Annotated in this window: 52 protein-coding genes, 1 tRNA gene and 1 pseudogene (1 of these 54 running past the window's edge); 27 read left to right on the forward strand and 27 right to left on the reverse strand. The window is 35.7% G+C overall.

Annotation, left to right across the window (positions count from 1 at the left end):
- Window positions 1–121: 121 nt before the first annotated feature.
- Both JEP40_RS15985 and JEP40_RS15990 read left to right on the forward strand, forming a co-directional pair.
- A complete protein-coding gene (locus JEP40_RS15985; RefSeq protein WP_072062789.1) occupies window positions 122–670 on the forward strand; it encodes a YcbK family protein in 549 nt (182 codons plus the stop codon).
- Window positions 671–707: 37 nt separating this feature from the next.
- The gene (locus JEP40_RS15990) at window positions 708–1,358 is read left to right on the forward strand and encodes an MBL fold metallo-hydrolase (RefSeq protein WP_198624358.1); all 651 of its coding nucleotides are present in this window, start codon (window positions 708–710) and stop codon (window positions 1,356–1,358) included.
- Window positions 1,359–1,516: 158 nt separating this feature from the next.
- Here JEP40_RS15990 and JEP40_RS15995 read toward each other — a convergent pair whose 3' ends face one another.
- The 4 genes from JEP40_RS15995 to pncB all read right to left on the reverse strand — a co-directional run bounded on the left by JEP40_RS15995 (window position 1,517) and on the right by pncB (window position 7,462).
- The gene (locus JEP40_RS15995; protein WP_198624359.1) at window positions 1,517–2,707 is read right to left on the reverse strand and encodes an amino acid aminotransferase; all 1,191 of its coding nucleotides are present in this window, start codon (window positions 2,705–2,707) and stop codon (window positions 1,517–1,519) included.
- Between the two features lie 429 nt (window positions 2,708–3,136).
- Window positions 3,137–4,249 carry a porin gene (locus JEP40_RS16000; RefSeq protein WP_269814769.1) on the reverse strand — a complete coding sequence of 371 codons (1,113 nt, stop codon included), beginning with the start codon at window positions 4,247–4,249 and terminating at the stop codon, window positions 3,137–3,139.
- 340 nt (window positions 4,250–4,589) lie between these two features.
- On the reverse strand, window positions 4,590–5,990 hold the full coding sequence (gene asnS / locus JEP40_RS16005; RefSeq protein ID WP_109408809.1) for an asparagine--tRNA ligase: 1,401 nt from the start codon (window positions 5,988–5,990) through the stop codon (window positions 4,590–4,592).
- Window positions 5,991–6,247: 257 nt separating this feature from the next.
- The gene (pncB, locus tag JEP40_RS16010; RefSeq protein WP_166539552.1) at window positions 6,248–7,462 is read right to left on the reverse strand and encodes a nicotinate phosphoribosyltransferase; all 1,215 of its coding nucleotides are present in this window, start codon (window positions 7,460–7,462) and stop codon (window positions 6,248–6,250) included.
- A gap of 341 nt (window positions 7,463–7,803) precedes the next feature.
- On the opposite strand from pncB, the gene pepN reads away from it, so the two are divergent.
- The 5 genes and pseudogenes from pepN (at window position 7,804) to JEP40_RS16035 (ending at window position 14,604) form a co-directional block, all read left to right on the forward strand.
- Complete coding sequence (gene pepN, locus JEP40_RS16015) at window positions 7,804–10,419, forward strand: aminopeptidase N (protein ID WP_198624360.1); 2,616 nt, start codon at window positions 7,804–7,806, stop codon at window positions 10,417–10,419.
- A gap of 204 nt (window positions 10,420–10,623) precedes the next feature.
- Window positions 10,624–11,634 (forward strand): quinone-dependent dihydroorotate dehydrogenase, encoded by a 1,011-nt coding sequence (gene pyrD, locus JEP40_RS16020; protein ID WP_036912193.1) that lies wholly within the window; start codon window positions 10,624–10,626, stop codon window positions 11,632–11,634.
- A gap of 218 nt (window positions 11,635–11,852) precedes the next feature.
- Window positions 11,853–12,404: a cell division protein ZapC gene (locus JEP40_RS16025; RefSeq protein ID WP_198624361.1), complete on the forward strand. Its 552-nt coding sequence runs from the start codon at window positions 11,853–11,855 to the stop codon at window positions 12,402–12,404.
- A gap of 1,632 nt (window positions 12,405–14,036) precedes the next feature.
- Window positions 14,037–14,333: pseudogene (locus tag JEP40_RS19290) on the forward strand (colicin E3/pyocin S6 family cytotoxin); the annotation flags it as partial.
- A gap of 13 nt (window positions 14,334–14,346) precedes the next feature.
- Entirely contained in the window at window positions 14,347–14,604 is a 258-nt protein-coding gene (locus JEP40_RS16035) for a colicin E3-like toxin immunity protein (protein ID WP_198624363.1), read from the forward strand.
- A gap of 330 nt (window positions 14,605–14,934) precedes the next feature.
- On the opposite strand, the gene JEP40_RS16040 is transcribed toward JEP40_RS16035, so the two are convergent.
- Window positions 14,935–16,083 carry a YcbX family protein gene (locus JEP40_RS16040; protein ID WP_198624364.1) on the reverse strand — a complete coding sequence of 383 codons (1,149 nt, stop codon included), beginning with the start codon at window positions 16,081–16,083 and terminating at the stop codon, window positions 14,935–14,937.
- Window positions 16,084–16,190: 107 nt separating this feature from the next.
- Between JEP40_RS16040 and rlmKL the strand changes: the two genes are divergently transcribed.
- The 7 genes from rlmKL to rmf all read left to right on the forward strand — a co-directional run bounded on the left by rlmKL (window position 16,191) and on the right by rmf (window position 24,997).
- Window positions 16,191–18,305, forward strand: a complete 2,115-nt coding sequence (gene rlmKL, locus JEP40_RS16045) for a bifunctional 23S rRNA (guanine(2069)-N(7))-methyltransferase RlmK/23S rRNA (guanine(2445)-N(2))-methyltransferase RlmL (RefSeq protein WP_198624365.1) — start codon at window positions 16,191–16,193, stop codon at window positions 18,303–18,305.
- 6 nt (window positions 18,306–18,311) lie between these two features.
- The gene (locus tag JEP40_RS16050) at window positions 18,312–20,243 is read left to right on the forward strand and encodes an ABC transporter ATP-binding protein (protein ID WP_198624366.1); all 1,932 of its coding nucleotides are present in this window, start codon (window positions 18,312–18,314) and stop codon (window positions 20,241–20,243) included.
- Window positions 20,244–20,333: 90 nt separating this feature from the next.
- Entirely contained in the window at window positions 20,334–21,623 is a 1,290-nt protein-coding gene (gene pqiA / locus JEP40_RS16055; protein WP_198624367.1) for a membrane integrity-associated transporter subunit PqiA, read from the forward strand.
- Window positions 21,616–23,268: an intermembrane transport protein PqiB gene (gene pqiB / locus JEP40_RS16060; protein ID WP_198624368.1), complete on the forward strand. Its 1,653-nt coding sequence runs from the start codon at window positions 21,616–21,618 to the stop codon at window positions 23,266–23,268. Before pqiA ends, pqiB begins: the two co-directional genes overlap by 8 nt.
- A complete protein-coding gene (gene pqiC, locus JEP40_RS16065) occupies window positions 23,268–23,840 on the forward strand; it encodes a membrane integrity-associated transporter subunit PqiC (protein WP_198624369.1) in 573 nt (190 codons plus the stop codon). The genes pqiB and pqiC overlap by 1 nt, the downstream gene beginning before the upstream one ends.
- 99 nt (window positions 23,841–23,939) lie before the next feature.
- A complete protein-coding gene (locus tag JEP40_RS16070) occupies window positions 23,940–24,353 on the forward strand; it encodes an ASCH domain-containing protein (RefSeq protein WP_198624370.1) in 414 nt (137 codons plus the stop codon).
- Between the two features lie 473 nt (window positions 24,354–24,826).
- Window positions 24,827–24,997, forward strand: a complete 171-nt coding sequence (gene rmf, locus JEP40_RS16075; protein ID WP_023581348.1) for a ribosome modulation factor — start codon at window positions 24,827–24,829, stop codon at window positions 24,995–24,997.
- A 166-nt stretch (window positions 24,998–25,163) separates the two neighbouring features.
- On the opposite strand, the gene JEP40_RS16080 is transcribed toward rmf, so the two are convergent.
- From JEP40_RS16080 to JEP40_RS16100, 5 genes are all read right to left on the reverse strand, one after another.
- Window positions 25,164–27,158, reverse strand: coding sequence for an FUSC family protein (locus JEP40_RS16080; RefSeq protein WP_198624371.1), 1,995 nt, complete (start codon window positions 27,156–27,158; stop codon window positions 25,164–25,166).
- A 6-nt stretch (window positions 27,159–27,164) separates the two neighbouring features.
- Window positions 27,165–28,193, reverse strand: a complete 1,029-nt coding sequence (gene mdtN / locus JEP40_RS16085) for a multidrug transporter subunit MdtN (RefSeq protein ID WP_198624372.1) — start codon at window positions 28,191–28,193, stop codon at window positions 27,165–27,167.
- A 12-nt stretch (window positions 28,194–28,205) separates the two neighbouring features.
- A complete protein-coding gene (locus tag JEP40_RS16090; protein ID WP_198624373.1) occupies window positions 28,206–28,469 on the reverse strand; it encodes a YtcA family lipoprotein in 264 nt (87 codons plus the stop codon).
- 405 nt (window positions 28,470–28,874) lie between these two features.
- Window positions 28,875–29,393: a bifunctional 3-hydroxydecanoyl-ACP dehydratase/trans-2-decenoyl-ACP isomerase gene (fabA, locus tag JEP40_RS16095; RefSeq protein ID WP_198624374.1), complete on the reverse strand. Its 519-nt coding sequence runs from the start codon at window positions 29,391–29,393 to the stop codon at window positions 28,875–28,877.
- Between the two features lie 83 nt (window positions 29,394–29,476).
- Window positions 29,477–31,219 (reverse strand): AAA family ATPase, encoded by a 1,743-nt coding sequence (locus tag JEP40_RS16100; protein WP_198624375.1) that lies wholly within the window; start codon window positions 31,217–31,219, stop codon window positions 29,477–29,479.
- 364 nt (window positions 31,220–31,583) lie between these two features.
- Here JEP40_RS16100 and matP point away from each other — a divergent pair, with 364 nt between their 5' ends.
- Complete coding sequence (gene matP / locus JEP40_RS16105; protein WP_072069645.1) at window positions 31,584–32,045, forward strand: macrodomain Ter protein MatP; 462 nt, start codon at window positions 31,584–31,586, stop codon at window positions 32,043–32,045.
- A 186-nt stretch (window positions 32,046–32,231) separates the two neighbouring features.
- Here matP and ompA read toward each other — a convergent pair whose 3' ends face one another.
- Together ompA and sulA are read right to left on the reverse strand one after the other, a co-directional pair.
- Complete coding sequence (gene ompA / locus JEP40_RS16110) at window positions 32,232–33,323, reverse strand: porin OmpA (protein ID WP_198624376.1); 1,092 nt, start codon at window positions 33,321–33,323, stop codon at window positions 32,232–32,234.
- 349 nt (window positions 33,324–33,672) lie between these two features.
- Window positions 33,673–34,224 carry an SOS-induced cell division inhibitor SulA gene (sulA, locus tag JEP40_RS16115; protein WP_198624377.1) on the reverse strand — a complete coding sequence of 184 codons (552 nt, stop codon included), beginning with the start codon at window positions 34,222–34,224 and terminating at the stop codon, window positions 33,673–33,675.
- 231 nt (window positions 34,225–34,455) lie between these two features.
- On the opposite strand from sulA, the gene JEP40_RS16120 reads away from it, so the two are divergent.
- Window positions 34,456–35,064, forward strand: a complete 609-nt coding sequence (locus JEP40_RS16120; protein ID WP_198624378.1) for a TfoX/Sxy family DNA transformation protein — start codon at window positions 34,456–34,458, stop codon at window positions 35,062–35,064.
- A 75-nt stretch (window positions 35,065–35,139) separates the two neighbouring features.
- Here the strand turns inward: JEP40_RS16120 and yccS are convergent, their stop codons facing one another.
- Window positions 35,140–37,308, reverse strand: coding sequence for a YccS family putative transporter (gene yccS, locus JEP40_RS16125; RefSeq protein ID WP_198624379.1), 2,169 nt, complete (start codon window positions 37,306–37,308; stop codon window positions 35,140–35,142).
- A 114-nt stretch (window positions 37,309–37,422) separates the two neighbouring features.
- Between yccS and helD the strand changes: the two genes are divergently transcribed.
- Window positions 37,423–39,474 carry a DNA helicase IV gene (helD, locus tag JEP40_RS16130; RefSeq protein WP_198624380.1) on the forward strand — a complete coding sequence of 684 codons (2,052 nt, stop codon included), beginning with the start codon at window positions 37,423–37,425 and terminating at the stop codon, window positions 39,472–39,474.
- A gap of 2 nt (window positions 39,475–39,476) precedes the next feature.
- Here the strand turns inward: helD and JEP40_RS16135 are convergent, their stop codons facing one another.
- Complete coding sequence (locus JEP40_RS16135; protein WP_072069639.1) at window positions 39,477–39,935, reverse strand: methylglyoxal synthase; 459 nt, start codon at window positions 39,933–39,935, stop codon at window positions 39,477–39,479.
- A 137-nt stretch (window positions 39,936–40,072) separates the two neighbouring features.
- Here JEP40_RS16135 and JEP40_RS16140 point away from each other — a divergent pair, with 137 nt between their 5' ends.
- Entirely contained in the window at window positions 40,073–40,486 is a 414-nt protein-coding gene (locus JEP40_RS16140) for a CoA-binding protein (RefSeq protein ID WP_109408831.1), read from the forward strand.
- Window positions 40,487–40,565: 79 nt separating this feature from the next.
- Here JEP40_RS16140 and hspQ read toward each other — a convergent pair whose 3' ends face one another.
- On the reverse strand, window positions 40,566–40,886 hold the full coding sequence (gene hspQ, locus JEP40_RS16145; protein WP_006537351.1) for a heat shock protein HspQ: 321 nt from the start codon (window positions 40,884–40,886) through the stop codon (window positions 40,566–40,568).
- Window positions 40,887–41,083: 197 nt separating this feature from the next.
- Between hspQ and JEP40_RS16150 the strand changes: the two genes are divergently transcribed.
- Window positions 41,084–41,365, forward strand: coding sequence for an acylphosphatase (locus JEP40_RS16150; protein WP_198624381.1), 282 nt, complete (start codon window positions 41,084–41,086; stop codon window positions 41,363–41,365).
- Between the two features lie 47 nt (window positions 41,366–41,412).
- On the opposite strand, the gene tusE is transcribed toward JEP40_RS16150, so the two are convergent.
- On the reverse strand, window positions 41,413–41,742 hold the full coding sequence (gene tusE, locus JEP40_RS16155; protein WP_109408833.1) for a sulfurtransferase TusE: 330 nt from the start codon (window positions 41,740–41,742) through the stop codon (window positions 41,413–41,415).
- Between the two features lie 182 nt (window positions 41,743–41,924).
- Here tusE and JEP40_RS16160 point away from each other — a divergent pair.
- The 3 genes from JEP40_RS16160 to JEP40_RS16170 all read left to right on the forward strand — a co-directional run bounded on the left by JEP40_RS16160 (window position 41,925) and on the right by JEP40_RS16170 (window position 43,749).
- Window positions 41,925–42,012, forward strand: a tRNA-Ser gene (locus tag JEP40_RS16160).
- Between the two features lie 330 nt (window positions 42,013–42,342).
- The gene (locus JEP40_RS16165) at window positions 42,343–43,224 is read left to right on the forward strand and encodes a hypothetical protein (protein ID WP_198624382.1); all 882 of its coding nucleotides are present in this window, start codon (window positions 42,343–42,345) and stop codon (window positions 43,222–43,224) included.
- 285 nt (window positions 43,225–43,509) lie between these two features.
- Window positions 43,510–43,749: a pyocin gene (locus tag JEP40_RS16170; protein ID WP_232799329.1), complete on the forward strand. Its 240-nt coding sequence runs from the start codon at window positions 43,510–43,512 to the stop codon at window positions 43,747–43,749.
- 75 nt (window positions 43,750–43,824) lie between these two features.
- Here the strand turns inward: JEP40_RS16170 and JEP40_RS16175 are convergent, their stop codons facing one another.
- The 7 genes from JEP40_RS16175 to JEP40_RS16205 form a co-directional block, all read right to left on the reverse strand.
- Window positions 43,825–44,274 carry a hypothetical protein gene (locus JEP40_RS16175; protein WP_198624383.1) on the reverse strand — a complete coding sequence of 150 codons (450 nt, stop codon included), beginning with the start codon at window positions 44,272–44,274 and terminating at the stop codon, window positions 43,825–43,827.
- A gap of 241 nt (window positions 44,275–44,515) precedes the next feature.
- On the reverse strand, window positions 44,516–45,448 hold the full coding sequence (locus JEP40_RS16180) for a nucleoside hydrolase (RefSeq protein WP_198624384.1): 933 nt from the start codon (window positions 45,446–45,448) through the stop codon (window positions 44,516–44,518).
- Window positions 45,449–45,523: 75 nt separating this feature from the next.
- Window positions 45,524–46,711, reverse strand: a complete 1,188-nt coding sequence (locus JEP40_RS16185; protein ID WP_198624385.1) for a NupC/NupG family nucleoside CNT transporter — start codon at window positions 46,709–46,711, stop codon at window positions 45,524–45,526.
- A gap of 53 nt (window positions 46,712–46,764) precedes the next feature.
- The gene (locus JEP40_RS16190; protein ID WP_198624386.1) at window positions 46,765–47,964 is read right to left on the reverse strand and encodes a ribokinase; all 1,200 of its coding nucleotides are present in this window, start codon (window positions 47,962–47,964) and stop codon (window positions 46,765–46,767) included.
- A gap of 287 nt (window positions 47,965–48,251) precedes the next feature.
- The gene (locus JEP40_RS16195) at window positions 48,252–48,539 is read right to left on the reverse strand and encodes a DUF2645 family protein (RefSeq protein WP_198624387.1); all 288 of its coding nucleotides are present in this window, start codon (window positions 48,537–48,539) and stop codon (window positions 48,252–48,254) included.
- 16 nt (window positions 48,540–48,555) lie between these two features.
- Complete coding sequence (locus JEP40_RS16200; protein WP_232799330.1) at window positions 48,556–48,750, reverse strand: hypothetical protein; 195 nt, start codon at window positions 48,748–48,750, stop codon at window positions 48,556–48,558.
- A 385-nt stretch (window positions 48,751–49,135) separates the two neighbouring features.
- A complete protein-coding gene (locus JEP40_RS16205; RefSeq protein ID WP_198624389.1) occupies window positions 49,136–49,588 on the reverse strand; it encodes a multidrug/biocide efflux PACE transporter in 453 nt (150 codons plus the stop codon).
- A 100-nt stretch (window positions 49,589–49,688) separates the two neighbouring features.
- Here JEP40_RS16205 and JEP40_RS16210 point away from each other — a divergent pair, with 100 nt between their 5' ends.
- The gene (locus JEP40_RS16210; RefSeq protein ID WP_198624390.1) at window positions 49,689–50,561 is read left to right on the forward strand and encodes a LysR family transcriptional regulator; all 873 of its coding nucleotides are present in this window, start codon (window positions 49,689–49,691) and stop codon (window positions 50,559–50,561) included.
- Window positions 50,562–50,628: 67 nt separating this feature from the next.
- On the opposite strand, the gene JEP40_RS16215 is transcribed toward JEP40_RS16210, so the two are convergent.
- Together JEP40_RS16215 and JEP40_RS16220 are read right to left on the reverse strand one after the other, a co-directional pair.
- Window positions 50,629–50,967, reverse strand: coding sequence for a DUF1869 domain-containing protein (locus JEP40_RS16215; protein ID WP_198624391.1), 339 nt, complete (start codon window positions 50,965–50,967; stop codon window positions 50,629–50,631).
- Window positions 50,968–50,975: 8 nt separating this feature from the next.
- A complete protein-coding gene (locus JEP40_RS16220; RefSeq protein WP_198624392.1) occupies window positions 50,976–51,308 on the reverse strand; it encodes a DUF1971 domain-containing protein in 333 nt (110 codons plus the stop codon).
- Window positions 51,309–51,673: 365 nt separating this feature from the next.
- Here JEP40_RS16220 and cbpA point away from each other — a divergent pair, with 365 nt between their 5' ends.
- From cbpA to JEP40_RS16235, 3 genes are all read left to right on the forward strand, one after another.
- Window positions 51,674–52,618: a curved DNA-binding protein gene (gene cbpA / locus JEP40_RS16225; RefSeq protein ID WP_198624393.1), complete on the forward strand. Its 945-nt coding sequence runs from the start codon at window positions 51,674–51,676 to the stop codon at window positions 52,616–52,618.
- Window positions 52,618–52,926 carry a chaperone modulator CbpM gene (cbpM, locus tag JEP40_RS16230; RefSeq protein WP_109408858.1) on the forward strand — a complete coding sequence of 103 codons (309 nt, stop codon included), beginning with the start codon at window positions 52,618–52,620 and terminating at the stop codon, window positions 52,924–52,926. The genes cbpA and cbpM overlap by 1 nt, the downstream gene beginning before the upstream one ends.
- A gap of 251 nt (window positions 52,927–53,177) precedes the next feature.
- The gene (locus tag JEP40_RS16235) at window positions 53,178–54,452 is read left to right on the forward strand and encodes an amidohydrolase (RefSeq protein ID WP_198624394.1); all 1,275 of its coding nucleotides are present in this window, start codon (window positions 53,178–53,180) and stop codon (window positions 54,450–54,452) included.
- Between the two features lie 52 nt (window positions 54,453–54,504).
- Here JEP40_RS16235 and JEP40_RS16240 read toward each other — a convergent pair whose 3' ends face one another.
- The gene (locus tag JEP40_RS16240) at window positions 54,505–55,440 is read right to left on the reverse strand and encodes a LysR family transcriptional regulator (protein WP_198624395.1); all 936 of its coding nucleotides are present in this window, start codon (window positions 55,438–55,440) and stop codon (window positions 54,505–54,507) included.
- Between the two features lie 438 nt (window positions 55,441–55,878).
- Here JEP40_RS16240 and JEP40_RS16245 point away from each other — a divergent pair, with 438 nt between their 5' ends.
- On the forward strand, window positions 55,879–57,375 hold the full coding sequence (locus tag JEP40_RS16245) for a C69 family dipeptidase (RefSeq protein ID WP_198624396.1): 1,497 nt from the start codon (window positions 55,879–55,881) through the stop codon (window positions 57,373–57,375).
- A 73-nt stretch (window positions 57,376–57,448) separates the two neighbouring features.
- On the opposite strand, the gene JEP40_RS16250 is transcribed toward JEP40_RS16245, so the two are convergent.
- A protein-coding gene (locus tag JEP40_RS16250; protein WP_198624397.1) for an AraC family transcriptional regulator crosses the window boundary here: on the reverse strand, window positions 57,449–57,671 show its 3' end. 674 nt of this gene lie beyond the right edge of the window; 223 of the gene's 897 nt are visible here — the last part of the coding sequence; its start codon lies off the right edge, out of view; it ends in the stop codon at window positions 57,449–57,451.

Raw genomic sequence — 57,671 nt, forward strand, 5'->3', positions numbered from 1 at the left:
GCCCATAAATTAAAAAGAAGTGTTATTTACAATACTATACAAACCATAAGAAACAATTCGGGAAAAATATTGTCATAATAAAGGTTCTTCCTCCTGAAATAATTTTTTGAGTGTATATACTATGGATATTATTGATTCACACCGCCGTAAGTGGCTGGGGCTCGGTATGGCCGCAGTTGGACTGGGTTTATTGCCTTCTCATGCGTTTGCTTCATTAGCTACACCTCGACCAAAAATTCTTCGCTTTAATAATTTAAATACTGGTGAAACTATTAAAGCCGAGTTTTTTGATGGAAAACGTTATAATAAACATGAGCTTGCTAAGCTAAATCATCTGTTTAGAGATTACCGCCAAAATAAAATTAAAACGATTGATCCCGCCTTATTTGACCAAATCTACTTACTGCAAGTAATGCTGAATAACAATAAACCCGTTGAGCTTATTTCAGGTTATCGCTCTTTAGTGACCAATAATAATTTGCGCCAAAGTAGTAGTGGTGTCGCTAAGAAAAGCTACCATACTCGCGGGCAAGCAATGGATTTTCGCTTAGTTGGCACGGAACTTTCAAAAGTTCGTCAAGTGGCTCTAAGAATGAAAGCAGGTGGTGTTGGATATTATCCAAGAAGTAATTTTGTGCATATAGATACAGGACCTGTTCGCTCGTGGTAATCTATTGATAATTAGTTAATAGAGAGTGGAGTGATTCATGATGTATCACATTGTACCTGTGACAAATTATATGCAAAATTGCACCTTAATTTGGTGTGATGAAACGAAGGAAGCGGCAATTGTTGATCCTGGTGGCGATGTCGAAACGCTTATTGCGGAAATCGAAGCCCGCCAATTAACATTAACCAAAGTATTATTAACACACGGACACTTTGATCATATTGCAGGCACCTCTCAAATTGTTGAGCATTTTAATGTTCCTGTTTATGGGCCTCATAAAGATGATAGTTTTCTACTTGAAGAATTAGAACAACAGTGTCGTATGTTTAATTTCCCTTGTGGTAAGTCATTTATACCAGATAGTTGGTTAAATGAGGGTGATACCGTGACAATTGGTAAAACAATTTCGTTATCTGTTTTACATTGTCCTGGTCATACACCAGGACATATTATTTTTGTTAATCACCAGAATAAACTTATTTCAATGGGTGATGTGTTATTTAAAGAAAGTATTGGTCGTACTGATTTTCCACGAGGAAACCATGCCGATCTTATTGCATCAATCAAAAATAAAGTCTTACCTTTAGGCGATGATTATCTGTTTATTCCAGGACATGGCCCTATGTCTAATTTAGGTCATGAACGCCAATACAATCCGTTTTTACAAGATGAAATGCCAATCTGGTAATAGTAACGCTGATATAAGTGAATAAATATGAAAGCTCTTTATTATAAAGAGCTTTTTTATCAGTAAAAAAATGAGATTTGTATTTCTTTAGTTCTAAATAAAAATGCCATGTTAATTAAATAACGTGGCATTTGTCTTAATTACACTTTAGAAGGCAATTAGAGTACTGCAACAATGGCTTCGCACAGTGGAACCATATTCTCAAGGGTTAAACCAGCTACGTTAATACGTCCTGAGCCTACAATATAAATACCGTATTCAGCACGTAAACGCTCAACTTGTTCTTTATTTAAACCACTAAATGAGAACATACCATTTTGGTCAATAATAAAGCTAAAGTCTTGTTTAGCGCCTTTTTCTTGCAGTGTTGTCACTAACAGTTGACGCATACGCTGAATACGTTCGCGCATGGTTGTTAGTTCTTCAATCCATTCTTCTTTTAACTCTGGATTAGAAAGAATAGTTGTTACTACTGAAGCACCGTGTGCTGGTGGGTTTGAGTAGTTGGCACGGATAATTGCTTTTGCTTGGCTAAAGGCTTTTTCAGCTGTGTCGCTGTCTTTAGTGACAATGGTACACGCACCTACACGTTCATTGTAAAGACCGAAATTTTTAGAATATGAACTTGCGACAATAAGTTCAGGGTTTTTTTCTACGAAGAGACGTAGGCCTTGTGCATCTTCTTCAAGACCACGAGCAAAACCTTGGTATGCAAAATCAAAAACAGGTAACCAGCCTTTTTCTGCGGATAGTGCTGCTAGTTGGCGCCATTGTTCTTCTGTCGGATCAATACCACTTGGGTTATGGCAACAACCGTGGAATAAGACAACATCACCAGCTTGAGCATTTGCAAGGCTAGCCAACATACCATCAAAATCTAATCCGCGATTTTCTGCATCATAATAATCATAATTACAGATCTCAAGACCTGCAGTTTGGAAAATATTATTATGGTTAGGCCAAGTTGGATTACTTATCCAGACACGTTTTGCTGTGGTTTGCTGAGCAATAAAATCTGCAGCAATACGTAACGCACCTGTACCACCGGGTGCTTGTGCTGTGCGTGCACGCTTTTCGGTAATAATAGGGTGTTGTTCGCCAAACAAAAGTGCTTGGGTTACATTGCCAAATTCAGGGATACCGCTAATAGGAAGGTAATTTTTAGTGGTTTCGTTTTCTAACAGGTATTTTTCTGCTTTCTTAACAGTGGTTAAAACAGGGGTTTTACCTGTTTCATCCTTGTAAACACCAATCCCTAAGTTAATTTTGTTTTCACGAGGATCAGAACGGAAACTATCAGCTAAACCCAAAATAGGATCGGCTGGTGCAGCAATGATTTTCTCAAACATAGTTTAATTGTTCCCTAAGCTCAAAACGAAGCCGAAATATGAGTATCAAGAGTAACGCTATGAGGCCTTTTTGCCAACTGTTTGTAGAGAAATTAACAAGAAGTTGTGAACTAAGTGAGAATAAATAGCAAATCAAGATGTAAATAAGTGAATATCCTGTGATTACATTAACATGTAAAAATAATCACTAAAAAGAGATAATTGTTTAGTATGATAAACTTTTTAATGTTTCACAAATAGGGGGCATAGAGAGTGCTATCGTGATGAAGGCGTCAATCGAGCGTGACTAATATAGGGACACAAATAAAACGATAAGAGAAAGGGGAGGAGGGAAAGAGAAGGCGTGTTAAATTGTACAAATAAAAAAGCAACACCGAAGTGTTGCTTTTCAAATCAATTAACTTGACTGTTTAATTACCTAAGCGGTAATTAGAACTGATAAGTCAGACCTAAACCAACTACGTTGTCAGTTGCAACGCCGTAAGCTTTAGTGAAGTCGTTTTCATCTAACAGGTTGATTTTATAGTCAACAACTGCAGTCATGTTTTTGTTAAATTTGTAGAAAGAACCTACAGAGATATATTTAACTAAATCTTGGTCGTTGCCTTGAGCTGTACCTAAGTCTTTACCTTTAGATTGAACATAACCTAAAGATGGTTTCAGACCTAAATCAACAAAGTCATACTGTGCAGTTAACTCGATGTTTTGAGTTTTGTTAGCGATCAGAGCTTCTGAACCGTAGTAGTTCATGTTACGGCTTTCACCGTACATAGCTGCTAAGTAAACGTTGTTAGCTGCGAATTTACCACCGAAGTTCCATGCTTCTGCTGTTTTACCAGTTGCACTGCTGTGGTGTTCTTGCCAGTTAGTACGAGCTGAATTTGAGTAACCACCACCCAGAGTTACGCCCCAGCCTAAGTTATAAGCTGTAGAGAAACCGAAACCGTCGCCATTCGCTTTAGCTGAGTCAACACGTTTGCTGCTGTTGTTAGTGTTTTCGTTGTTTTTACCTTGATATTGCAGAGCAAAGTTCAGGCCATCAACGTAACCGAACATATCAGTGTTACGGTAAGTTAAAACACCAGTAGTACGGCCAGTCATGTAAACGTCAGACTGAGACATTGAGTCGCCGCCCCATAAAGGCAGAACGTCTGTCCATGCGTTGGTGTCGTAAATTACACCGTAGTTACGACCATAATCTAATGAACCGTAATCAGCGAATTTGAAACCAGCGTAAGCGAAACGAGTTTTAGATGAGTTTTCGCTTTCAGTTGTGTTAGTTTTGATTTCATACTCAAAACGACCGAAACCAACTAAATCTTTATTGATTTGAGTTTCGCCTTTGAAACCGATACGTGCACGAGAAGCGTCACCGCTTTCGTGATCACTATTTTTATCAGAATCTGCGAAGTAATGACGAACGTCAACTTTACCGTAGATGTCTACTTTGTTGCCGTCTTTGTTATACATTTCAGCTGCGTTTGCTGCACCAGCAAACATTAAAGCTGGGATTACCACTGCAAGAAGATTGCGCTTCATCATTATTATTACCCTCATTGGTGTTATTCAGACACCTTTGCCACTGCCAGAAATAGTTTCTTAATTTTTATGGAACTATTTATGAGAGTTAAGTGTCGTCTGTGTCGGGTGACAGTGTTCCATTGGTAAAAAATTTTATCTACCCCCAATTTGCTACAAAAACGAAAAAAGTGTAACAAATTGTAACTATGTATTTCAAGATATGTATTTCGGGGAACTTTTGAATCAAATTACAGCCATGCATAAAAAAAGCCAACCTTGCGGTTGGCTTCTTCACTTAAGTTAAATCTGTACAATAAAACAGCACTACAAATTTTTAACTGAATACTTATTAATCACTAAATTAAAAATCTGCATTTCTTGGTGTGCGTGGGAACGGAATAACTTCACGAACGTTTGCGACACCAGTCACATAAGCAACTAAACGTTCAAAACCTAAACCGAAACCTGAATGAGGTACTGTGCCGTAGCGACGCAGGTCACGATACCACCAGTAGTCTTCTTTATTCATTCCCATTTCTTCTAAACGTTTATCAAACATATCTAAACGCTCTTCACGCTGAGAACCACCGATGATTTCACCAATTCCTGGTGCTAATACATCCATTGCTGCAACTGTTTTACCGTCTTCATTCATACGCATATAGAATGCTTTGATATCTTTCGGGTAGTTTTTCACAACAACAGGTGCTTTAAAGTGTTTCTCTGCAAGATAACGCTCATGCTCAGAAGAGAGATCAACACCCCAGTAAACTGGGTTTTCAAATTTCTCACCGCAGTTTTCAAGCACAGTAACGGCATCGGTATAATCAATTTGAGCAAAGTCAGAGGTAATAAAGTTTTCTAAGCGTGAGATAGCGTCTTTATCTACACGTTGTGCAAAGAACTCCATATCATCTTTACGCTCTGCTAATACTGCCGCAAAGGTGTATTTCAGCATTTTTTCTGCAAGGGCCGCGATATCGTTAAGATCAGCAAATGCCACTTCAGGTTCAACCATCCAGAATTCAGCAAGGTGACGACTGGTATTTGAGTTTTCAGCACGGAATGTTGGGCCGAAAGTATACACTTTGCTTAATGCAGAGGCGTAAGTCTCGCCATTTAATTGACCTGATACGGTTAAAAACGCTTCACGGCCAAAAAAGTCTTCACTGAAATCAACTTCGCCTTTATCTGTACGTGGCAGATTGTTCATATCAAGTGTAGAGACACGGAACATTTCACCCGCACCTTCTGTATCCGCTGCTGTAATTAGTGGCGTAGAAACCCAGAAGAAGCCTTGTTCATCGAAGAAACGATGTAGTGCTTGTGCTAATGTGTGACGAACACGAGCAACGGCACCAATTAAGTTAGTACGAGGACGAAGGTGAGCAACTTCACGCAGGTACTCAATACTATGACGTTTGGCGGCCATCGGATAAGTTTCCGGATCATCGACCATTCCTACCACAACAACATTGGTGGCATGAATTTCAAAGTTCTGTCCCTGGCCCGGAGATTCAACAATTTTACCGGTGACTTCCACAGAACAGCCTGTGGTTAAGTGCAGCACTTCATCTTGATAATTCGGTAAATTATTATTAATGATGGCCTGTACTGGATTAAAGCAGGAACCGTCATAGACGGTAAGAAATGAGATACCAGCTTTTGAATCTCTTCTTGTACGTACCCAACCGCGAACGGTGACGTCTTCGCCAACCGCGATACGGCCTTGCAGTACGTCGACTACAGGCGCAACGATCATAAATAAATCTCTCTTCGTTTAATTAAAATAATTGTTTGGTTAATTCACTCTGCCCCTGTCGGACAGTTTTTCTATGTTACTTGCAATAGCGCAGGAAACAAGTAGGAAATTTTAGTTTAAAGAGTCAATAAAGAAGAGAAAAGCTTTTGTATAAAATAAATTGATAAAAATAGGAAAAATATTGATAAAAGTAGGGGTTATGACAAAAGAAAGGGCAATTATTACCCTTTCTTTTATTAATGAAGATTTTTAGCTAATTAACAGGCTTGTTTGACAAGAGGAACATCAAAGGCTTTGCGTAGCTTGTCAACAAAGTCATCGTCTTCGCAAATCGTTTTGCCTGGACTATCTGATAATTTAGCAACTGGCTTACCATTACACTCCACCAGCTTAATGACAATATTAAGTGGCGTTATCTCTGGAATGTTACAAGTGAGCCGAGTACCAATACCAAAGATTAAACGAATACGTTTATGGAAATGTTTATAAAGTACTAATGCCTTTTGAAAATCAAGGCTATCAGAAAAGACTAATACTTTACTCATGGGGTCGATGCCCAGTTTCTCATAATGCGCAATCGCTTTTTCACCCCATTCAATAGGATCACCAGAGTCGTGACGTAAACCTTGATAACTCTCTGCAAAGGCCTTATCAAAATCACGTAAAAAAGCATCCATCGTAATACAGTCTGTTAATGCAATACCTAATTGATCAGGGTATTCATCTAACCAAGATTGTAAAGCGGCGCGCTGACTATTGGCCAGCTCTGGGCTAATTTGCTGATGTGCCTGAAACCATTCGTGAGCTTGTGTACCCACAGGGGCTAATTGCATGCGTTCTGCTAAATGATAATTACTTGTACCAATAAGATAAGGGAAATGATTTTTCAGCTCATCCACAATGGCGCACTGCACATCATAAGAAAAACGGCGACGAGTACCAAAATCCATCAATTTAAAATCGGCTAAGTCAATCTGCTGTTCAGCGGCATCACGGTAAAAGATATCAATTAATTTACGTAATTGATTAACTGCATCATCTGGTGTGATTTGAGGTGAACGAGCACGATGTACAATTTCACTCACTAGAGCCAACAAAGGGACTTCCCATAAAATAACTTCACGCCAAGGGCCCGTGATTTTAATGGTAAGTTGGTTTTCAGGTGTGGTTGAAATGTGGACTTGTTCTGGCTTAAAGCGGAAATGCTTAAACCATTGCAGATAGTCATTTTTGAAAAAAGGGAGACTCTGAAGATAGTCAAATTCTTCATTCGTTAATGACAAGTCTGCCATCATGTTAACTTGATGGCGTAAGGTTGTTGCATATTCACCTAGACGTTCATCACTCCGGCAACGGAACTCAGCAACGACAGGAATATCACTATAATGATGGTAAACCGCTTGTTGCATGTGGAGCTTGTATGCATCGGTATCCAACAGTGATGTAATAATCGGTGTAGCGTCTAAAATCATAGCGCGTCAAGCATCCTCACGGAGCGTTTTTATGTCTGCTAAATCGTTAAGGTTGGAGAGTATACCCGAATATGACGACAAAGCGTCACTATTCAACAATATTTCTCTGCGACATAAAAACAAGCTGTAAAACTTAGATGAGTTTACCACGTTAAACATAATTTGGGAGTATCTTAGCATCATTTATCAAATAAATTGATTACATGCATTAATGAATTATTAACATCCTGTTGACTTTTAATGTTTTCAATTGAATATTCGACTGGCTAAACAGATTTTTGACGAGTAAGCTTTGGCAATATAACCGTTAAATAGTCGTGTTAACTAAAAGGTTTTTTTCTATGACACAACAAAGAATCGCGAAATTTCGCAAAGATTATCGTGCCCCTGACTACACAATCACCGATTTACATCTTGATTTTATCTTAGATAAAGAAAATACCCAGGTTACGGCGATCAGCCAATGTAAACGTCTAAACTCAAATGCGACAGCATTAGTATTAGATGGTGAAGATTTAATATTAAAATCAATTTCAGTTAATGATGTTGCTTGGACACACTATAAAGAAGAAAACGGCAAACTCATCATTGAACAATTGCCTGAGCAATTTACATTAAAAATTGTCAATGAAATTAATCCATCAGCTAATACTGCATTAGAAGGGCTATATGTGTCTGGTGACGCATTGTGTACGCAATGCGAAGCTGAAGGTTTCCGTCATATTACCTATTATTTAGATAGGCCTGATGTGTTAGCTCGTTACACCACAACAATCACTGCAGATAAAAAACAGTATCCTTATTTATTATCCAATGGTAACCGTATCGCACAAGGCGAACTTGAAGATGGGCGTCATTGGGTAACATGGGAAGATCCACATCCAAAACCAAGTTACTTATTTGCGGTTGTTGCGGGTGATTTTGATGTATTGCGAGATACTTTTATCACCAAAAGCGGTCGTGAAGTTGCTTTAGAGCTTTTTGTTGATAAAGGTAATTTAGATCGTGCCGATTGGGCAATGACATCATTAAAAAATGCAATGGCATGGGATCAATCTCGTTTTAATTTAGAATACGATCTCGACATCTATATGATTGTTGCCGTTGATTTCTTTAATATGGGTGCTATGGAGAATAAAGGTCTGAATGTCTTTAACTCTAAATACGTATTGGCAAAAAGTGAAACGGCAACAGATAAAGATTATTTAGGTATTGAATCTGTTATTGGTCACGAATATTTCCATAACTGGACAGGTAATCGTATTACTTGTCGTGATTGGTTCCAATTAAGTCTAAAAGAAGGCTTAACGGTTTTCCGTGACCAAGAATTCAGTTCAGATTTAGGCTCTCGCTCTGTTAACCGCATCAATAATGTACGAGTGATGCGTACCGCTCAATTCGCAGAAGATGCAAGCCCAATGGCACATCCAATTCGTCCTGATAGTGTGATCGAAATGAACAATTTCTATACTTTAACAGTATATGAAAAAGGTTCAGAAGTGATCAGAATGATCCATACCTTATTAGGTGAAGAGCAATTCCAAGCAGGCATTCAAATGTATATTCATCGTCATGACGGTAGTGCTGCAACCTGTGATGATTTTATTCAAGCGATGGAAGATGCTTCTAATGTTGATCTCACTTTATTCCGTCGTTGGTATAGCCAATCAGGTACACCACAACTGACTGTACGTGACAGCTATGATGTGAATAAAAAGCAATACACCTTAACTGTTAGTCAAATGACACCACCAACAGCTGATCAAGCTGAAAAACAAGCGCTACATATTCCATTAGATATTGAATTGTATGATCATAAAGGTAACGTGATCCCTCTGCGTTCACAAGATCAGGCTATTTCTAATGTATTGAATGTCGTCCGTGAAGAACAACAATTTGTATTTGATGACGTTCCAGAACAGCCAATCCCATCTTTATTACGTGAGTTCTCTGCGCCTGTAAAACTTGACTATCCATTTACGGATGAACAATTATCCTTTTTAATGAAATATGCTCGTAATGCATTTTCACGTTGGGATGCGGCGCAATCATTGTTGGGACGCTATATAAAAGAAAATGTTACTCGAGTTCAAAAGGGGGAAAACTGCATTCTTCCTGAAATGGTGGTTGATGCTTTCCGTGCAGTATTACTTGATAAAGATATCGATCCTGCATTAGCTGCACTTATTCTGACATTACCTACGGACGTTGAAGCGGGTGAGTCATTTAGCATTATCGATCCAATAGCTATTCATAAAGCGCTTGGTTTTATTCGTAAAACACTAGCAACTGAAATGGCAGATGAATTCTCTGCTGTTTATCATTCTATGCATATTAGCGCTTATCGTGTTAATCATGAAGATATTGCAAAACGTGATTTACGTAATGTTTGCTTAGGTTATTTAGCAGTTGAGAATGAGCAAACAGGTAACAAACTTGTTGATGCACAATATCACAACAGCGATAACATGACTGATGCTCTTGCAGCGCTTCATGCGGCTGTAATGGCGCAGTTACCTTGTAAAGATGCGCTATTACAAGAGTTCGATGATAAATGGCATCAAGATGGTTTAGTAATGGACAAATGGTTTAGCTTACAAGCCATGAGCCCTGCAAAAGATGTGTTACAAAAAGTACGCAGTTTGTTATCTCATCGCTCATTTACATTAGCAAACCCTAACCGTACTCGTGCATTAATTGGCGCATTTGTAAATAATAACCCAGTCGCTTTCCACGCTGAAGAGGGTTCTGGTTACTTATTATTGACAGAAATTCTGACTGACTTAAATAGCCGTAACCCACAAGTCGCTTCACGCCTTATTGAACCATTTATTCGTTTAAAACGCTATGACGCAACACGCCAAGAAAAAATGCGTGCAGAGTTATTAAAACTGAAAGCACTTGAGAATTTATCAGGTGATCTCTATGAGAAAATTACCAAAGCGTTAGCTGATTAATATCGCGCTTAATATCACTTTATAAGTGAATAAGTAGCGAAAAATTAGCATGATAATCAGATCCCCAGCATAGTCTGGGGATTTTTTATGGCGAATTGTGAAATTAGAGCGTTTACTTTTCATACTTTTATCTATATGATGCACGACGCTTAAATTGTCGTAGACATATCATTCCTAATACCCGATATTCTCAATGGAGATCGTATGTATTATTCCTTAGTAAGGAAGGCATTGTTTCGGCTAGATCCTGAACGTGCCCATGATTTTACCTTCCGTCAGTTAAAACGTTTATCTCATTCCCCATTTCAATTTCTTATTCAGCAATCACTTCCTTCAAAACCCGTTTCCTGTATGGGACTCTCATTTAAAAATCCACTTGGTCTTGCTGCTGGTCTTGATAAGAACGGTGATTGTATAGATGCACTTGGTGCTATGGGATTCGGTTTTATTGAAGTCGGTACCGTGACACCACGTCCTCAAGTTGGAAATGATAAACCGCGTTTATTTCGTTTAGTGGAAGCAGAAGGGTTAATTAACCGTATGGGGTTTAATAATCTCGGTGTTGATAACCTTATTGAAAATGTAAAACAATCTCGTTATGGCGGTGTGCTAGGTATTAATATTGGTAAAAATAAAGATACTCCTGTAGAGCAAGGCAAAGACGATTATCTGATTTGTATGGAAAAAGTTTATGCGCATGCTGGTTATATCGCGATCAATATATCATCACCAAACACTCCGGGTTTGCGTACACTGCAATATGGCGAAGCTTTAGATGATTTGTTATCCGCAATTAAAAATAAACAATTAGAGTTGCAAGGAAAATATCAAAAATATGTTCCTGTTGCCGTCAAAATTGCACCTGATTTAACACATGAAGAATTAATTCAAGTTGCAGATAGCTTAGTGCGTCATCATATTGATGGTGTTATTGCGACAAATACCACATTAGATAAGTCATTAGTCAGTGGATTAGATCATTGTAATGAAGCAGGGGGATTAAGTGGTCGTCCGGTACAATCAAAAAGCACACAAATAATTCGCCAATTAAATGAAGAATTAAAAGGCGCATTACCTATTATTGGTGTAGGTGGAATTGATTCATTAACTGCAGCAAGAGAGAAAATGGATGCTGGTGCTTCTCTCATTCAAGTCTATTCAGGATTCATTTATCAAGGTCCTGCGCTTATCAAATCTATAATTAATCATATCTAAATACATTTTATAATGAGTTAAGGGCTTTTCTTCTGCCCTTAACTCGTTTATATTGCCCCTAGTTGGTTATTTTTTATTAAATTGCACTGATTGTGCTTAATTAATAGTAAAATGAATCCTGTTTTTGTTAGGTGATATTAAATATTTTATTTATGTCATTTAATTTTGATTATTTGTCAGAGTATAAAACAGGTAATGAATCGAAGGGGGATTAATTAGTGATAATAAAACCCGATGATCGCTGGCGTTGGTATTTTGATGTTGAGCAACAAAGATTAATGCTTGATTTAGCCAATGGCATAGTTTTTCGTTCTCGCTTTCCAAGCAAAATGCTAAGTGAGAGTGCTTGCCAATCAGCATCTTTTACCGTCGATGATGCAGCTCTTTATTATGGATACGATGAGCAGATCCGCCAAATAGATATGCCGTCAGAATCAAGAGCTGAATTAGCATTAAATGCATTAATAGCCCATCGTTTTTTAAAGCCACTGATGCCTAAGAGTTGGTATTTTGAAGTTAGCAATAATCCAACTAATCCTTGTTTATCGCAAGTGGTAGAGGCTTCATTAAAAGAAGGTAATGAAACTGCACTTTTTTTAGTGGCAGAAGTGGGAACTCAAGCTTGTTTATGCTTATTAGCGCAACCGCAATTAACGTTATTTGATAGAACACTTAATTTTTGTGACCCAATAAAAATTATGAATGACAGGTTAAGCAATTACCATAAAGAGTCGGAGTCAGGATCATTTTTGTACGAAAAAGTTATTTAACAAAAAGAGTAAAAAGGACTTACTCTTTTTATTATTACTCATTAATTTAACATCCCAAAAACAAATTCACCTTAAACAACACTTCCTAAAATCAAATCTCTATTATTTTTTCTCACAATACATTTCTAGAAACAAATAAAATGAGTTTATCGGTAATTCATTACTCAGGTATTAATAAGATAATTCTTATTAAATAAACTATTTTATTTAAAATAAAAAAAGAAGATAAGGACAAATTACCTTCTTTTAATTTGTGATAAAGATAAGTGTCATTTTTTATTAAGTGAAAGTTTCACATTACCATTAGGAACACAGCTACAGGCTAGGATTTTACCTGAGCGTTATGACTGAGCCAAGATAACCCTTTTTATTAAAAATACTCTTTCATGGAAAGAGGACATGATTGGTCAAGGATTTGTGTGGCTATTAATATGACACTTTGAATAAGAGAAATTTTCTTATGGCGTACTTAATGTTGAATGTGAACTATGAATAAAGCGGTTTATAAATCTCGTATCAAAAAACAGAATGGTCAAATAATAGTGTGTTGCTCATATTAGATCACTATTGTCATTGCATGGTTGAATATAAAAAGGAATTTATATGAGTGAACGAGTCAAACCGATCGAAGTAATGAGACGTAACATTTGCCCTGTATGTGCAAAAATGGACTGTCCATTTTTAACAAAGGATAAGTATTGTAAAGAGATGATGGATGCTTTCAGGGAAGGTGATATACCCAAAGCGATAAAAATTTATTCTCAGCGTTATTTACAGTATGCGGGGCTGATGAGTGGTAGTTTAAAGAAAGCTGTTGAATCATATGATTCTATTGTTCAAATGTTTACTTCGACATCTAAGAAGCAAATCAGTATTCCTGCTGAATTAAATATAGCAATAATATCTGCACAATCTACGTTAATACCAGAAAAGAGTATCAATAAAGCCACATTAGCTCCAATCGCTATACTCACTCCTGCAATAACAACGACAAGTGCAACGTCCGTGACAGAAACGCTGGGGGCTATTTTAGGGCGCGCATTAGGTTTAGGTGCAGGCTTTATGCTGTATTCTCCTCCCGTTGGAGTAGGCAGTGATAGATATCCTTCAGTCATTTACCAAGAATATCCTAAAAACCAAGAAACCGCACTTACTGTGGCTGGGCTGAAATTAAACATCCCTAAAGAGGCACATTTAAGAGATATTGCAAAGCAAAAAGGGATAATTAGTACCTCAGCTACTGTAATCGAACAGGTAGTTAATGGGACGAAACAGATTGAATTAGTGAGAACGGATGCACCAGTTAAAACTCGTGTAGTTGAAGCGAGAAAAACGGTTGAAAAAGGTATTTTTGCTTATACTTTACCAAATGAGAAACAAGAAAGAATAGTTCAGATTGGTAGCGTAGAAATTTTAACGGGTGCAGCATTACCTCAGCCGGAAAGACATAAATATCTACCTGATAAGGTATATGATATTCCTAGGTTTAATAACTTACCTTTAGATGCGCCAACTTTTTTTACAGAAAATGAGAAAGTACAGTCTTCGCTGAAAGAACCTATAATTTTGGTGTTTCCATGGGAATTAGGGATAAAACCAATTTATTTATCAACGGGGAAAAAGGATACCACTCGTCGGGGAGTAAAAGAGCTTGGTCATAGTTATCATCCAGTACCAAGAACTGAAGATATTAAAGGATTGGGTATCCTTAAGCCTGTCCAAGGTAAAACACCTAAACAAGGTGGGGCAGGTAAACTCAATCGCTGGAAAGGTGATAAGGGGCGAAGAATTTATGAATGGGATTCACAGCACGGCGAGCTGGAAGGATATCGTGCCAGTGATGGCCAACATATTGGGGCATTTGACCCAAAAACAGGTAACCAGTTAAAACCAGCAGATCCTAAACGCAATATCAAAAAATATCTATAAGGAAGATGGAATTATGGGATTGAAATTACATACTCAGTGGTTTGATAAAAAAACAGAAGAAATTATAGGAGAGGAGTACTCAAGAGATTTTGGTGATGATGACTTCCTGATTGATGAAACAATTGACCCGAAAGGCGAAAATATCATTAATAATGGAGTTTTTGATTTACATGAAGATTGGGTAAAAGCTATTCAAAAGCATGTTACACATAAAATTGAATTGAATAAGTATCTTTACCAAATTTCTTTTGATTACCGTGATAAGTGGTAATGGGTAAGCATATATAATATCTGTTTATTTCATTTTGAAAGTCTCTTAATAGAGGCTTTTTTATTATGCCTAACTTGTCCTAGCAAAAAAATAAGTTTAACTCACTCATCCTCAATAAAATCCTTTTTATTATCTTTATACTTAATAAGATAATAGTTTTTGGCAAACCATAACGACTGGCAATGTAATGAATATTGAGGAAGCTTACTTGAGCCTAAGAATTCAATAAACTCAGTTATATACGAATGAGGTAAAATTAATCAATTTAATATTTACCTATAACGATATATATCATACATAACTGTGTTTATATTTAGTTTTTTATTTAATTTATTTGTTCATATCAATTTGATTTTTATTATCTTTAAGTGAAAGTTTCACATTACCGTTAGGAACACAGCTACAGGCTAGGATTTTGCCTGAGCGTTTAATTGCTCCAGCTTTTAATGCATTAACATCACCTTCATCTAATTGGATAACACAAGAGCCACAAAGACCCGCTCGGCAACTATAAGGAATGGTATAACCATTATTTTCAAGCTGTTCTAACAGGACTTCTTGGTTATTACCTACGAAAACCTCGCCATTAAATTCAATACTAACAGTCTGTTCTTGTGTGTTTTCAACAATAAGTGTTGATTGTGTTTCAACAGGTGCTGTTACAAGATACTGTTTCGCTTTTTTATACGCTAATACCTCAACAGTATCTCCCACACGAATAATACCCGTTTGACGAATGATGACATTTTGACCAAAATCGACATCACCGGTTTCATCACTACGGAATGTTTGCAGTGTTGCAAGTGGTTCTGTGTTAGGATGTTTTACACCTTTATCAATACTAATTGTGGTCATAATGCAACGGCTACATGGTTTCATTAGATCCATCACAACAGAGCCAACACGAATAGTCTGCCAAGTATCTTCTTCAAAAGGCTTTGCACCTGTTATGAGGATATTACCTCGAAATTGCTCAATATTAATTGAAGCAGAGCAACGCTGTTGTAAGTATTGAAATGAGGCTTCATTAATTAATAAGTAAGGGTAACCATCAGCGAAAGAGACAGCGGTTTCTGGATTTTTTTTCACTCGACGTGTCGATTTTTCGCCAGTCCAACGAAGTTGAACATCCATTTTTAAATAACGACTGAACCACTGATTTATTTCATCTGGCGCCACATACGCGGTAAAATGGTTGCCCCAAACTTCTGTCGGTTGCAATGTGGTCTCAAAATCTTGATAGGTGATAGCAATACCCTCACCATCAGGTGCTTGAATATAAATACCATTTGCCATGACAGTGGGAATAAAGCACAGCAAAATGGGAAATTTTCGTGCCGTGATAAACGTCCCTTCAGGGGTAGTTATCATAAAATCACGATCAAACGTGAATCCGCTCTCACGAGCAAATGCATGAGAAAGTCGAATTCCCTTCATTGATTTAACTGGGTGTATATAAAGGCGTGAAACGTTGATCATCAGTGCTCCCAAAAGACATTATTATTTTTTATAGCCAGTAACTTTATGACAACGTAATACAATTAGCTATAATGCCCAACAATTTTATTTTAGGTGGTAACAATATTATGCGCTCTCTGTTTGCCAGCACAGGCCGAGGTCTGGAAGAATTATTAAAATCTGAACTTGAACACTTAGGTGCTCAGGCTTGCCAGATAACACAAGGCGGTGTTTATTTTCGTGCTGATGATAAAACCATGTATCAGTCTCTGCTTTGGAGTCGTTTAGCGTCACGAATCATGTTGCCGTTAAATGAATTCAATGTTTATAGTGATCTAGACTTATATCTTGGTGTGCAGGCAATTGATTGGAGTGAGATTTTTACTGTTAATCAGACTTTTGCTATCCATTTTAATGGTACGAATGACATTATTCGTAATAGCCAATATGGTGCATTAAAAGCAAAAGATGCCATTGTTGACTCATTTCAACGCAAAATAGGGCAACGTCCTGATGTAGCTAAGCAATCTCCTGATATCCGCTTAACTATCCATCTTCATAAAGAAAAAGCATCACTCTCTTTAGACTTAAGTGGTGATGGTTTACATCAGCGTGGTTATCGTGATTTAACCGGGCAAGCACCTTTAAAAGAAAATTTAGCGGCTGCGATTATTATGCGTTCAGGTTGGAAAACCGATACACCATTAATCGACCCAATGTGTGGCTCAGGAACATTATTAATTGAAGCGGCCATGATGGCGACAGACTGTGCTCCAGCATTAAATAGAGTGAATTGGGGCTTTCGTCATTGGTTAGGTCATGATGAAGCATTATGGAAAGAAGTCACTCATGAGGCTTTTGCTCGTTTTCGTGAAGGCAAAAAGAATACAATTGCTCGTTTTTATGGTTTTGATGTTGATAAACGTGTGTTAGATATGGCAAGAGCTAATGCGCGTAGAGCTGATGTTGCTGATTTAATTACCTTTGCTCATGGTGATGCAGCAAAACTGACTAATCCTGTGTCAGCGGAAGTAAAAGGAACGATTATCAGTAACCCACCTTATGGTGAACGCTTAGAAAGTGAGCCAGCACTAATTGCACTGCATAGTCAATTAGGAAGAGCTATAAAGGCACACTTTCCAGGTTGGCGATTATCGCTATTTAGTGCATCACCTGAATTATTGAGTTGTATTCAATTACGTGCAGAACGTGAGTTCAAAGCAAAAAATGGCCCTCTTGATTGTGTACAGAAAAACTATTTACTTTCTGATACTCCATCAATGATTAACACCGGGCTTGCTGAAGATTTTGCAAACCGTTTGCGTAAAAATGAGAAAAAACTCGCGAAATGGGCAAAACAACAGCAAATTGAATGCTATCGCTTATATGATGCTGATTTACCTGAATATAATGTTGCTGTAGATCGTTATGGCGAAAAAGTGGTTATTCAAGAATATGCACCACCTAAAACAGTTAACGAACATAAAGCACGCCAACGTTTGTTTGATGTTATTAGCGCTACGATGGAAGTATTAGCATTACGTTCTGACCAACTGATTTTAAAAACTCGTCAACGCCAAAAAGGTAAATTACAGTATGAAAAAATGGCTGAGAAGGGTGATTTCTTTTTAGTTGATGAGTTTGGTGCAAAATTCTGGGTAAATCTAACGGATTACCTCGATACAGGACTGTTTTTAGATCACCGTATTGCACGAAAAATGCTGGGTGAAATGAGCAAAGGAAAAGATTTCTTAAACCTCTTTGCTTATACCGGTACTGCATCAGTACATGCGGGGATTGGTGGTGCAAAAAGTACGACGACAGTTGATATGTCTCGTACCTACCTTGAATGGGCAGAAAAAAACTTCCAAGCAAATGGTCTATCAGGTAGACAACATCGTTTAATGCAAGCTGACTGCTTGCAATGGTTGATGCAAAGCAATGAACAATTTGATGTGATTTTTATCGATCCACCTACGTTTTCTAACTCAAAGCGTATGGAAAATACCTTTGATGTTCAACGTGATCATATTGAATTGATGAAACATCTAAAACGTTTGTTGAGAAAAGGTGGCACGATCATGTTCTCAAATAACAAACGTGGGTTCAAAATGGAACATGAAGAGTTAGCAAAAATAGGATTATCCGCAAAAGAGATAACACAGAAAACATTATCACAAGACTTTGCGCGTAACCGCCAAATCCACAATTGCTGGCTGTTAACTCATGCTGGTGAGGAATAATTTACAATGCCGTTAATTAGTTTGACAGGAGCCTATTTATCTTTCAGTGACGCTCCATTATTAGATAGCACTGATTTATTTATTGAAGAAAATGAACGTGTTTGTTTAGTTGGGCGCAATGGTGCAGGAAAATCAACGTTATTAAGAGTGTTATCTAAAGAACAACCTTTAGATGATGGTCAAGTTGTTTATGAGCAAGATCTAGTAACTGCCCGCTTACAGCAAGATCCCCCAAGAGATATTGAAGGCACTATCTTTGATTTTGTTGCCGAAGGTGTTGAAGAAGATGCTAAATATCTAACGGATTATCACCATATTTCTAAATTGATTGAGACAGATCCTTCTGATAAAAATCTCAATAAAATGGCAGAACTGCAAGAAGTACTCGATAGTCGTAATTTATGGTTGCTTGATAGCCGAATTGCAGAAGTCCTAGAGAAACTAGGTTTAGATGGTGAAGCTGAGCTTTCTTCTTTATCGGGTGGTTGGTTAAGAAAAGCAGCCTTAGGACGCGCATTAGTCAGCGCACCAAGAGTGCTATTTTTAGATGAACCAACAAACCACCTTGATATTGAAACAATCCTTTGGCTTGAGAAATTCTTAAAAGATTTCCAAGGAAGTATCGTATTTATTTCCCATGACCGTTCATTTATTCGAAATATGGCAACCCGTATTATTGATCTTGATCGAGGCAAACTCTCTTCATGGCCGGGAAATTACGATAAATATCTTGAGAGCAAAGAAGAAGCATTACGTGTTGAAGAGCAACAAAACGCAGAGTTTGATCGTAAATTAGCGCAAGAAGAAGCGTGGATACGCCAAGGGATTAAAGCACGACGTACTCGTAACGAAGGTCGTGTACGTGCTTTAAAAGCATTGCGAGTTGAACGTAGTGAACGCCGTGAAGTATTAGGTAGTGCACGTATGCAAGTCGAAGAAGCAACTCGTTCTGGTAAAATTGTATTTGAGCTAGAAGATGTTAATTACAGCATTGGAACCCGCAAGTTAGTTCGTGATTTCTCTGCCAAAGTACAACGTGGTGATAAAATTGCGCTGGTGGGGCCAAATGGCTGTGGTAAAACCACATTATTAAAACTGATGTTAGGTGATTTAAAAGCTGACAGTGGCCGAGTGCATTGTGGTACTAAACTTGAAGTGGCTTATTTCGATCAACACCGTGCAACACTTGATCCAGATAAAACTGTGATGGATAACCTTGCTGAAGGTAAGCAAGAAGTGATGGTTAATGGTCGTCCCCGCCATGTATTAGGTTATTTACAAGACTTTTTATTTCCACCTAAGCGTGCAATGACACCTGTTCGGGCACTTTCTGGTGGTGAAAGAAATCGTTTATTACTGGCTCGTTTGTTTTTAAAACCAAGCAATTTACTTATTCTCGATGAACCAACCAATGATCTTGATGTTGAAACATTAGAGTTATTAGAAGAACTCGTGGATGCGTATCAAGGCACTGTTTTACTGGTTAGCCATGACCGTGAATTTGTTGATAATAGTGTCACTGAATGTTGGATCTTTGAAGGTGACGGCGTTATTAATAGTTATGTAGGTGGCTATTACGATGCTCAGCAACAAAGAGCACAAACAGTTTCACTGAAAAGTGAACAAAATAAATCGCGTAATGCACCAGAAAAAGCTGAAAAAGAAGCTAAAACTAAAGATAGCGTTAAAAAGAATACTCGTAGTGGCAACAAGTTAAGTTATCATTTAGCTCGTGAACTTGAACAATTGCCCGCTAAGCTAGAAAGTTTAGAAACACAGTTAAGTGCGTTGCAAGAAGAAGTGAGTGCCCCAGACTTCTTTACTCGTCCCCATGAGGAGACTGAAAAAGTCCTAAAAACACTTGCAGATAAAGAACAAGAGCTTGAAACCGCTTTTGATAGATGGCAAGAGTTAGAACTAATGCAAAGCGGTGAATAAATCGTCAGCCGAAAACGGGGCATCTGCCCCGTTTCACTTTCTGGATTAAATATTCTTTTATTGATCATTAAAAAAATAAGAGGTGTCACTGTGTGCTCTGGTCAACAACATCGTCATGAACATAAGCATGAGCAAATATTATGTCCTCAGTGCGATCTGGTGGTCAGTGTTCCTGAATTAGTGCAAGGAACCAAAGCAACATGTCCTCGTTGCCACACAGTACTAACGGCACGTTGGCGCCAACCTTTTTATCAACCTGTAGCATTGGCAATCAGTGCATTATTTATGTTACTGATGGCAAGTCAGTTTACGTTTGTTAGTATGGAAGTTGCTGGTATTGCTAACAACGTAACATTGATGCAGATCCCAAGAGTGATGTTTAGTGAAAAGTACATTGAATTGGGCGCTTTTTTCTTACTTTTTGTTCAAATTGTGCCCGCTTTTTGTATGGTGGCAATCTTATTACTGTGTACCCCAATCAAGCTACCTAAAAAATTACAAATCTGGTTATCTCGTATTTTATTCCAACTTAAATCATGGTGTATGGCGGAGATTTTTCTCGCGGGGATCTTAGTTAGCTTTGTAAAATTAATGGCTTATGGTGATATTGGTTTAGGGTTAAGCTTTTTACCTTATGTTTTGTATTGTTTATTTCAAATCCGCGCCTTTCAGTGCCTTGATAGACATACACTATGGGAAAAATTAGAGCCTCGCCCTGATTATCCTAATATTGAATCAGGTAAATCGGGATTAAAACAAGGCGTAAGATTATGTCGCTCATGTACTGCGATTTTACCCGCTACGCAATATGAATGTAGTCGTTGTGAAGTTAAAGGGCATGCAAGAAGACCGAAAAGCTTGCAATGGACAGTCTCACTGTTGATTACATCACTTATTCTTTATATCCCTGCAAATTTATTGCCCATTATGGTGACTGAATCGCTAGGTAATAATATTTACTCTACTATTATGGCTGGGGTGATTTTGTTATGGGAAGATGGCTCTTATCCTGTTGCGATGGTGATATTTATTGCCAGTATTATGGTGCCAAGTTTGAAAATGGTAGCAATTGCTTGGCTGTGTTGGGATGCACACAAATCCAATGGTAAAAGAGATCCCGCTAGAATGCACTTTCTCTATGAAGTTGTTGAATATGTAGGACGTTGGTCAATGATTGATGTCTTCGTTATCGCTGTTTTAGCTTCATTAGTCAGAATGGGACGTCTGATGAGCATCTACCCAGATTTTGGTGTAGTGCTATTTGCAGTAGTTGTCGTATTAACGATGTTCTCTGCAATGATGTTTGATCCTCGGTTGACGTGGGATAAATGTACAGCCGATGATGATAAACCGATGATTAAGGAGCCTAAGGGTGACTGAAAAGAATGAAACTGCTTTAACAGAAGCAAGAATTAACAAACTAAAAAGCTGGTCTCCAGTTTGGATCATACCGCTTGTCACCTTATTGATTGGTGCATGGATACTTTATTATCATTTCAGCCATCAAGGTCCAGAGGTTACCTTAATTACTTATAATGCTGAGGGCATTGAAGCTGGCAAAACAAAAATCAAAAGTCGTAGTGTAGATATTGGTTTAGTTGAAAGTGTCACTCTTGATAGTAATTATAGTCGCGTTATTATTAATGCGCGCCTAGATACAGGTATGGATGAGCTATTACGATCAGATACTGCTTTTTGGGTTGTAAGGCCACAAATAGGTAAAGAAGGGGTGACAGGTTTAGGCACCTTGCTGTCAGGTGCCTACATTGAATTACAACCAGGTTTAACTGGTAAAGAGAAAGATGAATTTAATCTTCTTGATGCACCTCCTCTTGCTTCACCTGATGCAAAAGGTATTCGCATAAACTTGGTAAGTGAAAGAGCCGGGCAGTTAAATGCGGGAGATCCTGTTTTATTCAGAGGTTATCAAGTTGGCTCTGTTGAAACCAGTGAATTCAACATTGATAGCAGAGACATGCATTATCAACTCTTTATTAAAGCACCTTACGACAAAATGGTGACATCCAATGTTCGTTTCTGGAAAGATTCGGGAATTGCTTTTGATATGTCTTCATCTGGCGTGCGCGTTGAAATGGCGTCACTTTCTACACTCTTTAGTGGTGGAGTGAGTTTTGATGTGCCGGCGGGTTGGTTGCCTGGTGAACAAATTGCACCTAAAACAGAATTTAAGCTCTACGATAATGAAAAGAGTATTCAAAACTCGTTATATACCGATTATCGCAGTTACATCATGTTTTTCTCTGATTCAGTAAGAGGGTTACAGGCTGGGGCACCAGTTGAATTCCGAGGAATTCGAATGGGGACTGTTGTGCAAGTGCCTTATTACACGAAAGAAATGCAACAATCACTAGATAAAGATTTTCGTATTCCAGTGCTTATCCATGTTGAACCAGAACGTTTTGCCAATGATGTTGGCGAAAGTTTTGATTTTGTTAAAGAGATCTCTTCAGCTTCTAATAATGGCCTAAGAGCTTCATTAAAATCAGGAAATCTTTTAACGGGTGCTCTGTATATTGATCTTGATTTCTATCCAGACGAAACAAAATGGGAAGGGCCTCAAGAGGTCGCTGGTTTCCAACAAATTCCTACTGCTAGTTCAGGTTTAGCGCAAATTCAGCAAAAAGTAATGACATCGCTTGATAAGATCAACAATCTTCCTGTTGAACCGATGCTTAAAGAGATGACAGCGACTTTATCTGAGAGCCAAAAAGCAGTAACTGAGGCAAAAGAAACACTGAAAGCATTAAATGCCATGATTGGCAATGATGAATTTAGAAATCTTCCTAATGATATTCAACAGTCATTGAAAGAGATCAATCGCAGTATGCAAGGTTTCCAACCAGGTTCTCCGGCATACGGAAAAATGATCGATAATATGCAGCAGCTTGATCAGGTTTTAAGAGAAATGCAGCCTTTATTGAAAACATTGAACAATAAAAGTAATGCATTAATTTTTGAGGCGAAGGAAGGTAAAGATCCAGAACCAAAGAGGGCTGAAAAATAATGAGATACATCATTGGGATATTTGTTTTGATGTTAACGGCATGTTCAAGCCAAACTGAGAAAACCTATTATCAGTTACCTGATATTTACCAAACAGAAGTATCAGCACCAGTCACGACAACACAGTCAGCGAAAAAGCCTCAAATCTGGGTTCAGCCGATCCGTTTGTCCAATATGCTGGTTAATGCTGGTATTGTTTATCAAACAACAGATATTAACTATACCGTAGCAAATCAGCATTTATGGATAAATCCACTTGATCAGCAATTACAACAGAACCTCATTTCAGGTTTAACAAAATTATTACCAGGAACCGTTGTTGCGAACCAACCGATCGAAGATAATTTGGCAAAATTAACAGTTACTGTTAATTACTTTCAAGGTCGTTATGATGGGCAAGTGATCATTTCAGGTGACTGGATTTATACTGAGAATAGCAAAGTGATTAGTCAGCCATTCTCCCTTGTGCTAACACAAACAGAAGATGGTTATCCTGCTTTAGTTCGTACATTAGGACAAGGCTGGGAGCAGGTTGTTTCTGATATTGCGACAACAATTCAAGCTCAATACTAACTGACTTAGCATACATTTATTCAAACCCAATATTCTCTTGAATCGTATTTAAGTTGGATATTGGGTTTTGTTTATTTAAAAAACAAAAAAGGAAACTCTATGTTAGAAATGCTTAAAAAGAAATATCCCTCTGCGATCAACTGGTCATTTGGTGATAATGCTCAGTTAGCGGATGAACTTGCAGGGCTGGTGGTAGAAGGAAAAAAAACGGCAACGTGTAGCTCATTAAGCGGTTTTTTTAGTGACAGTGTTAGTCCTGTTATTGGTGGTTTTAGCATTATTCTAAATAGTCAAAATGAGCCTGTTTGTGTTATTCGCACACGTTCTTTGCAGTTAATCCGTTTTAATGAAGTCACTGAAGAACAAGCTAAGAGAGAAGGGGAAGGGGATTTAAGTTTGGCATATTGGCAAGACGGGCATAAAACCTTCTTTACTCGAGAAGGTCATTTTTCAGAAGATATGGAGTTGGTATTTGAAGAGTTTGAATTAATAGAAGTATGTAAGAGGTATTAATAGCTTATTTTACTTTCGACGATGGCTAATTCCTTAATAAAACAAAGGTGATTTTAATAAGGTTTTCTATAAATAAGTAAAAAAAGAGCAAAAAATTATATCGACCAATAATAGCTTATATTGACATTACTTTAAAAATAAATATTATTTTTGTTTATTTAATTTGTCGCTTATCCAAGATAAAAATAGATATTATTATCTAGTATCTTTAAAAATCAATTCAAATCAATCCGTTAAGAGATGTTTATTCTAAGTATTTTAAATTCTAAAATAATTCTACAAATACTTATTAAATAAAATTAATGGTAACAAATGTTATTAAAGTTAAATTTAGCTCGGCTTCACAAATATGACATTTGTATTAACTTCTTTACTTGCTTAAATGCTCAATAAAGCGTATCAATTTATAATGGTTGTTGGAAAAACAATCATTATCTTTCCGCTTAAACTTAGAACGTGAGGATTGTCTAGATATGAAAAGACAGAAACGAGATCGTTTAGCAAGAGCATTATCGAAAGGTTATCAAGCTGGTATGCAAGGCCGTTCAAAAGAGCTTTGTCCTTATTTCGCGATTGACGCGCGTTCACATTGGCTGGGAGGCTGGCGACAGGCCATGGAAGATCGCCCAAGTCTAGTCAAATAAACGACCCGTTATAGTTTAATATTTTAAAATAACTCATTATTGTGGTAGGTCTGTGTCCACATTATTGCTATTTACTAATTGATTTTGGGTTGTTTATCTCATTTTAACTTCTACAAGACTCTCTCAATAAAAATCATTGATTGTATTGAGAGAGTATTTTTCAGCCCTAATATCCTGCATTAAAAAAGCTATTCATATTTCGTTCTACATTTTGCATTGCTATGCGCAACTGCTTATCTTCAATATGAGAAATATCAGGATAATTAGGGCGATTTGTTCTAGCACCTTGTAATAAAAGAGAAACAAGGAGTAAATTATTTTTATACCTATTTATAATATCAATTATCTTTTCTTTATTAATTGTATCCAAAGAGTTTTTGCAATTATCGAATTGTAACAATAGTTTATCATAGCTATAAATAATGTCTTTGAGTGATAAGAAAAGCTCTTGGACATGTTGGCTAAATGAGTCATGACCACCCTCATTATTCATCCAGGTTGGTTCTATACTCACTCTTGATATAAGTTCATTACATTCGAATAATTGGATCGCTATATCTTCTCTAGTAGTTTCTGAGCGCTGTTCTATATCTGGACTCCATTTTTTTCTTATCAATTCAATAATAGACACAAATTTATTTAATATGATAGAGCCTTCTCTTTCTGGTGCAATAAAGGTGTGTACAGCACCACCAAGAATGATACCAAGGATAATACCGATGATACGATCTCTGACTTCTGTTAATTCATAGACTGGACCTGTAGTTTCTAATACAGCAAGTGCGAAGGTGAAGGCGATTTGTATACCTGCATAGCTAATATTTTCTTGCCCTGTCGCAACCCAAGAGCCAAGTAAAAATACTGGAGTCACAAAAAGTAATAAACCAAAAATAGAATCTATTTGATTAGTTATAAACATAATACCAAATAATGCGAGTAGAGCACCAATACTAGCCCCCGTTAAACGCAGTATTATTTTTCTTTGAATATTTCCTAAACCAGGTTGAGCGATAATAAGACAACTTAACATAAAGGTGTGTATACCAGACCAATCAGTTAATGTGTAAATAAAGTAGCTAATTAAAACTGTAAATGATGTTTTTAATGCAAATATAATATATTTACTATTTGTAAAAGCATCATCAACTAAAAAATTTTCTTTTGGTGGCGTTACTTTTTTTAATATGGATTCGACATCAGCATCATTTTGATGATGTTCAATATCTTTAGCATGATTTTTTAATAAAAAATAAATTTTATTTAAAATCGCATTGTTGGCTAACTCTAAATCAGAGAGAGTATATTCTAGCTTCTCTTTTTTATCTAAAGAAGTTTGTAATGTTTTTATAATATTCGATAGCTCAGTAGCAAGTTTTTTATCTTTTTCATTATCATATTCATAAGGTAAGCCAATAGATAATGATCTTAACTCAGAGATTATAGTAACTTTATTAACATAATATTGTTTATCGAATATTCCATCTTTATGTCGCATAATACTAAATCTTAAGTATTTATACATGGCTTGTAAATCCATGCCGACTTTAAGCAAACTATGATCTTCTTCACTCGATTTTATCGATGGATCTATGCATTTATTAATAGTAGATAATTGGTATGATAAAAAATTATGAAGTTGCTTATCTGGTTCTGCGGGAAGTAATAGTGTATTAACAATTAAGGTAACGACAATGGTATAGTTTACAGAAACTAATACCCATAAAATGGCTCTGACAAGCACTTCGGCATCAGGGATAATATCAACTAATGATTGGGTATATATAACAACGATAGAAATAACAAAGAATAAAATACCAACTTTTGTTGTTCGCATTAAGAAAAAACTGACAAGAAAAACAAATGAAGATAATAATATTCGTAAAAATGGAGAGTTCCAAGTAATAATAATAATTAAAAGCGAAATAAAGATTGCGACAAAACCAGAAATAATAAATAAGATACCAATTATTTTGGTAATAACAACATTGGCTTGAGTAAGGAAGAAAACTATAATAATAGAAAGAGGAATATAAGGCACCTGTAATGACAGTGATATAATCACAACCAGCACGCAGGAAATAACGGTGCGTGCCGTCTGGTTTCCTCTACCTGGATAAGACAACAGGCTATTATATAATCTATTTATTAAAGTCTCCTTCATTGTAATTTATGCTCCAGATTCTTTGTCGTGATAAACAATAGCAATAGCGGATGCACCAATACGAAATAAATTAGGATCAGGATTGATAACTCGTATCTTTACAGGAAAACGTTGTGAAACATGAACCCAGTTAATAGAACGACTTACAGAAGGAAGACCACTAATAATAAGGCCACCATCTGTCGGATTTACACCAAAACTGATAGAGTCAACAACACCCTCGAAAGATTTACTGGTATCACTCATAACAAAAAGACGCGAAGATGAACCGTTGTGTATACCTTTCAATTCTGTTTCACGGAAATTTGCAACGATAAACCAATTCTCAGTATCAATAAGTGTCATGACTGCTTTAGAAGGGGAGACATATTGTCCTACGGTTGTTTTTAATGAGGTGACCCTTCCATCAAAAGGTGCTCTAACTTCAGTATATTGAATATTAATTTTGGCTTTTTCTATCAATGCAGCGACTTCTTTGCGCTGAGCTTCTAGCGCTTCAATACCACTAACGGCCAAAGCGGCTTGTTGGGCTTGTAGCTGCATTGATTTATAAGTTGCTTCATCACTATTTCTTTTTGTGACGGCGATATTAAGTTCATCTTTAGAGACATAGCCTTTTTTAAATAAAGGCAGCTTACGGCGATATGAATCATCAGATTGTAAAAATTGAACTCTTGCACTTTCTACCTGAGCTGTAACAGCTTCAGCATTTGCCTTTTGAGCATCGACTGTGCGTTGAGTTAATATTATCTGCTCATTTAAAGTATCGAGTTTAGCTAAGTTATACTTTAAGTCATTTTGGTATATTTGGGGATCGATGCGGTATAAAAGATCACCTTTTTTAACCAACTGATTATTCTCTACTGGTAATTCAATAATTCTTCCATTTATTTCCGGAACCATGTTAACGGTATCTGCATAAATATATGCATCATCAGTACGAGGTGCATTATTGATATTCCAAAGTACGATCCATAAAACTAAAAGTGTAGCTAAAAGGAGTAGAACACCATATAACTTACGTAATAATACCATGTTTCCGCCTTTTTATTTTGGAAAGAACAATAACCAAGTTAGCATTGCTATTAATGCCGTAATACATGGATACACAATGAGAGTAGGGTAAAGTAAAAATTTTAATTTAAATTTAGATAAGAGCACATGCATTAAAATCATACCAATGATACCAACTCCAGAGCATAGTAACCAATCAGGAAAAGACGCCCCAAACATGACAATAGAAGGCGCTGGTGTACATCCTGTTAGGAGGCCTATTATTAATACAACTTGTGTTAATTTTATATTATTCATAGGAGCCTATTTTCTAGTGAGAATTACCTTATTATTACATATAATAGGGTAAGATATGCAAACATAAGTTAAATAAATAAGTGAAAAATACGAGAAAATATTCCTAAGTATTTATATTTATATTTATATTTTTTTTTAAGATAATATTAATACCCATCTAATAGTGATGGTCTGATAAAGAATGATTTGCTTTTAAATACAAATATCGTAAGTAAAACAAGATAATAAACGGCCTATGAATTTAAAGTGAAACACCGTGTTAAAGAAAGGGCAATAAAAAAGCCCGATTTATAGTCAAAATCAGGCCTGAGTAATGAATACTAAAAATTTTATATTATTTAATTCGTATATTAGCCAATATCATAGTGCTTATTATCATATGGTGTTAATAAGCATAGCTCTTAATTAAAAGTTACTAGTATTTTTGAACAAGCCAACTTTTAAATCTTTTGCTTCATAAATCAGCTTACCATCAACATACACTTCACCGTCGGCAATACCCATAATTAGCTTACGATTGATAACACGTTTGAAATCAATTTTATAGGTAACTTTTTTGGCAGTTGGTAATATTTGTCCAGTGAACTTAACTTCACCTACACCAAGAGCACGGCCTTTTCCTTCACCGCCAAGCCAACCAAGATAGAAACCAACAAGTTGCCACATGGCATCAAGGCCTAAGCAACCCGGCATCACAGGATCATTGACGAAATGGCAATCAAAGAACCATAAGTCTGGCTTGATATCGAATTCTGCTTCGATAAAGCCTTTATTATGGGTGCCGCCATCTTCAGTCATTTTAATGATGCGATCCATCATTAGCATATTGCCAGACGGCAGTGGTGGGCCATCTTGGCCAAATAATTCACCACGGCCTGAAGCTATGAGGTCTTCTTTAGAATAAGATTCGCGTTTATCAACCATTGTCTATATAGCCTTTATCAAGTGTAAGGTAACAGAATAGCTTACACTTGTACGCTGAACAACTCCGATCACTTGAAACAGAATTATCTGAATAGACGTAAGAACCAAGGCAACTTAGGTCTATCTTGATTATTTGCAAGCATTATACGGTCATGGATCACAGCTAACAAGTGTGCATCAGATTGTTCTGGCTCACATTGATCTTCATGATATGGCTGACGAGTCAGTAATGTTATGGCTTCAGCGACATGTGTTACAGGCCAAATATGAAATTTATCTTCTTTGACGGCTTGTTGAACAATTTCATTTAGCACTAGATGACGAATATTCGCGAGAGGAATAATTACACCTTGTGATCCAGTTAATCCCCTTTGTTGGCAAATATCAAAGAAACCTTCGATTTTTTGATTTACGCCACCAATAGGCTGAACTTGACCAAATTGATCAACCGCACCCGTTACCGCAATTTGTTGGTCTATAGGTTGCAGTGCAAGTGTACTAATTAATGCGCACAGTTCAGCGAGAGAAGCGCTATCACCATCCACTTCACCATAAGACTGCTCAAAAACAATAGAAGTGCTAAATGGTTGTGGTTGGTCTAAACGCAATTCTGAGTTTAAGTAAGCTTGCATGATCATCATTCCTTTAGCATGAAGATTACCGCCAAGCTCAGCTTTACGTTCAACATCAGTAAACTCGCCATCACCAATATGTGCAACACAAGTTATACGAGTGGGTTCACCAATTAAATCAGGATAACCAGGATAGTCTAAGACAGAAAGCCCATTGATTTGGCCAACAGCTTCACCTTCTGTTTGTATCATTACCTGATCTTGTAAAATTTCATCACGGCTACGTTCTAACAGATAACTATGTCGCCATAAGCGATTTTCTTCTGCTTTTTTTAGCGCGTCTGCATTTAGATAAGAATCATGATTAAAACGCATTGCGTAACGGAGTTGACGTAAGATCCATTCTAAATCTAAGCTCAATATCAACTGATCTTCATGTTGTCTTGCGGCTTGTGTTAATAACACTTCCCAAGCATCTGCTGATAAAGAGGGGAGGCGGTATTTTTGGCACAATGCATTTACAAAACCACACCATTGAGAAAGTGCTGTTTCGTCTTCTAAATACATATCGTATTCATATTCGCCATATAAAGCTACGTTGCTTAATTCTGGCTCCATAAATTCGAGCTCTTCAAGACTTAGTCTATCGCCAACTAAAATCACTCGCAGATTGAGAGGCATACTTTCAATGGGTAAAGGCAATGATTGACTATCATTCCAGACAAGCCACTCAAAGCGTTGCTCTTCAACCATTTTTTTTAGGCGAAACCACATTAATGGTTGAGCTAATAAAGATTTAATGGAGAGAACGAGAATTCCGCCATTAACTTTATGTAATAGGCCAGGGCTGACAGTAACATTATCTTTATGACAATAGAAAGAGCCAAAGAGTTGTTCAGGTTCTATCCACTGGCAGCAAGTAATAGATTCTGATGATGAAAATGCACCTTGTACATTTTCTTGCCAATAGATTTTATTTGACTCTGCTTGATAGGCGCCAACAACTGGATAGGTTTTGATCCCTGATTGCGTTAACGTGTCTGTCAGCATATCAAAGTAAGCGGTAGAATCATCGGCTTTTAACAGCATAAATTGGCCTGAATCTGCATTATTTAGCCATTGTAGGCTTTCGTACAGGCGAGGCTGAACCTCACGAAGTAGAGATGCAGGTAATTGAGATGCTGTTTGAAAGAAAGTCTGGTAGGAGGCGTAATCAGGACGTAACGCCTGCCATTCTAATTCGTTGTTTTTCAAGGTTACCGTTTTTATTATTGGTTAGTGAAAAGAGATTTATTAGATGCCACTATAAGTGGGTATCTATCCTGCAATAAGACGGTTCTTTAACTGTCATCAACTGCATAGGCAGGGAATATGTATCGCTACTACCTTATAATAATGAGCTAACAGATTAGTCATCAGGTTTTATTATAGCGACGCACGATTCTATCATAACGTGCCCAGAAAACTATCCCTTATCAAGGCTTGTTATTAATTGATAAAAAAAGACTATCCAAAATATCCTTGCTTATAAAATAGGCGAAAAATTTTAGTTCAGTGGCAGTATTTTTGTAAAATTGTTGATATGCTAGTATATAGTTACGTTGTCACGGGGATTTGTATGAAATATCAACAATTAGAGAATCTAGAATGTGGCTGGAAGTGGGCATATCTTGTTAAAAAGCACCGTGAAGGTGAGTTAATTACCCGTTATATTGAAAAAAGTGCGGCTGATGAGGTTGTTGAGCAATTATTGCTAATAGAATCACAGCCATTAAAAGTTTTAGAATGGATAGATTTGCATATGAATCCTGATCTATCCAATAAGATGAAGCAAACTATCCGTGCTCGTAGAAAGCGGTATTTTAATGCAGAGCACCAACATACACGAAAAAAATCAATAGATTTAACGTTCAAAGTTTGGCAGCGCTTATCGGCTTTATCACAACGCCGAGGAATAACATTATCAGAAACAATAGTACAATTAATTGAAGATGCTGAACGAAAAGAGCAATACGCTTTAAAAGTACACAGTTTAAAAGATGGGTTAATTGAATTATTAGAACGAGATAAAGAAAAGTAATCGATATTGTTTTTGTTTTATTTGTGTTAACGACACCTCTTTTTATTGTGATACTTCATACCTTTTTTATTTATCCAATCTTTGTCTCTCTATTTTTGGTTTGTATATTTATTCTTTCCATAAAGAAAAACCCTGCCTCTGGCAGGGTTTTGAATTCATCAACAGTAGATTATTCTACTATCTGAATTATTTACCAGGTTGAACAACAACTTCAGTTGTACCTTGGATTTCGATTTCAACACGACGGTCTGGCGCTAAGCAATCGATCAGAGCTGAACGAGCTTTAACGTTGTCACATGTGTTGCCAGTAACTGGATTTTCTTTACCACGACCTTCTGCAGAGATGCTGTTTGCAGGGATACCTTTAGATACAAGGTAATCAACTACAGATTGAGCACGTTTTTCTGACAGAGGCAGGTTGTAGTTTTGAGAACCGATACGGTCAGTGTAACCGATAACTACTACACGACCTTGAGTTGGGTCGATGTTAGCCAGTTCATTGTACAGACCATTCAGAGCTTCTTGACCTTCAGCTTTCAGAGTAGATTTGTTGAAGTTAAACAGAACGTCTGAACGCAGAGTAAAGGTTTTGTTCTCAACAACTGGCGCTGGAGCTACAACTGGTGCTGGAGCTACAACTGGAGCTGGAGTGTCTTGGTTGAAGCGGTAAGCAACACCAACACTCAGCATGCCATTGTCTGGACGTGCATTCAGAGTACCTTTATCACCAATGTTGTTGATCCACTGATATTCAACACGAGTAGCGATATTTGGAGTGATCGCGTATTCAGTACCTAATGCGAATACTGGAGAAACACCAGTGTCGTTATTAGAGAAGTTTTTCTGAGTTGGAGCTGGAGAGGTAGCAGCAACTGTTGCAGAAGAATCTGCACGCCATACCATACCACCTAAACGTGTATAAACGTCTAAGTCTTCCATTACTGGATAACTTAATTTAGTAGTTAATTGGATACCTTGAGCACGGAATGCGCCATTGTCATATGAACCTTTATAAGTCATACGACCTAACCAATCATAACCCAGTTCAAAACCTAAGTATTGGTTGTACTGATAACCAGCAAATGCACCTGCACCTAATTGATCACGGTGAGTGTTACCATTACCGATAGAAGTACCATCAAAATGGTTGCTAGTACCTTGGTATTGAGACCAACCTAATTTACCACCGGTATACCAGGTATTGTCTTTTGGAGCTGCTTGCGCTGCAGTTGCGAAAGCTGCCACTGCCACTGCTAATGCGATAGCTGTCTTTTTCATTTTTACGCCTCGTTATCATCCAAGTTAGGCATTTGGCTTTAAGCCTTATTATTTGCCCTTGGTTAAATTATTGTTAGGAATCCAATACTTTCATCAAATGATGATCCCAAAAAATGGGATTTAAAGCATAACCTTAACGACATAAAGTCTACAATGAACTTAAAAAGTTACAAGTAATCCTTTAAAATTCGACTTAAAATTTTAAAAAGATCTGCCTAATTCCACAATGGGTAAGATTCTGTATTTTTGTTAAATTTATTGTAACTATATGATTTAGGTTATAAATACTTTTGACTTATCTTAAATGATATCGAGGTGTTCTGAGTATTAGGAAAACTCTTAAATTTCACTAATGGTAGTGAATTGAATGAATTTTTACGGAATTCAAATGTCGTTTAGATATATTAGTGCTTTCTAAATGGATATTTGTATTAATTTGTTGACGCATGATAAACCCCAAGCTTTTACCTTTACTTGCAGCAGATTCTAATCTTTTCATCTCTTCTGGCGATATTTCTGGTAACCAACCTAGAACGACACTGTAATTACCACTCATTAATGCTTTTTCCATTAAATCAACCGTATTTATTGTATTTATATGATTTAGTTGAATTATTTTATCAAGAGGTAATCCGACATTTTTTAGCCAAGAGCGATTGAGTTTTTGTTGTGGGTTTAACCACAGTAACCAGCGTGATTCATGGCTATACTGTTTTAGTAATGGCAAAAGAATGTGGTTAATAACGAGCGGATTTTGGTAGAGAAGTTCACTTACCATGCCTTGTTTATTATCACTATCAGGATTAACCATTGCTGAAGGGATAGATAGAGGTAATACCTCATTCGAGATCTCTTGGAGAATGGTGTTTTGTCTTGTCGGAGATGATGTTGAGATTTTCATATTTACCTCTGCCTATATGTACTGTATGAATATACAGTATCTCTAAATTTCGCTTAAATCAAGCTCAATTTTTTGAAAGTTCCTCTCAAATTTTATGTAAATCTCTATTTTCAAGCTGTTAACTATTGGCAATAAAAAAGAAATTCTTTATTGTCTTTATGGTAAGTTTTATATGTATGTTTTTGAATTCAAAGATAAAAGATTCACATCAATATTTATGTTGGAGTTTTAATGTCATTTTTACCTGAGCAACGGAAGGCTCATTTGTTATCGCGCATTGCGCAATATGGAGAGTTAACAACAAAGTCTCAATTTGGTGGTGTTAGCTTAATGATTGATGACGTTATGTTTGCTATCACGTCTGATAATCAACTTTATTTAAAAGGAAGTGATTTTTTAGAGACGCTTTATAAGGCAACAAAAATGGAAGCCTATATCTATCTGAAAAAAGGGAAACCAATAACATTACGTTATTATAAAATTACAGATCTTTTATGGGAAAATCAGCAAAAATTAGATCAATATATTGATTTGTCATATCACTACAGCATGCAAGAGTATTTAGGCCAACGAAAAAGGCCATGTCGAATAAAAGATTTACCTAATTTAGGCATTATATTAGAGAAAAGGCTAAGCCAAATTGGTGTTAATAAAGTTGAAGAGTTACGACTTATTGGTGCTAAAGCCTGTTATTTGAAATTAATGCGCAGTCATAATTTAAAAAATAGTGAACTTCTACTTTCATTGGCAGGGGCAATAATGGGGTGTCATCGTTCAGTGTTACCCAATCAGCTTAAAGCTGAGCTATTAGATTGGTATAATGAATTGTCTTTTCAATAAGATAAACCTAGCGACAGTTATTTTCTCTAATCCTCATAGGAAATTAGAGAAAATAACGTCGATTAGGCATTAATGCTAATGTTGTGGTTCAAGCGTACTGGTTATTTCTTCTTGTTCAATCATTTGAATGCAGTTAATGATTTGAGGGAGTAAATCTAGTAATAATCGAATTTGAGTAACGACTAATTGAATTCGCCCATCATCCGCATTAGGTAATGAATTGATCCGTTCAATTAATTCGATATGAGATTGTTTAATTGCTTCATCTTGCGCTGTTTTGCGACGCAAAGCAGCGTCGATATAACAAACAGTATCATTAAGCAACGTAAGTACTGTTTCATCTTCGATTTTAGAGCGATGAACACCAAGTGCCGAAATATAACTAAGCAAGGTGTGATTCAAGCAAAGTAACTGGAAAGCAACCTCTTGGGAGGCTTGATAACTTTTTGGCTCTGATGACATATTTGAGATAAGTGAAGCAAGTTCACCATCACTACTATGAGCATTACGGCGAGCAATTCGATAACCTAAGCTATTATCTTTTCCTTGATAATATTGAATAAGAATAGCATCAAGGTAATAGCAGTTATTTGTCATTGTTTTTTGAATAACAAAAGGTAACTGGCGGAATTTCCAATCAGGCCAAATAAAACTGACTGCAAACCATGCAATTGCACAACCAATTAAGGTATCAATAATTCGAGGAAGAGCGACATCATAGCCTTCACCAAGTAAATTAAAACTTAGTAAAACTAATAATGTAATAAATAGCGTGGCATGTGCATATTGTATCGTTCTAAATGCAAAGAAGAGCGTACCAGTTATAACGATTAAGACCAATTGTCCTTCAATAGAGGGAACAAAATACAAAATAGGGAAACCGATTAAAATACCAATAATGGTACCGCTTACACGTAATGTTAAGCGTCTACGTGTTGCATTGTAGTTAGGTTGGCACACAAACAAGCTGGTTAATAATATCCAATAACCTCGGTCTAATTGGAAAAATTGAATAATTGCATAACCAATACAAAGCACGAGTGACATTCTAACCGCATGTCTAAAAAGTGCTGATTTAGGGGTAAGATGTTCTTTTATTCTTAATGCGATATCTCGCCATCCAGTTAAACCATCATCAGAAAGTTGCGTTTCTTCTTTTTGGTCATGAGATATTTGGTACTGCTCTGTGCTAATACTGCGTAAAAGCGCATCAATCCCTTGAAGATTTTGCAATAAATTATTCAAAGGCGTCATTAATTTCGGTTCTGAGGTTGTATTTTTTAAATGATTGAGTGCATTCTCTAAATAATTAATGGAACGCTCAAGAGCAGGATTATGCTGATATTTTTTATGCCAAAGAATCGATTGTGCAACTTGTTCACAAGCCCGAGCCTGCATAGAAAGTAAACGTTGAAAACGAAAAAGCACATCACTGTGGCGCAATTCATTACTCAATAATTGATACTGGACGTGAGATGAACTGGCTCTTTCATGAATATCTTGAGCCACAAAATAGTAATGAAGCGTAAAGCGACTACTACGCTGACCTCTATCACCTTTTAGTCGGCTTAATAATGTGACTTTAGTTTGATTCATTGTGTCAATAAGCTGACTGTTTGCCATAGCTAAACTATAAAGCGAATGTTGATAGTCATCTTCAATATCAGGATCAAATAAAGTTGCTTTTGCTTCGAGATACGTTGCGAGTTGCTGGTAGCACCGAGTTAAATTATCTTGCACAGGGCGAATAGGAAACAATAAGTGACCAACCAAGGTTAGCGAGTTGTACCAAATAGCACCTAACAGCAGTAAAATAGGTTGCTCATACCAAACAGGGAAAATAGGCATGCCGAGCATAGTGTAGATGGCGATTAATAAAGCACCAAAGGCAATGGTAGCGTAGCGTTGTCCTAACGCGCCTAATAAAATAAATCCCCAAGTTGAAATTGCTAAACCGCAAAAGAATAAAATAGGGTAGGGATAAAGTAATCCTATTGATGCTGATGCAAGAAGAAAACAGCACAAGGTAATGACAAGGTTTTTTAAACGCCCGACAAGTCTATCATCTAAGTCCGTTAATGCCGCCGCGACCACACCTAACGTCAGCGGAATGGTATATTTAGGCTCTTGACCTAACGCCCAAGGAAACAAAGTCGTTCCTGTAAGTGCGATTATTATGCGAATATAATAGAGAAAGTGGCTATTATAGATAAATCGGCGGGCGCCATTTAGCAAAGTGAACACAAAAAGCCCTTAAATAAACAAGATGAAGATAATTACCTCTTAGAATATAGGGTTTATCACCGATAAAAAAGAGCTTAACAACAGACTATTTGTTATTTATTGCAGGAATTACGTATGGAACTGAAATCCACTCCGATGGGACAACGTTTAGCACAGCATCCTTATAATAGAGTCAAATTGTTAAATGCAGGTATTGAAGTCAGTGGTGAAAAGCATCAGTATTTAATTCCTTTTAATGAATTGATTAATATTCACTGTAAAAAAGGGATTGTGTGGGGGGAATTAGAATTTTTATTGCCTGAAGATAAAGTGGTTCGATTACATGGAACAGACTGGGAGGAAACTCAGCAATTCTATCGATATCTATCTCAAACATGGCAAAATTGGAGTCAAGAAATGAGCGAAATAAGTGCTCAAGTTCTTGAGAAGCAACTCCATAATATTACTGAAATTACGCAATCCAATAAATGGATAAAACAATCTAACCTTAGTGAAATTCAGCAATCTATTAAAGAAAGCTTCTCGGCTATTCCACTTCCACTTGAACGCCTTACCCAATTTGATAATTGCCAAGTGCTTTATCAGCAATGTTTAGAGTGGTTAAGACAAGGTGAGTTACTTATTAATAAAGAAAATTCTTCGTGGATAACACAAATGCTAAATGAGCATGCGGAATTTTTTAATACGATTGAATCATCTCCACTCAATGGTTCACAATGTCGCGCGGTTATTAATGGTGAAGAAAATATTTTAGTCTTAGCGGGAGCTGGGAGTGGTAAAACATCTGTATTAGTCGCTAGAGTAGGATGGTTATTGCGCCGAAACCTAGCACAGCCAGAGCAAATTTTGTTATTGGCATTTGGGCGTAAAGCAGCACAAGAAATGAATGAGCGTATTTCAGCGCGTTTAAGTACCGATATTATGGCGAAAACATTCCATGCATTAGCATTATCTATTATTCAACAAGCGACAAAAAAACAACCTAAAATTAGCGAACTTGAAATAAATAGTGAAAAAAGAAGAGCATTATTATTAGGCGAATGGCGAAATCAATGTCAGCAGAAAAAAGCGCAAGCAAAGGGATGGCGTGAATGGTTATCTCAAGAGCTTGATTGGGATATTCCCGAAGGTGAATTTTGGCATGATAAAAAATTAGAAAACCAAGTTGCTCTAAGGTTAGAACGTTGGATTGGTTTATTAAGAATGCAAGGCGGCAGTCAAAAATTACTGATTGAAAGTGTACAACCTGAATATACAGATGTATTTAAAAAATATTTAAAATTGTTATCTCCTTTATTAAAAGTATGGAAACAGGCATTAAAAGAAGAAAACGCGATAGATTTTTCCGGTTTATTACATCAAGCTATCAATCTTATTGAAAAAGGGCGTTTTATTAGCCCATGGAAACATATTCTTATTGATGAATTTCAAGATATTTCACCACTTCGGGCATCTTTATTAACAGCATTAAAACAGCAAAATAAACAAACGTCTTTATTTGCTGTGGGTGATGATTGGCAAGCTATTTATCGATTTAGTGGTGCAGAATTATTATTGACGACCTCTTTTCATGAGTCGTTTGGAGAAGGTGCCGAATGTGCATTAGATACGACCTACCGATTTAATGACACGATTGGTAATGTTGCTAATACGTTTATTCAACAAAATCCGATGCAATTATCTAAGCCTTTAAATAGTCTAGTTAAAGGTAATAAAAAAGCAGTTGTTTTATTATCAGATGATCAGCTTGAAAATCTATTAAATAAAATGAGTGGTTACGTTGGCGACGATGAAACGATCCTTTTACTCGCTCGTTATCATTATTTAAAACCTGAGCTATTAAAAAAAGCTAAGACGCGTTGGCCTAAATTAAATCTAGAATTTATGACTTTTCATGCATCGAAGGGACAACAAGCTGATTACGTTATTATTTTAGGTTTACAAGAGGGCAAAGATGCTTTCCCAGCACCGGCAAGAGAATCAATTATTGAATTAGCGTTATTACCAAAAGTTGAAGATTATCCTAATGCGGAAGAACGACGTTTAATGTATGTCGCATTAACAAGAGCAAAAAAACAAGTATGGCTATTATTTAATAAACAACAGCCATCTTGTTTTGTTTCAGAGCTAAAATCTCAAGGTGTTCCTATACAACGAAAACCTTAGAATTATTTTAATCTTTCTTTTAAATAACCTTCGTAATCAGGAATTTTAATTGTAGATTCTTGTGAAAACAGAGGTGATGAAATTAAAAAGTTTGCGGTTGCTCGATTGGTGGCAACCGGAATGTTCCATACCGTTGCTAAGCGTAAAAGGGCTTTAACATCCGGATCGTGTGGAACGGCGTTCAATGGATCCCAAAAGAAAATCATAATATCGATTTTCTTTTCAGCAATCATTGCACCTATTTGTTGGTCACCGCCCATTGGACCACTTAGCATTTGAGTAACACTTAGTCCTGTGTGGTGGTTAATTAAATTTCCTGTGGTTCCTGTTGCAAATAACTTGTGTAGAGACAGTTGTTCACGATTATTTTGAACCCATTCAAGTAATGAGCTTTTACAGTGATCATGGGCAACAAGCGCGATATTTTTTTCTTTTAAGAGCGTGCGGTCAATTTGTTCCATTTGATACCTTTAAAAATAAATATAGTTATTGTTTCAGCTGTCAAAATACCTTTTTTTTATCTTACAAGCTATGAACGGATCAAGATACTATGATGTATCATAATATTTTTAATCTTCATGATGAACGGAGTATATAAATGGTGGATTCAGACATTTATGACATTTTAAGAAGTGTCAAAACAATTGCACTTGTTGGTGCGAGTAGCAAAGAAGATCGCCCAAGTTATAAAGTCATGAAATTCTTATTAGAACAAGGTTATGACGTTATTCCTGTAAATCCAGGTATGTCTGGACAAACATTATTAGGTCAACAATGCTATACCTCATTAAAAGATATTCCTGTCTCGATTGATATGGTTGATGTTTTCCGTCAATCATCTGCCGCATTAGAGATCGCAAAAGAAGCGATTGAAATTAATGCCAAAGTCTTATGGTTACAAATTGACGTAATTAATGAAGATGCTAAAGAATTAGCAGAAAAAGCAGGATTACGAGTGGTTATGGATCGTTGTCCTAAAAAAGAAATCGAAGCACACGGTCTTCCCTGGTAATAAATCAAAATATAATCGCCGAAAACAAATTCGGCGATTATCATATTTGTTCAGATCACGGTTTATTTCAATTATCTGGTTAATTTCTTAATCGTGGAGCCTGTAATTGGCTACGAATTGACTGTGATAGCTCATCCAGTGAGTCATTATCTAAGTGTTCATCTGAAACTTCATAAGTTATCTGCGCTTCGGCAAGATAAGTATGAACGGGCTGTCCTTCATCATCTTCCATCACAACATGGTACCAAGGTGCTGCTCGCAAGGTCACATTAGATGCAATATCATCCTCATTAGGCTGATCAAGGGAATATTCAGCATCCACATCGACAACAACGCCTAAGTAGCCGAGTAATTTATGTCTAACTTGCTGTCCTATCCCAAATTTGCTGGCGGTCATCATAGTATCACCTCCATATAGCCTTGCTTATTGGTTATATATATGAGGGTACAAAGTGAAATTTCAAGGATTTGAAAAAAATATAATCCTTTGCTTTCATTATGAATAAAGAACCTCACAAAATCAGATTATCTATTGTATAAAGAAAAGACAATAACCTGAGTAGAATTTTTATTTTAATAACACTATCAGGAGAGCATATGAAAATGGGTAGAGAATATATTATTCAAGGACGTGTACAGGGCGTTGGGTTTCGTTTTTTCACTTATCAATGGATGAAAAAAAAACTAATAACAGGTTATGTTTGGAATCGTGATGACGGCAGTGTGGGAGTAAGAGCGTTTGCAAAGGAAGAGGCGTTAAAAGAATTTGAAAATTGGTTAGAAACTGGTGGCCCTAGAAGCGCCAAAATTACATTTTGGTCGGCTACAGCTTGTGAGTATGAATCAATGGCTGATTTTTCAATCCGCCATTATGAATAATATAGTTTTTAATGATTTTTAATTAGCTTTTATTAAAAGCTAATTTTTTAAATACATTTAACGGGTTTAGGTAAACCTGCCAATTTTGTGGCTTGTTTCGCCGGGCCTTTAGGAAATAAGCGATAAAGGTAACGACTATTGCCTTTCTCTTCGCCATATTTTTGCGCAAGGGCTTTTACCAGCATACGAATAGCAGGGGAGGTATTAAATTCTAAATAAAATTGGCGAACAAAGCGGATAATTTCCCAATGTTGTTCTGTCAATTCAATTTCTTCTATTTCAGCTAATGTTGGAACCATATCTTCGCTCCATTCATTGCTATTTTTTAGATAGCCGTGGCTATCTGTCTCGATTTCTTTTCCGTTAAATACAAACATGTGCATTATGACCAATCAAAAATAATAGCGTTAATTTAGCAAAAATAAGGAAAATACCCAAGTAGAACCCATAAATCGTTGATTAATTAAGCCATTGACTTGTAATGCGTTTAATTTTACAGCAAACAGTATAATAAGGCCTTTACAATATAAGCCTAGGTGTTTATATTGCTCCCTATTGCGGAGGGGTGGCCGAGCGGCTGAAGGCAGCGGTCTTGAAAACCGCCGATGGGAAACCATCCGAGAGTTCGAATCTCTCCTCCTCCGCCATCTCATCATCTCCTAGCGTCTCCTGAAGTATCCTAATCCCAAGTAAATCAAGCATTCCAATTATCATTGTCTCCTGAAGTCTCTTAACGTCTATTGAAAGCTCCATTTTTTGGATGTAAATGGGGAACATCATACCCCCTTAATATTTAATACCCCCAATATGAAACTAACAGTTAAGCAAGTTGATAATTTTCTCTCAAATGGATTATAAACAACTAAACTAAGAACAAAAACTGAAGTGCTTAAGATCACATATTGTGCCTCTTGATTGAGGCTTTTCTGATTATTTTGATAATCTCATTAGGAATATTAATATTTTTTGGTGATGACATGAAATCAAAAACATTAGGTTTAGATCTTCTGTATTGGCAATTTGTTGATCTTGCAATAAATAAAGAGTATGTAACAACGACTGATTTTCTTGGAAGATTTAGAATTAATCAAGATAGAGTAAATAAAATAATCTCTGAACTAGAAAAAACGAACGTTATTGTTAAAGACGATGGAAAATATAAAGTCATTGGTTTTCCAACAGAATTGAATTGGCGAGAAGTAAGTTCAACACAACCCCAAGGTGATGAGTGGGGGTTAAATGAAAAATATACAAATGTGCTGACAATAGAAGAGGGTAAAACATTTGTTTATCAGGACTTTTACAACAGAGGGTTCACTGGAAAGCCTGAATTTCTCATAGACATTCATGGTGATATTGCAAAGTATCATGCTGTTAGCTTTGGTGGTGTTAATGAGCGATTGAGATATGCGTATTTATCAGCTTACTGGCCTAGAGAAACAATAGTTGCTTTTCATTACGATGAGGAAATAAAAACCTTATTTATAGATGTAGACCTGCCTGAAATTGAGGACACACCAGTATCAAATGGTGAAAGACTAAAAACCGCAGAAGAATATTATTATGATTACGCGAGGCATGTTCATGCTATCGCTCTAAGAGTATCTGCTATCGGGTTTATGGTTTGCACAGAAATAGAGAATGTCATAGTGGCTGGGTATTCTCAGATATTTAATCATGAAACTGGTGATGAAGATGATCTCTATTTAATCAATGTAAAATTGAATAGGGATAAATTTGAAAGACTGTCTATTAAAAACATCTCCATGTGTGATCCTATTCAGTATCTATCAGGATTTGAAGCATTAGTTAAGATGAATAAGAATTATAAAATGAATGCAATCGACCTGAAATGGTAATTTGCTCCCAATATCATCATTTATAAATAATTACACTAAAGAAAATGAGAATAGTGAGGACGGGATCGGGATGCTAAGAAAAAGCTAAGTGCGTATGGTGAGGTAAATGTCAAAGAAAAATCCAGTGGTCGTGAATTTAATAAAAATAAAGCTGGTGGGCCAACTAAAGATTTAGACAGGAAAGATGTAAAAATTTATCGTGATCGCGTTGATAAAGTAAAATTGCACAGAGTATTTTGGTGAATCAGCTGATAACAAGGAATTGATGGATCGACTGGAAAAATATTGCGTGGAGAAATAAAAGCTACTGATATTAACAAGTGGTTTAATACACATGAAATTAGAGAATTGGAACGGTATCGTAATTTAGGTATTAAAGATGGCGAGATCCCGAGTAATATTGATGAGGTTTGGAATAATACTCATACAGCGAAGCGAGAAGACTATGATATCAACGAACGGACTCAGCCTTTATATACACCAGAGGATATAGAACTATATGATAAACCTCAGGAAATAAAATAATATTGCATTATATTTTATAGGTGAGAAAACAGTTAGTAAAACTCACCTATTTAATACCAAAATAATTTAAAAAACTTATTTATTTATTTCATTATTTTTAGCTTGAAGGTAATCAGTGAGAAATGCTTGAGCATTACCTTCATGGGATATTCCTTCAGAGTAACTTACTGATATAGATTGAGATTCTCCTGGTATATAAAGGTTACCACAGCACTTATTCTCAATAATTAGAGCAACAAATTTATTTCCATTAATGTTTATTGAGTATCGGGTATCTCTGCTTGTTTTTTCAACTTGCATCTTCTGAATTTTTAAATTCCAGTCATGGTCAATACCTTCGATCTGTACTAATGCTTCATTAGCATTACGCTCACCGATACGTAGGGTCCAAACAATCACTCCTTGTTGACCTTTATAGGCAATGACATTATCTGCGACATCAGGGCGTTGTTCTGCATGTGCGCTCCCTATAATGCAGGTAAATAATATAACGATTAAAGCTATTAATTTTTTATAACTAGCCATATTCCTTTATCCTAATCTGTTGTTATATATAAATAATTATTTAAATATCAATGATTAATTACTATGATGTTAGTCATCATAATAGATTTGTTTATTTTAAAACATAGTACAGAGTTATTATTAGGATATTTCTTGTTTAATTTCCAATGAAATATTAATCAATTCTTATTAAATAAAAGTAATATAATAAAGATGGATACAGAGAAGTTACACTTCTCTGTATTTTTTTATTTGATTCAGTTTACAAAGATAAAATTCGTTCAGAGATCAGTGACATTAATTTCTCCGATTGAACATCAGTAATTATCATCGTATTCATACGACATTCATTTAAATTACCATTATTTTTAGGTGGTCTTAGATCATCATGGACTGTTGCAAAACTTAAACCAAAGAGTTTGCGTGATTCATATTCAATATCAATATGTCCATTTATACCAGTGAAAATATCTGGGCGGATTAGATAACCTATTACACAGGGATCATGTAAGAAGGGATCAAATGCAGCATATCCACGAGACATTTTTGCGGCTGTTCTAGCAATAACATTACCTTGCTCTAATGACTGGCATAAACCTGCTCGGATATCAGCTTTATGAGTGACATCTAATCCCAACATAGTAATGTGTTCTGCTGTATCAAAGACAATATGTGCCGCGTGTGGATCGACATAAAAATTGAATTCGGCTGCTGGTGTTATATTCCCATTACAGAATGCGGCCCCACCCATTAGAACAATATCTTTCACATTATCCTTAAGCCTTGGTTCTTTTAGCATTGCCATGGCGATATTGGTAAGTGGGGCTGTCGGGCAAAGGGTGACTTCTTTAGGGTTAGACATTACAGTATCAATGATAAAATCGACAGCATGTATATCGGGATAAGTGTAATTAGATTTCGGTAACATTACACCAGCAAGGCCATTATTGCCATGTACTTGTGTTTTACTTCCTCGACGCGCTATCAAAGGTCGTTCACATCCTCTAGCTAAAGGGATATCAGGGCGTGACACAAATGAAAGAATATTACGAGCATTCTCATGAACTTTATCTAACTCAATATTTCCAGCTACTGTTGTGATCCCCAGCACTTTTATTTCTGGTGATGCCAATGCGAGTAAAATAGCAATAGCGTCATCTACACCCGGATCACAATCTATAATAATTTTAGTCATATACTTCTCCTTTGATAACTTACATAATGCATTGAATAACAACTAGAATTAAAAAGAGAACTTATAAAATAAATATCAGCTAATAAAAATACCGACCATCGTTGCAGATAAGCAACTCACCAACGTTGAACCCATGATCAGTCTAAAACTATTCGCCGCTATCATTTTTCCATGTTCCTTACTGATACTGGCGACACAAGCGATAATCATTCCGACTGAACCAAAATTTGCGAACGAAATCAAGAACACAGAGATAATGGCTTCTGTTCTCGGGCTCAAATCCTCTAATTTGATATAATCAATCATTGCAACAAATTCATTTGTTAAAATTTTTGTGGCAATAATTTGCCCAAACTCAATACTGTCTTGCCAAGGAACACCAAGCACAAATGCAATAGGAGAGAAAATATAGCCAAGAAGACCTTGGAAACTTATTCCTATGAGGTGTAAAAAAATATCATTCAACATGCTAATTAGAGCAATAAAGCCAAGAAGCATTGGAACTATTGCTAGAATTAATTTAAAACCATCGAGCATATGTTCTGTTAGTACTTCAAAAAAACTATGATGCTCATTTTTAGGGCCAGAAAAATTGTTTGATATCTCAATAGGATCGTTAGGGTTAATAATGGAAACAATAACGAAAGTACTAAAAAAATTTAGACAAACACCAATAAAAACAAACTGAGGTGATAACATTTGAGTGTAAGCACCTAATATTGCTATATCGACAGTAGACAGTGAGCATGCGGCTATTGTGTACATTTGTGGTTTTGTTAAATTGGGTATGTATTCTTTAATCGAAACATATACGGCCATCATGCCTACAACGACAGCACTAACTGCTGAAAAAGATTCAAGTTTACCTACTTTGGCTATTTTATTAATAAGGTATCCGATAGTCAGAATAATCAATCGTAGAATACCAAAATATTTTAATATCCCAATAATTGAACAAATAAATACTAAAGGCATTAGAGCAACAATAACAAACACAATAGGTGTTTTAGTGCTTATATCTCCAAATACAAAATCAATTCCTTTATTTGCATGATGTACTAAATACTCTATACCTATATTCGTCATATTAAGAATTGTGATCCCAATAGATGTATGTAAAAGTATAAAAGCTACGATGGCTTCTATTAATAAAAGAATAATAATGGGAATGAATTTTCTTTTTATTTTATTAGCATTAAAACTAATAGAAGATGCCACTATAAAAATTAAGAGAAGGCTAATAATGAAAATTAAATATTTCATAACGACCTCGATTATATAATTTATTAACGGGGTGGGTTATTTATGCGCTTCCCTTACATACACTCTTTTTTTAATCTGGCATCAACACTTGTTCGAGATGGCATTGATGATGCACCTTTTTTTTCAACAGCCAATGATGCATAAGCAATAGAAAATTTAATTGCTTCATCCATATTTTTACCTTCTATTAATTTTGCAGCCAAAGCACCAGTGAATGCATCGCCTGCACCACTTGTATCAACAACAGACGCACTCATTGCTTTGTAATATTTCATCGTGCTACCGTTGAAATAAAGAGCACCACTATCACCAAGTGTCATTACTATTTCTTTAACACCTAAGTTATGTATTGCTTTTATGGCTTCCTGTGCTGAAATAACGCTATCAATTTTAATGTTTGATATTAGTTCTGCTTCTGTTCCATTTGGTATTAATAAATCAATAGATGGCAAATGTGAGACAATTTGATCTGAATAGGGCGCTGGGTTAAGAATGACATAACATCCCGATTTTTTTGCTATTTCAATCGCAAATTTGGTCGCCTCTATATTATTTTCTAATTGAGTAAGAAAAATTTTTGCCGATTGCAGATTATTAATATCTGAAAGAATTTCAGCTTTAGTGATTGTTGCATTAGCTCCTAAATCAATAATAATACTATTATTGCCGGTGGCGTTCTCAACCATAACTAATGCATTCCCTGTCTTTGCATTAGCATCCTTAATTAATGTGTATGAACTTATTTTTGTAGTACCGAAATATTTTTCTGCGGTAGCGCCAAATGAATCGTCGCCTACTTTAACAAAAAAATGCACATGATCATTTAATTCAGAGGCTGCAACCGCTTGATTTGCACCTTTCCCTCCAGGGAAAAAATTTGTAGAGATTGCTTTGATTGTCTCTCCGACAAAAGGGAATCTTTCAACTTCTGTGACAACATCTAAATTGAAAGATCCTAGAATATATAATGAGCATTTATCTGCAGTTTTTTTATCTCCATTTCGTGCTTCGCAATTAATTTGAAGTACTCTGGTTTCATCAATAGTTCTATTTATTATTGGTTCTAATTCAATTTTTTGTAATCGCACACCACCATGAAATTTAGTTGCTATACCTAATAACTGTAATTCATCTATGTATCTTCTTACTGTTCTTTCCGATACATGAAGTAGAGCACTAAGCTCTTTTACGTAGATAGAATTATCTTTCACTAATTTTTTTCTGATAAATGCAATACTACTCTTTTTTTTCATATCACCCCTCATTTGTTAAAAAATGTTTCACCATTTGTTAAGATGATAGAGATTAATTAAGTTTATTCTGTATGAGTAGTCACGTTTTTTGCTCGTAATTGGACAGTTATCTGTCCATTTAGATAAATTTTTAGAAAAATATGCGGTAAACGAAGTTTGCTTATGTTGGATGATTATCTAAAATCATTGAGAATTATTTACTGATTTTTAATTTTTCTATGATTGAAATGATTGAAATGATTGAAATGATTGAATATCTAGAGAGTGGATAGGAGAATTGATAGTTTTTAGCATCCACTAAAGCGTAAAAAGAATGACCAATAAAGGTATGCTAGTGTTATCGCTATGTATGTGTATTTTAATTTTTGCTTTCGTTCACATAATAAAAGACAAATACAAGGAATTAAAACGAGGATAGGTTCGATAATATATCTTCCGTCTAGTGGAAGCTGACACAGTTGTTTTATATCACCACTGTCTAACATCCATTCGTAATCTGAGATTGAAAATATTCGGATCAGAATTAATAAAAATATAAGATAAAGAAAGAAAAATAACTTCGATAGTATTTTCATATAAAATTTAATTAAATCAAAGTAATTGACTGAGTAAAATAAAAATTAAACAAATATCAGCGATAACAAGTAAGACGCCAATAAGTGTTCTGACTAAAAGGCATGAAAGTGTTGTAGGAGGCGCTTTAGGAAATAATACAGAAAAAGACCAGTGTGCTAGTATCGCAATCAAAAGTATAGCAAGTGTCATATAACTGATAAAAAATACCATCATTAAATCCTTTGTCTAAGTGTTATATTTTATTCTAAAAAAGAATACCTTTGTTTTTTTATAGATTTTTTATAAGTATAATTTACTATTGAGATAGTTTTAAGGATGTTTGCATGATGAGAGTCATTAATTTTGTTATTACTCTCTGGATACTAAGAGATTTTATACCAATTTCTAATTAATATTAATCATTAATTAAGTTGTTTGCTCTTTATCTGTATAAATACAAGGTTTAAATAGACTAATTATGATGAAAAATGAAAATTAGTTTTAATATTATTTATTTTTGGGACTTTTTAATCTATCCAAGCAAGTGTTGTACTTGAATCTACATACATTAGAAAGCACTTAATAATAGTTTATTAAGTGCTTAAGATAGTTGTTATTAGTTACGTGCAATAATAGGTTTCTCTTTACGATTAAACCAACTTTCACGTAATTTATCGTAGCTAAGATTAAATGTATAAGTATAAAAAAGGAAAAAGACAAAAAAACCAATTTCTAATAAAAATGCATTCCATAATGACATATTTAATAAAAGTGCCAATATTGGTAATCCTATGATCACAAAGCTAAATTCAAAACCAATTGCATGTATAATCCGTATTTTTGTTGGTCTTGGGCCTTTAGATAAAGGCCAATAATGATCAAAGATCATGTTATAAAAAAGATTCAACAACATAGCTAATGTGGATAAGACAATAGCGACTGTACCCATCTGAAAAATTGAGCGTTCCAAAAGCCATGCACTAAGCGGTGCCGTTATGGCAATAGCAATCGCTTCAAATGAAACAGCGTGAAAAACGCGCTCAGTAAATGTTTTTTGATATTGGCTCATATCTCACCTCAAATTAATTGTTTAACAAAAAACGAGTGCAATTATTGGTGATATTTTGTATATATACAAAATAGGAGCCATCGAAAAAATCGATACCATAATGAACTATTCTATAGAAACTTTGCGTACATTTGTTGAAGCTGCTTCATTAAAATCATTTTCTGCTGCAGCACGAAAATTAAATAAAAGCCAATCTACAGTTAGTAGTACGATCGCCGGATTCGAAGATGATATGGGGTTTGAATTATTTGAGCGTAAAGGACGAGAATCAACGCTGACTTTTGCAGGACAAAAAGTGTTGAGCTTGGTTGAAGATATATTAGCGGCTGATGAACGACTACAGGCATTAAGAATAGAGCTATCGCCAGAAATGGAGCCCCGTTTAAGTTGTGTATTCTCTGATATGTATCAACCACCTTATTCAGAGCAACTTTTGAAAATTCTGGATAAAGAATTTCCACATCTTGAATTTGAGTTTCTTGTTGCTGAGAATGATGATGTGATTAATATGCTGCAAAATAATCAGGCGCATATTGGTATGATGGAATCACGAGTAGAATATCCTGCTGATATTGCCTTCGCTCGTTTACCTGTGAGTGGTAAGTTAGGATTATATGCACATAAAACGCATCCACTTGTGAAAGAAAAGAAAATTAACTATCAGCATTTAACAATGCATCGTCAATTAAGACTAAGCAGTCGTGCTCAATTTGCTATTAATAGTGAGAAGAATTGGCTAGCACCTAACTATTTATTATTACTTGAAATGGCAGAACAAGAAATGGGATGGGCAATATTACCCACATGGTTAGTTGAGCAATTTGGACATGATTTGTTAGTCAGTCTAGATTATGACCAATTTCCCAAGAAAATAGATATTGATTTAGTATGGTCAAGAAGTAAACCACCAGGAAAAGCAGGATATTGGATGATAGATAGGCTCTTGAAAAATGATCTTCAATTTTCTCTCTAGACATTAATCAATCACCTTCATTATCAGAGATATAGTGAAGGTGATATATTCCTCGCTCGACGCCAGATCACCAGCCACAAACATTTGTTTCTTCATCCATATCATAACCACGTACAATATTGATAAGATCTTTTACTATTAAACTAGACATATCAGCGTCTAATAAATCAGTTAAAAAACTGTCTTTATCAACAGAAACACCGTTATTTTTGTTTGTTAATACTAAGGTAAGTTCTTGTGAGTCAATATTTACCTTATTTTTTAGTTCATTAATTAAAAGTAAAATTTCTTTAGCCGCAACTTCTGGAATATATAAAATTTTAGGGTTTAGAAATGTTTTTTGAGATTTTTCTTGGCCATTGGCATTGATTAATTCTAATAAATAGCCTTTATTTTCATTATCCATATTATTATTTAACCTTCGGCAAGTATTTTAGGATCGACATAAAAATCGACATTAAAAACAGTATCTTCAGTTTTTGCTTCTATTTTGTGCCATGTTTCTGGCGGGAATACACCAAACTCACCGGCATTAATCACTAATGTTTCTGTTGGCTCTGGGCTAATTTCATCTGCATATGCGTAATAAACAATCATTCCTTGCATAACAGATAGCTTAGGGTAGACCCCTTGGCGAGTTCCTTTATCTAAATGTCTTTCCCAAATCGATTTAGGAGCGGTGTCTTTGGTCCAAAGAGGTGTTGATCGTACATGGATATAGTGAGTGGGAATAATAATTCGTTCCATTTTTCCTCCCTAAAGTGAAGAGATTAATTTTTCTATTTTTATCTTAGCTAAGATGAAAAATTACTGCTGATAATGCAATAAACTATTGTACTGTTAAATAAAATCTACCTCTTATAATAAGGCATTTCAAATGCAATTTTATAAAAAAAAGTGACAAAATGACTCTATGCTTATTAATACCTTGTTTTATTTGGTTAAAATATTTTTTAAAGTTTAAATTATTTTTTATCAAAAGGTCGTTTTTTAAGCATTTCTTAGGTGTTATTATCAATGTTTACTCACCAACATAATTTCTTTGTTCTATAATTAATCAAGTTTAAGGTATTAATATTTAATTCATTATTTAACATAATTGAGATATCACTATGGAATTAAAGGATTACTACGCCATAATGGGTGTTAAACCCACCGATGATACTAAAACGATTAAAACGGCTTATCGCCGTTTAGCTAAAAAATATCACCCTGATGTAAGTAAAGAGCCGAATGCTGAAGAGCGCTTTAAAGAAATTGCTCAAGCGTGGGAAATATTAGGGGATGAGCAACGAAGAGCAGAATATGATGAGCTTTGGGCACATCGTAACGATCCTAAATTTAAGCAGTTTACACAACAACATTCAAATACAAAAAATCAAGAAAGCTTTAGCCAAGAAGATTTTGATGATATTTATGCATCATTTTTTGGTCGACGTTCTCCATTTGAAGAACAGCAAACTTACCAATCTTTTAAACAACGTGGACACGATTTAGAATTAGAATTAGCCGTGTTTTTAGAAGAATCACAAGAAGAACATAAACGAACAATTAGTTACCATTTACCGGTTTATAATGTTTTTGGGATCGTAGAAAAAGAAATTCCTAAAACATTAAATATTAAAATTCCTGCAGGTGTCATTGATGGACAGCGTATTCGCTTAAAAGGTCAGGGAACATTGGGTGAAAATGGTGGAGAGAATGGTGATTTATGGCTAACAATTCGTATTGCACCTCATCCTTTGTTTGATATTAAAGGCCATGATTTAGAAATAGTGGTTCCAGTTGCTCCTTGGGAAGCGGCCTTAGGTGCAAAAATTTCTATACCTACAATAAAAGAGAAAATCCTATTAACTATTCCTGCGGGAAGTCAAGCAGGACAAAAATTACGTATTAAAGGAAAAGGATTGGTTAGTAAAAAGGTTAGTGGCGATTTATATGCAATTTTAAAAATTGTGATGCCACCTAAATCGGATGAAAAAACACGCGAATTATGGCAACAAATTGCAGATAGCCAGACCGATTATAATCCACGTAAAGACTGGGAGAATAAATAATGGGTCAGTTAACAACAACTATATTCACTGTCACTGAATTTTGCCATCACACTGGAATATCAAATGATGAACTTAAAGAGTTTGTCGCACTTGGCGTGATTGAGCCATTAGAAATTGAAACTCAAGAATGGTTTTTCGATGATAATGCGCTTGTGGTGACACATCGTGCATTAAAACTTCATAAAGAGCTCGCATTAGATTGGCATGGTATCGCTATAGCTCTAACCTTATTAGATGAAAATGAGCAGTTAAAACAAGAAAATAAGCAATTACGTCAGCAATTAATGCGATTTATAGATGAATCATGATTAATAAAATAGCCACTAAACGTATAAATATCTTTAGTGGCTGTTTTTTTATTTCTTACTGATTGATTTAACTTATTATTTTCTACTTTTTTATTTAAACACTATCATAAGATTGCTATGTTTTAAAAATGAGCAATATGGCGATGAGATCACATCTATACATATAACTATTAAGTTATGATTTATATAAATTATTAATTATTACTTCTTCTTGTTTGTTAATTGGGATTTACTTTTTATAGGGAAAAATAATGCAGCCGATCCAAATAAATAAATTAATAGAATGGCGTAGGACTTTTCACCAGTTTCCAGAAATTGGTTGGACCGAGTTTGTGACAACGGGCACGATAATAACGTTATTGCGTGACATGGGGGTTGAGGTTAAAGCTGGGCCACATATTCTTTGCCGAGAAAGTATTTTAGGTCGAGATGAAAAACTAGTTAAAGAAGCAATCAACATTGCCAGAGAGAAAGGGATCAGTACTAAGTTATTAGCTGAAATGGAGGGTCTTACGGGATGTATGGCTATTATTGATACAGAAATATCTGGCCCTACATTTACTTTTCGTTTTGATATTGATTGTGTTTATGTTCAAGAATCAAATGACGAAAATCATCTCCCCTATAAGCAGGGGTTTGCCTCGAGTCGTTCTGGATTAATGCATGCTTGTGGTCATGATGGGCATACTGCGATAGGGCTTGGTTTAGCACATTGGTTAAAACAAAATATTCACGTTTTACGTGGAAAATATAAATTAATATTTCAACCTGCCGAAGAAGGGGTGAGAGGTGCTAGAGCAATAAGTGACAGCGGGATCTTGGATGATACTGATTATTTTATGGGGATGCATATTGGATGTAATTTAAAAAAAGGTGAAATTGCGCTCGATCCTTTTGATTTTCTTTGTACAACTAAATTAGATATTTCTTTAAATGGAAAAGTAGCTAATGCTGTCGATGAGCCAGAAAAAGGAAATAATGCATTAGTCGGAGCCTGCTTTTTAGCTAATGAAATATTAGCAACACCAAGACATGGTAAAGGTATGACGAGAGTCAATGTTGGAACCTTAATTGCAGGTGAAAATCGTAGCCTTATTCCTAGCTCGGCGAAGATGCAACTGGAAGTACGTGGACAAGATGCTGAAATAGCAAAATACTTATTTGATAATATAAAAAAATATACTGCTGGTATCGCATCTTCTTATTACTTGGATACGAAAATAGAAATTACTGGTGAGGCGACAAATTTTAGAAATGATCCTGAAATGATAAACCTCATGCAAGGCATTATCGATACACATCCAGAATTATTAAATGTTACATTACCCTTGGGTGGGAGTGAAGATGTCTCACTGATGGTAAGAAGAGTACAAGATAAAGGTGGAAAAGCGATATTCTTTTTAGTGGGCGCAGATCAAAGAGATGGGCATCATAAAGAAAAATTTGATATTGATGAAGAGGCGCTTTCCATTGGTTTGACACTTATTACTGAAAGTGTTTTATCTATTCTTGATATACATAAATAATAGAAAGGTCTCTTCTATTTGCTGATATTGCATAGAATGAAATCATTAATAACTATTTAATGGGATTTGAAAATAATGAGTATTTTGGTTGATGCTCTTGGATAAACTCAATATAAAGTTGTGTTTCATGTTCTGTTTTTTTCGATGTGAAGAAACAGATATTACTCTTAATTGTTGGCGTAATTTCCTTATAAGCAATACCTTCAGTTTCAATAATAGGGAATGAATTAATTAAACTTATTCCTAATTCATTTTTTACAAATGTCACTGCTGTTTCTTGATCTGAGACTTCAGCAATAATATTAGGTTTAGACTTTGATTTATGGAGCATTCTGTCAATAACAGTACGACCAATATTACTTTTAACTAATGCAATAAAAGGCTGATCATGTAAATCATCTAATGTGAGCGTATTTTTTGTACATAGCTCATGCGATTTAGGTATTGCACAAATAATTTGAGTCTCTCTCATTGGTATTTGTGTTAAATTATAATTGCTATTAATTGTCATATTGTCCGTAATGGCGATATCTGCTTGTTCTTTTGCAATTAAAGACAATAGTTGTTCACTTCTAGATATTTCTAAATGAACATTAACTTGATATTTTTTGATAAAAAGAGCAGTGATTTGATTTATAAATCCATAAGCTAGTGTTGGGGGAACTAAAACACGTAGGCTTCGTTTTTTTTCTTGGTGATGAAAATGGCTTAATCGGCTGAATGATTCGGCTATGTTGGCGATTTCTTCGTAAAGTAACAGTGCATCAGAGTTAGGTATGAGCTTGTTATTTTCACGAGTGAATAATTGTTTACCACAACGCTTTTCTATCTGATTTAATGTTTGGCTTACAGCGGGTTGAGAGATACCTAATTGCTCTGCGGCATTAGTTACACTCCCATGGTCGATCACAGTTTGTATAATTTCAAGGTCGCGCAACGTAGCCCACCCTCCTGACCAAGAGGTTCTTTTTATATTAATTGCCATCATGTTTTTTGCTTTAGTCTGTTTATCTTACATACGATTATACTGTTAATAGGATAATTATTAGATAATAGTTATGAAAGAAGTATTAATGTTTTTTTATTAACGTTAATTGTTATTGTATTTAATGTTTTGTTATTATATTTAATATAAAAACGCTTATTATAAATAAAATGGGATTAGATTACGCCTCTAAAAAAATCAATAACAATATTTCGTCTCATTTATATTTTAATGTATTCCACCATAAACTCTATTGATATTAATGTGATACATCCAATTTATTTTTTTATTTCAAAATATAATGACCATTGAGATATAAATCACGGTAATGAACACTTTCTCATTGTTAATATTCTACGTCCAATTATCTATCTGGTTTTTTATTTTTTAAGATATTTAATTGATATACAAATTATAAATAACAAGCAAATGGGGTGTTTTATGTCTTTTTTCAAAAAAGGTATTATTGCCTTATCAATTAATATTGCATTGGTTTCATCTGCTTTGGCCTGTACCACATTGTTAGCTGGAAGTGAGGCAACAAATGATGGCTCTCTAATTATCGCTCGTAGTGCAGATAGCGATGCACTAAAAGCGCAACATTTTGTTATTCATCCTGCTAAATCAAATCAAACAGGAACTTACAGTACAAAAGAACACAACGGTGCTAATAATTTTACATATCCACTACCAAAAAATGCATTGCGTTATACTACCATTCCAAACTGGAAAACACAGCTCCATGGTGCAACAGGGTTTAATGAGTTAGGAGTTGGCGTTAGTGGCACCGAGTCTATTTTTGCTTCACCTAAAGCACTTTCTTTTGATCCTTATGTTGAAGATACAGGAATAACTGAAGATGATATTCCTGATGTGCTACTTTCAAGAGCAAAAACAGCGCGTGAAGCAGTCGAATTATTAGGAAGTATTATTGAAAAACAAGGGGCTGGAGAAGGATTTGGAGTTGCTGTTGTTGATAAAAATGAACTTTGGTATTTAGAAACAGGAACTGGACATCATTGGATTGCACAAAGATTACCTAAGGACAAATATTTTGCGACAGGTAATCAAGGAAGACTACAAGCTTATGATATTAATAGTGAAAATAATTTAGGCTCTAAAAATTTAGTGGAATTTGCGGTTGAGAAAGGACTTTATAATCCTGAAAAAGAGGGAGCATTTAACTTTTCTAAAGCGTATACCCGTGATGATGAGCGAGATCGTACCTATAATGATCCTCGAGTATGGATCATACAGCAACAATTTAATCCATCATTAAAACAACCAGTTGATGATGGTCGTAATTTTGCTCCTTTATTAACACCAGAAAAAAAAGTGTCCATTGAAGAAGCTAAAGCTATGTTGCGTAACCACTTTGAAGGGACAGAACACGATCCTTATACAAATGGATTAAATGGTAAAGAGCCATGGCGCCCAATTAGTGTATTTAGAACTTATGAAGCACATGTTATGCAAGTTCGCCCAGAACTCCCTCAAGAAATAGGTGAAATAAATTATGTCGGGTTGGGTATGGCGGATTTAACTGCGTTTGTTCCGTATTACAGTGGACTAAAAGCTTATCCTCAACATTATGGAATAGGTACTAATAAAGCGGATAGTGATTCTATTTATTGGAAGTATCGTAAATTACAAACATTAGTGATGACAGACTATCCAAAGCTTGCACCAATAGTGAAAAAAGCCTACCAAGAATGGGAAGAAAAAACAGCATTAGAACAAAAAGAAATGGAATCTAAATATCTTGCCATGGTTAAAACGGATAAAGCAGGTGCAGATAAAATGCTAAATGAATTTAATTTGCGTGTGATGGCGAGTGCTGAGTCATTGACCGAAAATTTAACAAATGAATTATTTACTGTAAAAACAAAAGATATTCAAGATGATATTTTCTTTGCTAATAAGTCTAAAAAAGACTAATAGAGAAATGTTGTTTTAAATACAATTTAGACAAAAGATCCCAAACTGTTGGGATCTTTTTAATAATAGGCTATTAAATAACGGGAATATAGTAGCTAATTTTTTGTAAATACTGCCCACTTTGATCAAGTAGTTTATCGTAACTCACTGGTTCTTTTATTGTATATCGTTCAATATCAGGGCCAGGTCTACGTAATAAATTCATTTTTGGTAATACCTTGGTGTATACCGTATAAATAATGTCATCATAGCCTGTTAATGAGTCTAAAATTTCATCCATATGAAAAGTAATTTCT

It is taken from the genome of Proteus vulgaris (genome assembly GCF_016239305.1).
Classification (GTDB): Bacteria; Pseudomonadota; Gammaproteobacteria; order Enterobacterales; family Enterobacteriaceae; genus Proteus; species Proteus vulgaris_C.

Coding starts and splice junctions, on each gene's coding strand:
- JEP40_RS16200 (WP_232799330.1), bottom strand. CDS start 48,750: ATGGTATTTTTTATCAGTTATATGACACTTGCTATACTTTTGATTGCG.
- matP (WP_072069645.1), top strand. CDS start 31,584: ATGAAATATCAACAATTAGAGAATCTAGAATGTGGCTGGAAGTGGGCA.
- JEP40_RS16050 (WP_198624366.1), top strand. CDS start 18,312: ATGCCGTTAATTAGTTTGACAGGAGCCTATTTATCTTTCAGTGACGCT.
- JEP40_RS16080 (WP_198624371.1), bottom strand. CDS start 27,158: ATGAAGGAGACTTTAATAAATAGATTATATAATAGCCTGTTGTCTTAT.
- JEP40_RS16090 (WP_198624373.1), bottom strand. CDS start 28,469: ATGAATAATATAAAATTAACACAAGTTGTATTAATAATAGGCCTCCTA.
- JEP40_RS16185 (WP_198624385.1), bottom strand. CDS start 46,711: ATGAAATATTTAATTTTCATTATTAGCCTTCTCTTAATTTTTATAGTG.
- sulA (WP_198624377.1), bottom strand. CDS start 34,224: ATGAAAATCTCAACATCATCTCCGACAAGACAAAACACCATTCTCCAA.
- mdtN (WP_198624372.1), bottom strand. CDS start 28,193: ATGGTATTATTACGTAAGTTATATGGTGTTCTACTCCTTTTAGCTACA.
- JEP40_RS16215 (WP_198624391.1), bottom strand. CDS start 50,967: ATGGATAATGAAAATAAAGGCTATTTATTAGAATTAATCAATGCCAAT.
- rlmKL (WP_198624365.1), top strand. CDS start 16,191: ATGCGCTCTCTGTTTGCCAGCACAGGCCGAGGTCTGGAAGAATTATTA.
- pyrD (WP_036912193.1), top strand. CDS start 10,624: ATGTATTATTCCTTAGTAAGGAAGGCATTGTTTCGGCTAGATCCTGAA.
- JEP40_RS16135 (WP_072069639.1), bottom strand. CDS start 39,935: ATGGAACAAATTGACCGCACGCTCTTAAAAGAAAAAAATATCGCGCTT.
- JEP40_RS16245 (WP_198624396.1), top strand. CDS start 55,879: ATGTCTTTTTTCAAAAAAGGTATTATTGCCTTATCAATTAATATTGCA.
- JEP40_RS16035 (WP_198624363.1), top strand. CDS start 14,347: ATGGGATTGAAATTACATACTCAGTGGTTTGATAAAAAAACAGAAGAA.
- JEP40_RS16240 (WP_198624395.1), bottom strand. CDS start 55,440: ATGATGGCAATTAATATAAAAAGAACCTCTTGGTCAGGAGGGTGGGCT.
- JEP40_RS16000 (WP_269814769.1), bottom strand. CDS start 4,249: ATGATGAAGCGCAATCTTCTTGCAGTGGTAATCCCAGCTTTAATGTTT.
- JEP40_RS16040 (WP_198624364.1), bottom strand. CDS start 16,083: ATGATCAACGTTTCACGCCTTTATATACACCCAGTTAAATCAATGAAG.
- JEP40_RS16195 (WP_198624387.1), bottom strand. CDS start 48,539: ATGAAAATACTATCGAAGTTATTTTTCTTTCTTTATCTTATATTTTTA.
- JEP40_RS16210 (WP_198624390.1), top strand. CDS start 49,689: ATGAACTATTCTATAGAAACTTTGCGTACATTTGTTGAAGCTGCTTCA.
- helD (WP_198624380.1), top strand. CDS start 37,423: ATGGAACTGAAATCCACTCCGATGGGACAACGTTTAGCACAGCATCCT.
- pepN (WP_198624360.1), top strand. CDS start 7,804: ATGACACAACAAAGAATCGCGAAATTTCGCAAAGATTATCGTGCCCCT.
- JEP40_RS16220 (WP_198624392.1), bottom strand. CDS start 51,308: ATGGAACGAATTATTATTCCCACTCACTATATCCATGTACGATCAACA.
- JEP40_RS16175 (WP_198624383.1), bottom strand. CDS start 44,274: ATGGCTAGTTATAAAAAATTAATAGCTTTAATCGTTATATTATTTACC.
- tusE (WP_109408833.1), bottom strand. CDS start 41,742: ATGTTTGTATTTAACGGAAAAGAAATCGAGACAGATAGCCACGGCTAT.
- JEP40_RS16070 (WP_198624370.1), top strand. CDS start 23,940: ATGTTAGAAATGCTTAAAAAGAAATATCCCTCTGCGATCAACTGGTCA.
- JEP40_RS16235 (WP_198624394.1), top strand. CDS start 53,178: ATGCAGCCGATCCAAATAAATAAATTAATAGAATGGCGTAGGACTTTT.
- pqiC (WP_198624369.1), top strand. CDS start 23,268: ATGAGATACATCATTGGGATATTTGTTTTGATGTTAACGGCATGTTCA.
- pncB (WP_166539552.1), bottom strand. CDS start 7,462: ATGATTTTAGACGCTACACCGATTATTACATCACTGTTGGATACCGAT.
- JEP40_RS16165 (WP_198624382.1), top strand. CDS start 42,343: ATGAAATCAAAAACATTAGGTTTAGATCTTCTGTATTGGCAATTTGTT.
- JEP40_RS15990 (WP_198624358.1), top strand. CDS start 708: ATGATGTATCACATTGTACCTGTGACAAATTATATGCAAAATTGCACC.
- JEP40_RS15995 (WP_198624359.1), bottom strand. CDS start 2,707: ATGTTTGAGAAAATCATTGCTGCACCAGCCGATCCTATTTTGGGTTTA.
- JEP40_RS15985 (WP_072062789.1), top strand. CDS start 122: ATGGATATTATTGATTCACACCGCCGTAAGTGGCTGGGGCTCGGTATG.
- JEP40_RS16120 (WP_198624378.1), top strand. CDS start 34,456: ATGTCATTTTTACCTGAGCAACGGAAGGCTCATTTGTTATCGCGCATT.
- cbpM (WP_109408858.1), top strand. CDS start 52,618: ATGGGTCAGTTAACAACAACTATATTCACTGTCACTGAATTTTGCCAT.
- rmf (WP_023581348.1), top strand. CDS start 24,827: ATGAAAAGACAGAAACGAGATCGTTTAGCAAGAGCATTATCGAAAGGT.
- JEP40_RS16140 (WP_109408831.1), top strand. CDS start 40,073: ATGGTGGATTCAGACATTTATGACATTTTAAGAAGTGTCAAAACAATT.
- JEP40_RS16205 (WP_198624389.1), bottom strand. CDS start 49,588: ATGAGCCAATATCAAAAAACATTTACTGAGCGCGTTTTTCACGCTGTT.
- JEP40_RS16190 (WP_198624386.1), bottom strand. CDS start 47,964: ATGAAAAAAAAGAGTAGTATTGCATTTATCAGAAAAAAATTAGTGAAA.
- ompA (WP_198624376.1), bottom strand. CDS start 33,323: ATGAAAAAGACAGCTATCGCATTAGCAGTGGCAGTGGCAGCTTTCGCA.
- JEP40_RS16150 (WP_198624381.1), top strand. CDS start 41,084: ATGAAAATGGGTAGAGAATATATTATTCAAGGACGTGTACAGGGCGTT.
- JEP40_RS16180 (WP_198624384.1), bottom strand. CDS start 45,448: ATGACTAAAATTATTATAGATTGTGATCCGGGTGTAGATGACGCTATT.
- asnS (WP_109408809.1), bottom strand. CDS start 5,990: ATGATCGTTGCGCCTGTAGTCGACGTACTGCAAGGCCGTATCGCGGTT.
- fabA (WP_198624374.1), bottom strand. CDS start 29,393: ATGGTTGATAAACGCGAATCTTATTCTAAAGAAGACCTCATAGCTTCA.
- hspQ (WP_006537351.1), bottom strand. CDS start 40,886: ATGATGACCGCCAGCAAATTTGGGATAGGACAGCAAGTTAGACATAAA.
- cbpA (WP_198624393.1), top strand. CDS start 51,674: ATGGAATTAAAGGATTACTACGCCATAATGGGTGTTAAACCCACCGAT.